Origin of the sequence: Muriicola jejuensis, from assembly GCF_010671595.1 — a bacterium.
GTDB lineage: Bacteria > Bacteroidota > Bacteroidia > Flavobacteriales > Flavobacteriaceae > Muriicola > Muriicola jejuensis.
The window spans coordinates 115,343-172,325 of record NZ_JAABOP010000001.1 but is presented as its reverse complement, the minus strand read 5'-3'; the positions used below and the strand labels follow the sequence as shown (position 1 = coordinate 172,325).

General features: G+C 49.3%; 54 protein-coding genes and 1 other RNA gene (2 of these 55 cut by a window edge). 24 read left to right on the top strand and 31 right to left on the bottom strand.

Features of this window, described 5'->3' with window-relative positions:
- On the top strand, positions 1-1,676 hold the 3' portion of the coding sequence (locus GWK09_RS00775; RefSeq protein ID WP_163691120.1) for a RecQ family ATP-dependent DNA helicase. The gene continues 529 nt to the left of window position 1, outside the view; only the last 1,676 of its 2,205 coding nucleotides appear in the window; its start codon lies off the left edge, out of view; its stop codon occupies positions 1,674-1,676.
- Positions 1,677-1,731: 55 nt separating this feature from the next.
- Here the strand turns inward: GWK09_RS00775 and GWK09_RS00770 are convergent, their stop codons facing one another.
- The 3 genes from GWK09_RS00770 to GWK09_RS00760 are packed head-to-tail and all read right to left on the bottom strand — an operon-like array spanning position 1,732 to position 2,702.
- Positions 1,732-2,040, bottom strand: a complete 309-nt coding sequence (locus GWK09_RS00770; protein ID WP_163691119.1) for a CCC motif membrane protein — start codon at positions 2,038-2,040, stop codon at positions 1,732-1,734.
- Between the two features lie 17 nt (positions 2,041-2,057).
- Positions 2,058-2,390 (bottom strand): CCC motif membrane protein, encoded by a 333-nt coding sequence (locus GWK09_RS00765; protein WP_163691118.1) that lies wholly within the window; start codon positions 2,388-2,390, stop codon positions 2,058-2,060.
- Between the two features lie 12 nt (positions 2,391-2,402).
- On the bottom strand, positions 2,403-2,702 hold the full coding sequence (locus tag GWK09_RS00760) for a DUF2752 domain-containing protein (RefSeq protein WP_283401230.1): 300 nt from the start codon (positions 2,700-2,702) through the stop codon (positions 2,403-2,405).
- An 84-nt stretch (positions 2,703-2,786) separates the two neighbouring features.
- Here GWK09_RS00760 and GWK09_RS00755 point away from each other — a divergent pair, with 84 nt between their 5' ends.
- Complete coding sequence (locus GWK09_RS00755) at positions 2,787-3,344, top strand: Smr/MutS family protein (RefSeq protein ID WP_163691117.1); 558 nt, start codon at positions 2,787-2,789, stop codon at positions 3,342-3,344.
- Here GWK09_RS00755 and GWK09_RS00750 read toward each other — a convergent pair whose 3' ends face one another.
- Complete coding sequence (locus GWK09_RS00750; RefSeq protein WP_163691116.1) at positions 3,345-3,851, bottom strand: hypothetical protein; 507 nt, start codon at positions 3,849-3,851, stop codon at positions 3,345-3,347.
- Between the two features lie 113 nt (positions 3,852-3,964).
- On the opposite strand from GWK09_RS00750, the gene GWK09_RS00745 reads away from it, so the two are divergent.
- The gene (locus tag GWK09_RS00745; RefSeq protein ID WP_163691115.1) at positions 3,965-5,134 is read left to right on the top strand and encodes a cysteine desulfurase family protein; all 1,170 of its coding nucleotides are present in this window, start codon (positions 3,965-3,967) and stop codon (positions 5,132-5,134) included.
- Here the strand turns inward: GWK09_RS00745 and GWK09_RS00740 are convergent.
- The 3 genes from GWK09_RS00740 to GWK09_RS00730 are packed head-to-tail and all read right to left on the bottom strand — an operon-like array spanning position 5,131 to position 9,940.
- A complete protein-coding gene (locus GWK09_RS00740; RefSeq protein ID WP_204260339.1) occupies positions 5,131-5,772 on the bottom strand; it encodes a hypothetical protein in 642 nt (213 codons plus the stop codon). The two genes, GWK09_RS00745 and GWK09_RS00740, sit on opposite strands and share 4 nt — an antisense overlap.
- A 4-nt stretch (positions 5,773-5,776) precedes the next feature.
- The gene (locus GWK09_RS00735; protein ID WP_163691114.1) at positions 5,777-8,245 is read right to left on the bottom strand and encodes a TonB-dependent receptor; all 2,469 of its coding nucleotides are present in this window, start codon (positions 8,243-8,245) and stop codon (positions 5,777-5,779) included.
- Positions 8,246-8,248: 3 nt separating this feature from the next.
- Positions 8,249-9,940 carry a M23 family metallopeptidase gene (locus tag GWK09_RS00730; protein ID WP_163691113.1) on the bottom strand — a complete coding sequence of 564 codons (1,692 nt, stop codon included), beginning with the start codon at positions 9,938-9,940 and terminating at the stop codon, positions 8,249-8,251.
- A gap of 177 nt (positions 9,941-10,117) precedes the next feature.
- Between GWK09_RS00730 and GWK09_RS00725 the strand changes: the two genes are divergently transcribed.
- The 4 genes from GWK09_RS00725 (at position 10,118) to rny (ending at position 12,604) form a co-directional block, all read left to right on the top strand.
- Positions 10,118-10,408 carry a hypothetical protein gene (locus GWK09_RS00725; protein ID WP_163691112.1) on the top strand — a complete coding sequence of 97 codons (291 nt, stop codon included), beginning with the start codon at positions 10,118-10,120 and terminating at the stop codon, positions 10,406-10,408.
- 14 nt (positions 10,409-10,422) lie between these two features.
- Positions 10,423-10,719 carry a cell division protein ZapA gene (locus GWK09_RS00720; protein ID WP_163691111.1) on the top strand — a complete coding sequence of 99 codons (297 nt, stop codon included), beginning with the start codon at positions 10,423-10,425 and terminating at the stop codon, positions 10,717-10,719.
- Between the two features lie 52 nt (positions 10,720-10,771).
- A non-coding RNA gene (gene ssrS / locus GWK09_RS00715) (6S RNA) lies at positions 10,772-10,878 on the top strand.
- A 157-nt stretch (positions 10,879-11,035) separates the two neighbouring features.
- Entirely contained in the window at positions 11,036-12,604 is a 1,569-nt protein-coding gene (gene rny / locus GWK09_RS00710; RefSeq protein WP_163691110.1) for a ribonuclease Y, read from the top strand.
- A gap of 37 nt (positions 12,605-12,641) precedes the next feature.
- Here the strand turns inward: rny and GWK09_RS00705 are convergent, their stop codons facing one another.
- Entirely contained in the window at positions 12,642-13,832 is a 1,191-nt protein-coding gene (locus GWK09_RS00705; protein ID WP_163691109.1) for an MFS transporter, read from the bottom strand.
- Positions 13,833-13,846: 14 nt separating this feature from the next.
- Positions 13,847-14,302, bottom strand: coding sequence for an SRPBCC family protein (locus tag GWK09_RS00700; RefSeq protein WP_204260338.1), 456 nt, complete (start codon positions 14,300-14,302; stop codon positions 13,847-13,849).
- 97 nt (positions 14,303-14,399) lie between these two features.
- Between GWK09_RS00700 and GWK09_RS00695 the strand changes: the two genes are divergently transcribed.
- On the top strand, positions 14,400-14,978 hold the full coding sequence (locus GWK09_RS00695) for a fasciclin domain-containing protein (RefSeq protein WP_163691108.1): 579 nt from the start codon (positions 14,400-14,402) through the stop codon (positions 14,976-14,978).
- Between the two features lie 154 nt (positions 14,979-15,132).
- Here the strand turns inward: GWK09_RS00695 and GWK09_RS00690 are convergent, their stop codons facing one another.
- The 7 genes from GWK09_RS00690 to GWK09_RS00660 all read right to left on the bottom strand — a co-directional run bounded on the left by GWK09_RS00690 (position 15,133) and on the right by GWK09_RS00660 (position 20,364).
- Positions 15,133-15,543: a VOC family protein gene (locus GWK09_RS00690; RefSeq protein ID WP_163691107.1), complete on the bottom strand. Its 411-nt coding sequence runs from the start codon at positions 15,541-15,543 to the stop codon at positions 15,133-15,135.
- Positions 15,544-15,589: 46 nt separating this feature from the next.
- Positions 15,590-16,654 carry a magnesium/cobalt transporter CorA gene (corA, locus tag GWK09_RS00685; RefSeq protein WP_163691106.1) on the bottom strand — a complete coding sequence of 355 codons (1,065 nt, stop codon included), beginning with the start codon at positions 16,652-16,654 and terminating at the stop codon, positions 15,590-15,592.
- Between the two features lie 104 nt (positions 16,655-16,758).
- Positions 16,759-17,460: a VIT1/CCC1 transporter family protein gene (locus tag GWK09_RS00680; protein ID WP_163691105.1), complete on the bottom strand. Its 702-nt coding sequence runs from the start codon at positions 17,458-17,460 to the stop codon at positions 16,759-16,761.
- Between the two features lie 38 nt (positions 17,461-17,498).
- Positions 17,499-18,689, bottom strand: coding sequence for a cation:proton antiporter (locus GWK09_RS00675; RefSeq protein ID WP_204260337.1), 1,191 nt, complete (start codon positions 18,687-18,689; stop codon positions 17,499-17,501).
- Positions 18,690-18,814: 125 nt separating this feature from the next.
- Positions 18,815-19,117: a chaperone modulator CbpM gene (locus tag GWK09_RS00670; RefSeq protein WP_163691104.1), complete on the bottom strand. Its 303-nt coding sequence runs from the start codon at positions 19,115-19,117 to the stop codon at positions 18,815-18,817.
- Positions 19,114-20,007: a DnaJ C-terminal domain-containing protein gene (locus tag GWK09_RS00665; protein ID WP_163691103.1), complete on the bottom strand. Its 894-nt coding sequence runs from the start codon at positions 20,005-20,007 to the stop codon at positions 19,114-19,116. Before GWK09_RS00665 ends, GWK09_RS00670 begins: the two co-directional genes overlap by 4 nt.
- 72 nt (positions 20,008-20,079) lie before the next feature.
- Positions 20,080-20,364, bottom strand: a complete 285-nt coding sequence (locus tag GWK09_RS00660; RefSeq protein ID WP_163691102.1) for a hypothetical protein — start codon at positions 20,362-20,364, stop codon at positions 20,080-20,082.
- Between the two features lie 243 nt (positions 20,365-20,607).
- Here GWK09_RS00660 and GWK09_RS00655 point away from each other — a divergent pair, with 243 nt between their 5' ends.
- Positions 20,608-21,873: a cation:proton antiporter gene (locus tag GWK09_RS00655; protein WP_163691101.1), complete on the top strand. Its 1,266-nt coding sequence runs from the start codon at positions 20,608-20,610 to the stop codon at positions 21,871-21,873.
- Between the two features lie 17 nt (positions 21,874-21,890).
- Here GWK09_RS00655 and GWK09_RS00650 read toward each other — a convergent pair whose 3' ends face one another.
- The gene (locus GWK09_RS00650; protein ID WP_239530525.1) at positions 21,891-22,574 is read right to left on the bottom strand and encodes a DNA alkylation repair protein; all 684 of its coding nucleotides are present in this window, start codon (positions 22,572-22,574) and stop codon (positions 21,891-21,893) included.
- A gap of 161 nt (positions 22,575-22,735) precedes the next feature.
- Between GWK09_RS00650 and GWK09_RS00645 the strand changes: the two genes are divergently transcribed.
- Complete coding sequence (locus tag GWK09_RS00645; RefSeq protein WP_163691099.1) at positions 22,736-23,812, top strand: DUF3667 domain-containing protein; 1,077 nt, start codon at positions 22,736-22,738, stop codon at positions 23,810-23,812.
- A gap of 3 nt (positions 23,813-23,815) precedes the next feature.
- Here GWK09_RS00645 and GWK09_RS00640 read toward each other — a convergent pair whose 3' ends face one another.
- A complete protein-coding gene (locus tag GWK09_RS00640; protein WP_163691098.1) occupies positions 23,816-24,010 on the bottom strand; it encodes a DUF4177 domain-containing protein in 195 nt (64 codons plus the stop codon).
- Positions 24,011-24,023: 13 nt separating this feature from the next.
- On the bottom strand, positions 24,024-26,480 hold the full coding sequence (locus tag GWK09_RS00635) for a M14 family metallopeptidase (protein WP_163691097.1): 2,457 nt from the start codon (positions 26,478-26,480) through the stop codon (positions 24,024-24,026).
- Between the two features lie 180 nt (positions 26,481-26,660).
- On the opposite strand from GWK09_RS00635, the gene bshC reads away from it, so the two are divergent.
- Both bshC and GWK09_RS00625 read left to right on the top strand, forming a co-directional pair.
- A complete protein-coding gene (gene bshC / locus GWK09_RS00630) occupies positions 26,661-28,265 on the top strand; it encodes a bacillithiol biosynthesis cysteine-adding enzyme BshC (protein WP_163691096.1) in 1,605 nt (534 codons plus the stop codon).
- A 52-nt stretch (positions 28,266-28,317) separates the two neighbouring features.
- Complete coding sequence (locus tag GWK09_RS00625; RefSeq protein ID WP_163691095.1) at positions 28,318-29,691, top strand: pyridoxal phosphate-dependent decarboxylase family protein; 1,374 nt, start codon at positions 28,318-28,320, stop codon at positions 29,689-29,691.
- A gap of 5 nt (positions 29,692-29,696) precedes the next feature.
- Here the strand turns inward: GWK09_RS00625 and GWK09_RS00620 are convergent, their stop codons facing one another.
- Together GWK09_RS00620 and GWK09_RS00615 are read right to left on the bottom strand one after the other, a co-directional pair.
- Positions 29,697-30,242, bottom strand: coding sequence for a pyridoxamine 5'-phosphate oxidase family protein (locus GWK09_RS00620; RefSeq protein ID WP_163691094.1), 546 nt, complete (start codon positions 30,240-30,242; stop codon positions 29,697-29,699).
- Between the two features lie 192 nt (positions 30,243-30,434).
- Complete coding sequence (locus GWK09_RS00615) at positions 30,435-31,160, bottom strand: SIMPL domain-containing protein (RefSeq protein ID WP_163691093.1); 726 nt, start codon at positions 31,158-31,160, stop codon at positions 30,435-30,437.
- Positions 31,161-31,237: 77 nt separating this feature from the next.
- On the opposite strand from GWK09_RS00615, the gene guaA reads away from it, so the two are divergent.
- Genes guaA through GWK09_RS00595 form a run of 4 tightly spaced genes read left to right on the top strand, consistent with a single transcriptional unit; the run spans position 31,238 to position 35,871 of the window.
- Complete coding sequence (gene guaA, locus GWK09_RS00610; RefSeq protein WP_163692456.1) at positions 31,238-32,770, top strand: glutamine-hydrolyzing GMP synthase; 1,533 nt, start codon at positions 31,238-31,240, stop codon at positions 32,768-32,770.
- Positions 32,771-32,781: 11 nt separating this feature from the next.
- Positions 32,782-34,959, top strand: coding sequence for a LysM peptidoglycan-binding domain-containing protein (locus tag GWK09_RS00605; RefSeq protein ID WP_163691092.1), 2,178 nt, complete (start codon positions 32,782-32,784; stop codon positions 34,957-34,959).
- The gene (locus tag GWK09_RS00600; protein ID WP_163691091.1) at positions 34,949-35,353 is read left to right on the top strand and encodes an OsmC family protein; all 405 of its coding nucleotides are present in this window, start codon (positions 34,949-34,951) and stop codon (positions 35,351-35,353) included. The genes GWK09_RS00605 and GWK09_RS00600 overlap by 11 nt, the downstream gene beginning before the upstream one ends.
- On the top strand, positions 35,341-35,871 hold the full coding sequence (locus GWK09_RS00595; RefSeq protein ID WP_163691090.1) for a DUF922 domain-containing protein: 531 nt from the start codon (positions 35,341-35,343) through the stop codon (positions 35,869-35,871). The genes GWK09_RS00600 and GWK09_RS00595 overlap by 13 nt, the downstream gene beginning before the upstream one ends.
- Before the next feature lie 7 nt (positions 35,872-35,878).
- On the opposite strand, the gene GWK09_RS00590 is transcribed toward GWK09_RS00595, so the two are convergent.
- Positions 35,879-36,748 carry a hydroxypyruvate isomerase family protein gene (locus tag GWK09_RS00590; RefSeq protein WP_163691089.1) on the bottom strand — a complete coding sequence of 290 codons (870 nt, stop codon included), beginning with the start codon at positions 36,746-36,748 and terminating at the stop codon, positions 35,879-35,881.
- A gap of 178 nt (positions 36,749-36,926) precedes the next feature.
- On the opposite strand from GWK09_RS00590, the gene GWK09_RS00585 reads away from it, so the two are divergent.
- From GWK09_RS00585 to GWK09_RS00575, 3 genes are all read left to right on the top strand, one after another.
- Positions 36,927-38,564: a CTP synthase gene (locus GWK09_RS00585; RefSeq protein ID WP_163691088.1), complete on the top strand. Its 1,638-nt coding sequence runs from the start codon at positions 36,927-36,929 to the stop codon at positions 38,562-38,564.
- 97 nt (positions 38,565-38,661) lie between these two features.
- Entirely contained in the window at positions 38,662-40,512 is a 1,851-nt protein-coding gene (yidC, locus tag GWK09_RS00580; protein ID WP_163691087.1) for a membrane protein insertase YidC, read from the top strand.
- 139 nt (positions 40,513-40,651) lie between these two features.
- The gene (locus GWK09_RS00575; RefSeq protein WP_163691086.1) at positions 40,652-41,206 is read left to right on the top strand and encodes a DUF6515 family protein; all 555 of its coding nucleotides are present in this window, start codon (positions 40,652-40,654) and stop codon (positions 41,204-41,206) included.
- Positions 41,207-41,463: 257 nt separating this feature from the next.
- Here the strand turns inward: GWK09_RS00575 and GWK09_RS00570 are convergent, their stop codons facing one another.
- Positions 41,464-42,894 carry a fasciclin domain-containing protein gene (locus GWK09_RS00570; RefSeq protein WP_163691085.1) on the bottom strand — a complete coding sequence of 477 codons (1,431 nt, stop codon included), beginning with the start codon at positions 42,892-42,894 and terminating at the stop codon, positions 41,464-41,466.
- Between the two features lie 328 nt (positions 42,895-43,222).
- Here GWK09_RS00570 and mnmA point away from each other — a divergent pair, with 328 nt between their 5' ends.
- The gene (gene mnmA / locus GWK09_RS00565) at positions 43,223-44,413 is read left to right on the top strand and encodes a tRNA 2-thiouridine(34) synthase MnmA (RefSeq protein ID WP_163691084.1); all 1,191 of its coding nucleotides are present in this window, start codon (positions 43,223-43,225) and stop codon (positions 44,411-44,413) included.
- Between the two features lie 41 nt (positions 44,414-44,454).
- A complete protein-coding gene (locus GWK09_RS00560) occupies positions 44,455-45,402 on the top strand; it encodes an NAD(P)H-dependent flavin oxidoreductase (protein ID WP_163691083.1) in 948 nt (315 codons plus the stop codon).
- Between the two features lie 14 nt (positions 45,403-45,416).
- Here the strand turns inward: GWK09_RS00560 and GWK09_RS00555 are convergent, their stop codons facing one another.
- The 4 genes from GWK09_RS00555 to GWK09_RS00540 all read right to left on the bottom strand — a co-directional run bounded on the left by GWK09_RS00555 (position 45,417) and on the right by GWK09_RS00540 (position 51,409).
- Positions 45,417-47,147, bottom strand: coding sequence for a tetratricopeptide repeat protein (locus GWK09_RS00555; RefSeq protein WP_163691082.1), 1,731 nt, complete (start codon positions 47,145-47,147; stop codon positions 45,417-45,419).
- 139 nt (positions 47,148-47,286) lie between these two features.
- Positions 47,287-49,482 (bottom strand): M28 family metallopeptidase, encoded by a 2,196-nt coding sequence (locus GWK09_RS00550; protein WP_163691081.1) that lies wholly within the window; start codon positions 49,480-49,482, stop codon positions 47,287-47,289.
- 84 nt (positions 49,483-49,566) lie between these two features.
- Complete coding sequence (locus GWK09_RS00545) at positions 49,567-50,859, bottom strand: Zn-dependent hydrolase (protein WP_163691080.1); 1,293 nt, start codon at positions 50,857-50,859, stop codon at positions 49,567-49,569.
- A gap of 52 nt (positions 50,860-50,911) precedes the next feature.
- Positions 50,912-51,409 (bottom strand): CIA30 family protein, encoded by a 498-nt coding sequence (locus GWK09_RS00540; protein ID WP_163691079.1) that lies wholly within the window; start codon positions 51,407-51,409, stop codon positions 50,912-50,914.
- Between the two features lie 134 nt (positions 51,410-51,543).
- Here GWK09_RS00540 and GWK09_RS00535 point away from each other — a divergent pair, with 134 nt between their 5' ends.
- Positions 51,544-52,158 carry a trimeric intracellular cation channel family protein gene (locus tag GWK09_RS00535; protein WP_163691078.1) on the top strand — a complete coding sequence of 205 codons (615 nt, stop codon included), beginning with the start codon at positions 51,544-51,546 and terminating at the stop codon, positions 52,156-52,158.
- Between the two features lie 36 nt (positions 52,159-52,194).
- Here GWK09_RS00535 and GWK09_RS00530 read toward each other — a convergent pair whose 3' ends face one another.
- Positions 52,195-52,929, bottom strand: a complete 735-nt coding sequence (locus tag GWK09_RS00530) for a peptidylprolyl isomerase (protein WP_163691077.1) — start codon at positions 52,927-52,929, stop codon at positions 52,195-52,197.
- An 88-nt stretch (positions 52,930-53,017) separates the two neighbouring features.
- On the opposite strand from GWK09_RS00530, the gene GWK09_RS00525 reads away from it, so the two are divergent.
- Positions 53,018-53,569, top strand: coding sequence for an NUDIX hydrolase (locus GWK09_RS00525; protein WP_317174483.1), 552 nt, complete (start codon positions 53,018-53,020; stop codon positions 53,567-53,569).
- A 25-nt stretch (positions 53,570-53,594) separates the two neighbouring features.
- Complete coding sequence (locus GWK09_RS00520) at positions 53,595-54,407, top strand: lysophospholipid acyltransferase family protein (protein ID WP_163691075.1); 813 nt, start codon at positions 53,595-53,597, stop codon at positions 54,405-54,407.
- On the opposite strand, the gene GWK09_RS00515 is transcribed toward GWK09_RS00520, so the two are convergent.
- The 3 genes from GWK09_RS00515 to GWK09_RS00505 all read right to left on the bottom strand — a co-directional run.
- Entirely contained in the window at positions 54,404-55,057 is a 654-nt protein-coding gene (locus GWK09_RS00515; protein WP_163691074.1) for a hypothetical protein, read from the bottom strand. The genes GWK09_RS00520 and GWK09_RS00515 overlap by 4 nt on opposite strands.
- 4 nt (positions 55,058-55,061) lie before the next feature.
- Positions 55,062-55,556 carry an RNA polymerase sigma factor gene (locus tag GWK09_RS00510; RefSeq protein WP_163691073.1) on the bottom strand — a complete coding sequence of 165 codons (495 nt, stop codon included), beginning with the start codon at positions 55,554-55,556 and terminating at the stop codon, positions 55,062-55,064.
- Positions 55,557-55,646: 90 nt separating this feature from the next.
- Positions 55,647-56,983, bottom strand: partial view of an amidohydrolase gene (locus GWK09_RS00505; protein WP_163691072.1) — the 3' portion only. Its footprint extends 88 nt past the window's final position; only the last 1,337 of its 1,425 coding nucleotides appear in the window; the start codon falls outside the window, past its right edge; the stop codon is at positions 55,647-55,649.

Genomic DNA, 56,983 nt, shown 5'->3' with positions numbered 1-56,983 from the left:
TCATCGGGTTAACGGCTACGGCCACGCCCAAAGTGCAGGAAGATATCGTCAAAAACCTGGGCATACAGGACGCCAAACTTTTTAAGGCCTCCTTCAACCGGCCTAATCTGTTCTACGAGGTCCGTCCAAAGACAAAAAATGTAGACTCGGATATCATCCGCTTTGTAAAGAAAAACCCGGGCAAGTCGGGCATCATCTACTGCCTTAGCCGAAAGAAGGTGGAAGAGCTGGCTCAGATGCTGCAGGTTAACGGCGTGAGTGCAGTTCCCTATCACGCCGGTTTTGACAGCAAGACGCGGTCTAAATACCAGGACATGTTCCTCATGGAGGATGTAGACGTGGTGGTCGCTACCATTGCCTTCGGTATGGGTATCGACAAACCGGACGTCCGCTATGTCATCCATCACGATATCCCCAAAAGCATTGAGAGTTATTATCAGGAAACAGGCCGGGCAGGGCGAGATGGGGGAGAAGGGCACTGTCTTGCCTTCTATTCCTATAGAGACGTTGAAAAGCTGGAGAAGTTCATGTCTGGGAAGCCCGTGGCCGAGCAGGAGATCGGGAACGCCCTGTTGCAGGAGATCGTGGCCTATGCAGAGACCTCCATATCCCGGAGGAAATTCATCCTCCATTATTTCGGTGAGGAGTTCGACGAGGTGAACGGGGAGGGAGCAGACATGGATGATAATGCCCGCAATCCCAAAGAGAAAGAAGAAGCCGGTCACAGCCTGGTGAAGTTACTTAAGGTGATAGAAGGGACCAAGGAGAAATTCAGGTCCAAGGAGATCGTCAAGACCCTGATAGGATCCACCAACGCACTGATCGCTTCCCACAAAATAGATGGGAAGGCTTTTTTTGGCTCCGGCAACGAGCACCCCAAGGAATACTGGATGGCCCTCATCAGGCAGGCGCTGGTAGCAGGGTTCCTGAGAAAGGAGATCGAACAATACGGCATCCTGCATATCACTGAGGAGGGGAAGAAATTCAAGGAAAACCCATCCACCTTCATGATGACCAAGGACCACGTCTACAATGAAGAGACGGACAATGCCATTGTGAGTGCCGCCAAGAAATCTGCGGGAGTAGCCGATGAGCAACTCCTGAAATTGCTGAAAGACCTCAGGCGGAAAGAAGCCAAAAAACTGGACGTGCCTCCGTTTGTGGTGTTCCAGGACCCTTCACTGGAAGACATGGCCCTGAAATATCCTATCAGCATGGAGGAAATGATCACCATCCACGGGGTAGGGGAAGGGAAGGCGAGGAAGTTCGGACAACCCTTTATGCAGCTGATCTCGGATTACGTGGAAGAACACGATATTGTCCGTCCGGATGACCTTGTGGTCAAAAGCACGGGTGCGAATTCAGGTCTGAAACTCTACATCATCCAAAACATAGACAGAAAGCTACCCCTGGATGACATTGCGGCCGCCAAAGGCTTAGAGCTCTCGGAACTGGTCAAGGAAATGGAGCAGATCGTCTTCAGCGGGACCAAGCTCAATATAGATTACTGGATTGATGAGATCCTGGATGAGGATCAGCAGGAAGAGATCCACGATTATTTTCTGGAAGCGGAGACTGATAACATAGAGGCTGCCATGAAGGAATTCAACGGGGATTACGAGGATGAGGAACTTCGCCTTTACCGCCTGAAGTTCATGAGTGAAGTGGCCAACTGAAAAGTACTGGATTTCCCATAAAAAAAACCCCCGGGCAACCGGGGGTCTTTTCATTTTAGAAATTATCAAATTCTCCTGCCGTTATCAGGGCGATGATCGCGCCAAAGTACAGAATGATAAAGAGGAGGTACAGAAGGGCAAGGGCCAGGCCCACGTAGGACAACACCCGTCCTGTTTTCACATTTTCATATCCCGAATACATGCCGGGATTTTCTTTGTAGATCCGCTCTGCTTTACTCGCACTGTTCAGGCCGAGGATCGTAAAAATGATCCCGAATGGACCACAACAGAGGAGTGTGAGTACAACAGATAGTATTCCCATCGTCAGTGCATTGCTGGCTCCGGGTAGTGATTGCTGGTTCATAGTCTGGTTTTTCTAATTTATTCTTCGATGCCGAATTGTTCCATCATTTCCTGTGTCTTCCGCATATATTCATCCCATCCGCCTATTGCCCAGATTCCGTAGATCGCATAGCAGAAGTACAAAATACCGAGTACAAGACCAATGATCACCAGAATCTTTGCAGTTCTTAACTGACCGTAATTAGAGTAGAGCTCAGGATTTTCTGCATAAACTCTTTCGTCTTTCTTCAACAGGAATAGCCCTATCCCAGACATGATGATGGCCGGGAACCCCCAAACACAGCAGCAGAGGTATGACAAGATAGCCAGGACTATGGCAATGGTTACGTTGGGTAGTTTTTGTTGTTCCATAAAAAGTTTTGGTTAGAGGATTTTGTAAACATAGTTGGCCAGGATCATTAGAACGCTTGTGATCATCAGTCCGATGCTGATCGCATTGGCGTATCGGATCCTGAAGAACCGGTCGAGCAGGAGGAAGGCGAACAATCCCATAATGGGATATATAGCAGGATACATCTTAAAAGCTGCCACGAATTCCCCTTGTAATAAAAGCCAAACCGATCTCTGTATCCCGCAACCGGGACATTCCATCCCCAGCAACTGCTTGCTCAGACAGGGCAGCATCAGGTCCTTTGCGGCTATAAGGAAGAAAACCAGGTTCACAGCGGGCTAATTACGTTCTGCATCCGAAAAATACTATTATTTTTAAGGAATGAAAATAATTACCTTCTTTATTTTCCGGGTGATATGGCAAAAGTTAAGGTAGGCGACAGGGTACAGGTACTCGATGATTCCATAGAGGGGATCGTGGTGCGTTATGGTCCGCAATCGGTCAGGATCAGAACGGCCGATGGCTTTGAATTGGAATTTTCCCATGAGGAGATCCTGCTCTCAGAAGGGCAGGAAAGGATAAGGGTAAGCCCTGGTGAGGTTAGCGCCTCTCGCCTGGAGAAGGAAGTCGGAAGGAAACCAGGGGTCAGCGTGTCCAGGAAAAAGGAGAAAGAGGTTCCGGCCATGGAAGTCGACCTGCACATACACCAACTAGTACCCGACACCAGGGGGATGAGCAATTACGATATGCTCAACATACAGATGGAAACAGCCCAAAGGCAGCTGGAGTTCGCCCTGAAAAAGAACATACGCAAAGTGGTGTTCATTCATGGCGTCGGAGCAGGTGTTCTGAAGGAGGAACTCGGGTTTCTCCTGCGCCGGTATCCCCAGATCAACTACTACGATGCCGATTATCAGAAGTACGGTCTAGGGGCAACGGAAGCCTATATCATGCAGAACCCGAAAGTGGGGTGATCACTCTTTGGTAGTGACTGAGCCGAACTCGTCGATGCTGGTATCTGTGATCCTTTCCCCCTGTTCGCTGATCAGGGTCACATCCCTCAGGCGTATGGTGTGTTCGTAAAGGGTCGTATCCGTAGCATTCCTTATAGTGGTTACCAGGACCTCCCCGCTCACTGCTTCGATTTCCTCCCGAACGGTCGGTTCGGCAGGGGGGAACGGGTCGCAAAAATAGGTCTTGGATACTGTGGCATTGAAAATTCTATAGACCAGGGAACTCTGGCCGGGAATACTGCTGACCAGCGTATCCTGTGATTCCTGATTCAGCAAGAGCCCATTTTGCAGTTTGAGGATCAGGCTTTCATCCCCGCTGATCTTGAAGAATACAGTAGTCTCTGTGGTCACGGTGGTTTCACAGGTCTGAAGGGCAACGTCGTCAAAGTCGATCATTTCTATCTGCAGGTCCCCGTCATTACAACCCCAAAGGAACATCAGAAACAGAAGGAGTAAAGAATGCTTCATGGTCCAAATGTAAGACAAATTGAGAGGAAAAACCTATGGTTAACTCCTCCCATTCCTGAGATTTTAAGTTATTTTCCTGTATTTTTGAACCGGTTTCCTAATGAGGATCGATTATGAAGCAAATTTATCTGGACAATGCAGCCACTACCCGGGTCAGGGACGAGGTAATTGAGAAGATGCAGTCGGCCCTGGCTAATTGCTACGGAAATCCCTCTTCTACACATGGTTTCGGGAGGACGGCCAAGACCGCCATCGAAACAGCGAGGAAAACGATCGCTAAATACTTGAATGCCCAGCCTTCTGAGATCATTTTTACATCGGGAGGGACAGAGGCAGACAATATGATCCTCAGATGTGCGGTGCGCGACCTGGGGGTAGATACCATCATTACTTCCCGACTGGAGCATCACGCCGTTCTCCATACGGTAGAGGAACTCGAAGCCCAGGCCGGTGTGAAAGTGTGTTATCTCGACCTGGAGGCTGATGGGAATCCGGATATGGACCATCTGAGAACCTTGCTCGAGAGTGAAAAGGGGAAGAAACTGGTGAGCCTGATGCATATAAACAATGAGATCGGCAACAAAATAGATATGGAGGCCGTGTCCGCACTTTGCAAGGAGCAAGGGGCGTACCTCCATTCAGACACGGTACAGTCCATAGGGCATTACACCTGGGATGTACAGGCGATACCCATCGACTTTATGACGGCTGCAGCCCATAAATTCCACGGCCCCAAAGGAGTGGGTTTTGCGTATATACGAAAGAATTCAGGCATGAAACCTATGATTGTGGGAGGTGCACAGGAAAGGGGCTACCGGGCAGGTACGGAACCCTTCCACAATATCGTTGGTCTGGAGGAAGCCTTTGTCCTGGCCTACGACCACCTGGAAGAGGAAAGGCAGTACGTCTCGTCCCTGAAGAAATATTTTATAGACTCTATCCTCAAGGCTTTTCCCGAGGCAAAGTTCAACGGGCTTTCCGGGGACATGGAGAAGAGCACCTATACGCTGGTCAATGTCAGATTGCCCATCTCACAGGAGAAGGCACTGATGTTGTTATTCCACCTGGATATCAAGGGGATCGCCTGCTCCAAGGGAAGCGCCTGTCAGTCCGGTAGTGATTCCGGCTCCCATGTCTTGTCGCAGATCCTTACCGAGAAAGAGTTGAAGAACCCATCCCTGCGGTTTTCCTTTTCCATCTACAACACTAAAGATGAGATAGACTATACGGTTAAGGTGCTCAAGGAGTTTAGTAAGGACGAAAAGGCGCCGATGATCTCCTAGCGCTCCTTGTCATACGGGAATTTCCTGGTGGCCTTCTTCATCATGGATTCGATGAGGTCCGTGGTGTTCCTGCCGGATTTTTTGTTGATCTCCTTTTCGTATTTCCAAAGCAGTTTTCCGGTCTTTCCATCGCTTACCTTAATGCCGATCCGCCCGTAATTCGCATCGCCCAGGATGTAGTCGATAAAACTGAATTCAGACGGGACACCTTCTGAAAGCAGGATATTCAGGTCCATGTTGCCACTGACAATTCCATCCACTCCCAGGATCTCACTGAGTTGTTTGATCGTATAGGTATCGATGTTGGAGTAGTTGATATCGTTCTGGGCGAGGATGGCATTTGTATTTTTGGTATTCTGAAAATCCACCGAAAATTTCTTTCTTTTCTTACCCCTTCCAAAATAGGTCTCCAGGGCATCCTGCACTGCATATCCCTCCCGTTCCTCCAGTTTTTTGAGATCTGCGCCATCCACTCCTTCCTTGAGTTCGAGGTTCGTTAAGAATGGGATGATGGCCAGTACTTGGTGATCGGCACTCAGTTCCTCGAAACGGTCACTCTCGTAAATGTTCTTTTGCCCTTGCAGTAAAAGTACTTGCAAGAGGATCAGGACGGATAAGAGCCTTTTTATTCCCTTCATTCGGTTAAAATCTCATTCTAAGTTTTACATTCAGGATCCTTGAGGTCATGAAATTGGGTACGGCGTATTCATTTTTACTATCCACATCCCGGACCCAGGTGTTCGTGATGGAATTCTGGTTGTTAAAAAGGTTGAAAATCTCGAGTCCCACCTGCAGTTCCTTGCAATTTCGCAACCAATGTCCCTCCTTTGGAGACGTGCTTTGATCTACAAAAGTATGAGAAATTCCCAAATCAGCCCTTTTGTAATCCCTTAACCTGTTCCGGAAGATATACGGGTCTGCATAACTGGGTGAGCCTCCGGGTACCCCGGTACTGTAGACCAGGTTAAGATACATCTTTAATTGGGGCAGATCCGGGACGTAATCCTGCCAAAGGATGGCGGCCTTGAATCGCTGATCCGTGGGTCTGGAGATATATCCCCTGTTCTCCCAGTTTTCCATGGTCTTTAGATACCCCAGGCTGATCCAGGACTCGGTCCCGGGTATAAAGGCCCCGTAGAGCCGAAGGTCCGCTCCATAGGCATAGGCCCTGGCATCGTTATTGGCCACGTACCTGATGCGGACATCTTCGAGCGTATAAGTGTTCACGTCCCAAAGATTTTTGTAATACACTTCGGTTTGCAGGTTGAAGGGTCTGTTCCAGATCCTCAAACTCTGTTCGGCCCCAAGGACCAGATGATAGGATTTTTGTGCTTCCACTTCGGGAACAATGGTCCCGCTGGCATTCCTCAACTCCCTGTAAAAAGGGGGTTGCTGATAGATCCCGGTAGACAACCTGAAAACGATGTCCCGCTCCCATTCCGGTTTAAAGGAGAGCTGTGCACGCGGACTCAGGGCGAATTGCGCCTTTCTATTGACTCCTTCTCCCTGGAGTACCCAATGATGAGAACGAAGGCCCAAAGTATAGGTAAGCTGATGTTTCCTCAGGACCCACCGGTCTGTGAATTGGATAAAGCCCTGAAGCCTGCTGGTCTGAGTGAAGTTGCGGGCACTAACGGCATTGTAAGCCAGAAGGGGGGCGGTAAAGGGTTCCTCTGGCTGATTGTTGATGAACTCCTCCCTCGGAGGCCTGATAAAAAAGCCGGCAGAGTCTATGAATTCCGATTCGCGTATCTGATCCCTGATATCCTCGTATGAATATTTCAAACCCCAGGAAAGATGGGTGTTTCCCTTCCGGTAATCACCCTCGTGAGACCAGGTGAGAATGAGGGCATCGAGGTCGTTTCGCGCGCGGTTGTACTGGGAACCGATCCCACGGGAGGAGGTCACTTCCCCCAGACTGCCACTCCCCAGGCTGGTCTCTATCTCACCCAGTTCGTACTGGGCTACTATATCGGAGTATTCTTCCTCCTGACTGTGATTGACAGAGGTGTAAAAGTTCAGGGCCGTGGATTCGGTAGGAAAGAATTCGGCCTTGATCGCACCCATTCCGGTGGCAAAGGAATTCTCTTCTCTTCCCAGGTAAAAGACCCGGAGGGCCTGTGGATTGGCCAGGGTCCCGAAATTAGTCTGTCTGGAGACGGGCTGATTGCGATATCGGTTAAGACCCAGATACCCCAGAAAATGGAGGTGAAATCTGGAGGTGAACCGATAGGTAAGCACACTTTGAAGGTCTGTGAAGAGCGGATTGAATCTCGATAAGGTCTGCTGGCTGTTTACGAGCAGGCTGTTGTCCCGGTATCTGAATCCCGTCAGAGTAGTGAATTTCTTGTCCTTGGACCGTGTTTCCAGGGTGGTACCCAGTCCGAGAAGGCTCGCCTCTGCCTGGATGGCAAAACGTGTAGGTGACTTATAGGTGATATCGAGTACCGAAGACAGTTTATCTCCATATCGGGCCTGAAAGCCCCCCGGTGAGAAGTGCAGTCTTTCAACCATACTGCTGTTGACATAGCTGAAACCCTCTTGTTGACCCGATCTCAGCAGTTGCGGCCTGTATACTTCAATCCCGTTTACATAGACCAGGTTTTCGTCATAGTTACCACCCCGGACACCGTACTGGGTGCTGAGTTCATTGTTTGAAAAGACGCCGGGCAACAGTTTGAGTAGGTTTTCTACTCCGGGATTCGCCCCGGGAATACTTTGTACGAGTTCAGGTGAAAGATTTGAGATACCGGAGACGGTCTTTGATCCCATGGCCGTGACCTCCACACTGTCTATTTGTATGGCGTCGGTTTTCATGACCGGATTGAACGCAAAGACCTGATTGGTGGTAAGGATCAGGTCCCGGAGTTCAATTTTCTGATGCCCGATATGCGAAAAAGTGATCGTCATGGGTACCTCAGATTCCACCTCCAAGAGGTAAAAACCATCGGTATTCGAGATCGTCCCCCGGGTACCTACACGAATACTCACATCACTGAGGGCTCGGTTATCCGAGCCGAGGACCACGCCCGTGATGGTTGCCGTTTGCCCGGAAACGGCACAGGCAACACAGAAAAATGCCGAGAACAGTAAAATCCTGAGGGGGTTCAAGAGCTAACTTCTGAAAAAACTACTCGTAAAGGTAGTGGAATTCCCGACATTGTCCGTCACCACCACTTTCAGGTCACATTGCTTCTTGTCCAGGATCTTGTCGTCAAAATTATACGTGATTGTATTGTTCTTGGGTTCGTACTCCATAAGGATCCACTCCCCGTTCAGGGTGGCCTCATAGGAGGCTATGCCGCTGAGGTCGTCGGAGATTAACAGGCTCAGATACCTGTAATTGGTCAGCCACTGTTTTGATTTGAAGTTCTTGGGCCTGATCACAGGGGGTACGGTATCCCGAGCCAGGGTATAGGTGCCCAGCGATCTGGTTCGGGTAGAAAAGGTATTTCCCCTCTTGTATGTCTTCATGAAGTCTGGGCGCATTCGCTCGTCGAGACGTGCGATAAAAGCACTCTTTAAGAAGGCTTCTTCGTAGCCCTCGGTGTCAAAGGTTATGGTGAAATTCTTGTGCACGGGAACGCTGTTGTTGTGGACGGTAACGGTATCCTTGTCAGACCTCAGATCTATGTAGAAGTCTTCGTAAAACGTATCGGGAGGGAAAAACAATTTCACCTTTCCCAGGTCAAAATTGTTGGGTTTGCCTGAGGATATGTAATGCGCTGTCTTTACTATTTGTTTCTTTTGCTCAGGCTCTTCCCTATTTCCTTGCACGGGGATGATCACCCTGGTGGAGTTGCCGGCCAGATCCTTTAGAGTGATCTCCACCGTGTAATTCATCCCGGGGAGAACCGTCAGTTTCCCGTCGTTTTCCAGTTCCTTGTAGATGCTGAGATCATTGCCATTTACCTTAAAACAGCGCTGGATACGCCGGCGGTATTTAGACAGGTATTCGTAGTCGATCAGGGTGTTGATCAATCGGGTTTCACCAAAAGAAAAGGAGTCAAAATCAAAAGCTGAGATGACCCGTCCATTTACTTTTTGCTCCAGTTCGTACAGCCCGTTTTGATTGGCCGCCAGGTCCTGACGGTCATATGCGGATATCCCGAATCCAATGGTGCCCGTGGCTTTGACCTCTGAAGAGAGGTAAGAACCATCTGCTTGCCTGTTCAAGGAGAGTTGTACCCTTTCTTCACTCCGGTTTACCACCGCATCCGCGGACAGGGGGTAGGCGTAAAGAGCTTCCAGGGTGGGATTCGTGGCATCCCTGACGTCCAGGCCGTATAGCAATGGGTTGGTAGGTCTTTCTGACAGACTGCTCCTGATCTCGAAATGCAGATGGGGCCCGGATGACCCGCCAGTGTTCCCGGTATATGCTACCAGGGAATCCGTGATGACCTTGAGTTGACCGTATTCCGGGAATACCTCGATCTCATAGGAACGATTCCGATATTGGGCCTCTTTTACAAAGGCCTCGATCTCAGGACTGAATTTCTGAAGATGGGCATAGACAGAGGTATACCCGTTGGGATGTGCAATGTAGAGGGCTTTTCCATACCCCCAGTGAGATACTTTGATCCGGGTAACGGTGCCATCAGCAATGGCGTAGACCGGCAGACCTTCACGCTGCTGAGTCTTGATATCGATACCAGAATGGAAATGGTTTGATCTTAATTCTCCGAAGGTACCCGCGAGGATGAGTGGGATATCCAGGGGTGATCGAAAGGCATCCCTGGGATAGTTCTCCTGCCCTATGGCCTGTTGAAACAATACGATGCAAAGCAGGAATACACTCTTCTTCATAGACAAGGGTTGGCACGAAATTAAATAATAGGACCTTAACTTTAAAATAAAAACGGGTATCCATATCAATTCTTGCTATTTGAGATTCTGCCTTCAGGGGCATAGAGGAATAATTGGAAAAACTATTGCTTAGTCGTCCTAGGTGTGTTAACTTTGTTTGAAAGCATTGAGTTGCCCATGAGCGAATTGGTTGAAATAGTTGATTCCCTTGAAAATAAGATCAGCAAATTATTACACAAGGTGGAATTGCTCAATCAAGCTAAAGGAAGACTGGAGGAAGAACTGATCCAGATCAAACAGGATCATGAGGCCACAAAGAAATCCGTGCAAGAGTGGGAGGAAAAATACGAAACCCTCAAGCTGGCAAACTCAATGTTGGGCAGTGAAACAAATAAAACAGAAGCCAAGCTCAAAATAAATACATTGATCAGGGAGTTGGACCATTGTATCTCTCAGCTCGCTGAATAATGGACTCAAAAATTATGGCGGAGAAACTCAAGATCAAGCTGTCTATCGCAGACCGGGTATACCCACTGACCATAGACCCAAGTCAGGAAGAAGGCCTGAGGAAGGCGGCGAAGAACATCGAGCAACTCGCCAAGAAGTTTGAGCAGAATTACGCCGTCAGGGATAAACAGGATGTACTGGCCATGTGTGCCTTGCAGTTTGCCTCCAAGATCGAGCAACGAGGAATCGAAAAGATGGAGGATACCCGGGAAGTCGTGGAAAGACTGACCGCCCTGGACCAGCTGGTGAATGAAAAGCTTAGCTTTAAATAAGTTCTTTAACATACATAATTTACTGCCCACATTGGTAAATAAATTTTGACAAACTCAACATTAATTAGTTTGAAAAGGGTGAGTTTAGATTGTAAAAGCAGGCCTTCCTGAAAGGATCCTTGAGCAGTCTGTTAGCCCTAAACCTGTTTATAGGAGTTTGTACAAAACTTCCATCAATGTGGGCTTTTTTATTTCCGACCGGTGAATCGGTCCGGAATGATTCAAGCAGGAGATCGCACTGAGCCGATAAGATTCAGCCGGATTTTCCCGCACATATTTTCTGGGGGCAGGTTACCTCAAAAAACAAAACTAACACATGGACACTACAACAATACTCATCGCAGGAGCCATAGGCTTGCTTATAGGCTTCGTCATTGCCAAATTCCTGGAGAAGGGAAAAGCATCCAAAACCATGGCAAATGCAAAAAAGGAGGCAGCCGTACTCCTGAAAAACGCTGAAACAGAAGGAGAGAATATCAAAAAAGACAAGATTTTCCAGGCTAAGGAAAAGTTCCTGGAGTTGAAGGCGGAACACGAAAAGGTCATCATCAATAAGGAAAAGAAGATCTCGGAATCAGAAAAACGGACGCGGGACAAAGAATCCCAGGTAAGCAGCGAACTGGCGAGGAACAAAAAGCTCAATGAGCAACTGGAGGGCAAGATACGGGACCTGGACCACAAGGTGGAGTTGTACGAAAAGAAACAGACGGAACTGGAGAAATTACACAAGAGCCAGGTACAGCAGCTCGAAGTGATCTCGGGGCTTTCTGCCGAGGAAGCCACCAACCAGTTGCTGGAGTCCCTCAAGGAGACCGCTAAGTCGGATGCGATGGCCTTTATGCAATCCACCCTGGAGGAGGCCAAGCTAACGGCCCAGCAGGAAGCCAAAAAGATCGTGATCAATACCATTCAACGGATCGGTACCGAAGAGGCCGTAGAGAATTGTGTCTCGGTCTTCAACCTGGAATCCGATGACGTCAAAGGACGGATCATCGGCAGGGAAGGGCGCAACATCCGTGCCCTGGAATCCGTGACCGGGGTGGAGATCATTGTGGATGATACTCCTGAGGCCATCATCCTTTCCTGTTTTGATTCTGTGCGCAGGGAGGTCGCAAGGCTGTCCTTGCACAAACTCGTGACGGACGGGCGTATTCACCCGGCCCGTATAGAGGAAGTGGTACGGAAAACTGAGAAACAGATAGAACAGGAGATCGTGGAAATAGGGAAGCGAACCGTGATCGACCTGGGGATTCACGGACTCCACCCAGAACTTATCAAGGCGGTCGGAAGGATGAAATACAGGTCGTCCTACGGCCAAAACCTATTGCAGCACTCTCGTGAGGTCGCCAAGCTTTGCGGGGTGATGGCAGCCGAATTAGGGCTTAATCCCAAGATCGCTAAACGAGCCGGGTTGCTCCATGATATCGGAAAGGTCCCGAATACAGAGACCGAGCTCGAAACCCCACACGCCATCCTCGGCATGCAATGGGCCGAAAAATACGGGGAGAAACCCGAAGTGTGCAATGCGATCGGGGCGCACCACGACGAGATCGAAATGACCACACTCATCTCTCCTATCATACAGGTTTGTGATGCCATTAGTGGAGCGAGGCCAGGCGCCAGAAGGCAGGTTCTGGATTCCTATATCCAGCGATTGAAGGATCTGGAAGACATCGCCTTCGGATTCGGAGGAGTGCAGAAGGCCTATGCCATACAGGCGGGGAGGGAACTTCGCGTAATCGTTGAGAGTGAAAAGGTAAGTGATGAAAAAGCCGCACAGCTCTCCTTTGAGATCTCACAAAAGATCCAGACAGACATGACCTATCCGGGGCAGGTGAAGGTAACCGTGATCCGGGAGACCAGGGCGGTGAATGTAGCCAAATAGCACCTTCGGGCCTAATCTGAGATCATTATTTACACCTTTATAGATCAACCCGGGACCTGGGCAGGTCCCCCCTTTTTTTGTTGAGGATAGCGAGGCCGAGCAAGGGGCCTAATGCCAGGAACGTGAAGATCCATGCCGGGGAGATGAGGGCCTGAAGGACGTTTAGCAACTGAATACTCAGGATGGTTATCCCGAAACCTATGCAGTTCACCAGAGTAAGGGCCGATCCCTTCAAGGGTCCGTCCGCATTCCTGGCGACCAGGGTGGAGAACAGGGGTGAGTCTGCGATCACGGCCATTCCCCATAAAAGAAAGAACCCCAAAAAAAAGACGGCAGAGGGTTGCAGGAACAGGAGGGGGGAAAGCAAACAGCAGATGCAGGAGATCAGCAGGGCTCCCGAGGCCGTCTTCCTGACGCCATAGCGCTCCGAAACAAAGCCACCAGCCACACATCCCAGGGCCCCCGAACCGATAATAAGAAAGGACCAGGCAGGGATATCCATGGGCGTCTCATGGATTTCCCCATAGGCGGAAAGTCCCACGGGAACAAAGGCCCAGAAGGCATAAAGCTCCCACATATGCCCGAAATACCCAATGGCTGCCTGCCTTAGATCGCGATTTTTAAAAATGGTAAATACGCCATTCCACCTGAAGCCTGTGGCGGCTTTCCTGAACGGACCGTCCGGGATCCCGTAGCGCACGAGTGAACCGCCTGCCAGGGCCAGGAAGGTGGTCGTGATGACCACATACCTCCACTCGGCTGTGGTAAAACTCCCCTTTAACAGGTGTGGCAGTGCGGTTCCCAGTACCAGGGCCCCTACCAGGAAAGACAGAGACCTGCCCAGGCCTTTATCAAAGTAATCGGCTGCGATCTTCATACCTACGGGATAGATGCCTGCGAGGAAAAATCCGGTTAGCAGTCTAGAAGCTGTCAGGCTCAGGAGGGTATTTCCTTCCCAGGTCAAGCCAAGATTGCAGAACCCTGCGGCCAGGGCAGAGTAGAAAAACACCTTTGATGGGGAGTAGCGGTCTGCTATGGTCAAAACAGCGTAGCAGAGGGTCCCGGTAATGAATCCCAGCTGTACGGCAGAAGTGAGGTGGCCAAGAGCCTGTTTTGAGAGGCCGAATTCCAGGATCAGGTTGTTGAGTACTCCGTTGCTTGCGAACCAAATGGAAGTGCAGAAGAACTGGGACAACACGATGAGGAACAGGACATTCTTTTTAGGCATATGAGTTAGAGAGGTTAGACAGAGAGGTAGTTCTTCAGGTTACCGTGGATAAAATAATCCCATCCACCCTTACAGCTTTCTCTCGTAAATTCTGTGAGCTCATCGGGGAAATCCTCCTGCACCCTTACCGTTAGTTTTAGGTGTGCCCGGTGTTCATCCCCCGAAACCTCAAAGGTAGAGGTGGATGCTCCGGGATATTCCTCAAAGGTCCAGCGATAGGTGATACTCACACCGGGAACAACTTCCAGTACTTCCCATTGGTGCGTGAAGAGCCGTTCTTCAGACCTCACCTTGAAAGAGGTCTGGAAGCCCGGCCTGGGTTCGAAACCGGGCAGCATATCAAAGTACCATTTCTTCATTTCCGGCAAGCTGGTAAGGGCCTTCCACAATGTGGTTGCACTCCTTTCAAAAGAAGCTTCAACGAGGATAGGGGGGTCTGATTTCTTCATCGGTCGTCCTTTATTTTTCATGTAAAAATGTTAAATATTTCAAAAAGGCCTCAAAAAACCAAACCTCTGCTGTGGGTCTTCCGTAGGTAAGGTGAATCTTAAAAATAAATAAATTATCATGAAGATCTTTAAATTGTTTAGAATCACGGCCATAGCGCTGGTTTTACTTTCTGCTTCGTTCCTGATGGGCCAAAAATCAATGATGAATGAAAATACCAAAATGGTGGGAAGGGCCGCCATGTATCCCTCCAAGGATATTATTTCCAATGCGGTAAATTCTGCGGACCACATCACTCTTGTTGCAGCCGTTAAAGCGGCCGGTCTTGTAGAAACCCTTCAGGGAGAAGGTCCTTTCAAGGTTTTTGCCCCCACAAACACTGCTTTTGAGAAATTACCTGAAGGTACCGTGGCTTCCCTTCTGGAGCCCGGGAACAAATCGACCCTCCAGGCCGTCCTGACCTATCACGTACTTGCCGGTAAGTACAATGCGGCCGATATAGTGGAGGCCATCAGGAAAGGAAATGGGAAAGCCACCTTTACCACCGTAGATGGAACTGAGCTAACCGCCATGCTCAAAGGAAAGAAAGAACAGTTGAAAGATGTTGCCGGCAATATTTCCACGGTATCCATCAGCGACGTGAACCAGTCGAATGGTGTGATCCACGTGATCGATACGGTAGAGTTACCGGTGATGTAATTTCATTTCCAGTAGAGTTCGTTGTTTGGTTGGTTTTTTGTTTTCAGTCAACCAGATGGAATTAAAGGGAATTAGAAAGATTCATGGCTTGAGTATTAGAGTCTTTATGTTCTCTCTCAAAGTATAGCTAAGAATATTAAAAAGTATGATTTCACTAATATTCCGATTGTTCCAGCCGTTTCGAAATCCACCAATAATTACCTTCCATATCCTGAATACCGGATTGCCTGTCCCTGTATGGCATATCGGCCGGGGAGAAAACCTCGCGAGCCCCTGCCTTAATAGCGAGTTCGTGCATTATATCTACATCGTCTACATACAGATAAAAGGAGGATTTCATTCCTGTAAAGGGAGGTCTTGCTCGACTGACCATCAGGCAACTGTGCCCGAGCCTTAAAATGCAATTAGTGATATCCCCGGTCTTTGGGTCTTTTGTACGCTGTAATTCTTCTGCTTTCAGACCAAGGGTAAGGAATTGTATCAGTTTGACCGGATCTTCGGCAAATATATAAGGTGTTACGGTGCCGAAACCCTCGGGGCGATATGTATTGTAAATCTCTTCCATGGCTTTTTCTTTTTCGATTTTTAGAAATTGAAATTGTTTCCGATGGTTACAACCATTTATTCCTTTTAAAATAGATGAGCATTCCCAGGGCGATCACCACCATTATACCGAGCATGATAAAATAACTGTATTTGTAATGCAGTTCCGGTAAAAAATCAAAATTGGTTCCGTAGATCCCGGCGATGAACGTCAGGGGGATGAAAATAACGGAAAAGACCGTGAGGACCTTCATCACATCATTGAGCTTGCTGCTGATGGTGGTATGGTAGATATTGAGCTGATCTGACAGGATATCCCTGTAACTGTCCGATACTTCGCTGGCCTGACTGATATTGTCCTCCAGTTCTTTGAAATGGACGTAGGTGGCCTCATCTATGAATTCCGATTCCATTTTTGCCAGGGAAAAGATCATTTCCTTGGCAGGTTTGATATTCTTGCGCAGGAAATTGAGCTCTCTTTTGTATTTGTTGATCTCGTTGATAACCACTTCATTGGGGTTCAGAAGCAGGGTATCTTCCAGGGTCTCAATTTTCTCGCCCAATACACTGAGCACGTACAGGTAATTGTCGATGACGATATCGAGCAGGGCGAAGGTCAGGTAGTCTGTCCCCCCGTGCCTTATTCGCTTTTTCTGTTTGCGGATGCGATCGCGGACAGGTTCAAAGACATCACCCTTCCTTTCCTGGAAGGAGATCAGCATATCCTCCGTCAGGATAATGCTCAGATTTTCTACCATGATCTGGTCTGTGTTCTCCTTCTGCTGCATCATCTTGATCGTGATCAGGATGCAATTGTCGTATTCGATGACCCTTGGCCTGGCATGGGTTTGTATCACCTCCGCAAGGACGAGCGTGTCCAGGTCGAGTGTCTCGGCGATCTCTTTCATGATGGCCGCGTTGTGGAGCCCATCGACATTCAGCCAGGTAACCGTGTCTTTTTCCTTGTATTTAAGTACATCCCGGACAACCTGTACGGCATCTTCCTCCAGGGTATCCTCATTGAAGTCGATGATGCGGAGCAAGACCTCATTGGCCTTTTTTTTGCCCCGGAATGTCAGGTCGTCCGGGGCCAGTCCGATGTCCTGTTTTGACTTTTTAACGAATCTAGCCATTTTGATTTTTTTTACCATTGTCTGTTCTCATAGGTACTCAGGCAAGCATTTTCACAATAATCTACAAATTTTTACCCATTAAGCCTCGTCAAGGAAGCACTTCCTCATGCCACGGAGACCCCAAAAAGATGCCCGATGTAGGCCGTAACCCCCATGGCAATGGTCCCCCAGAAGGTGATCCTCAGTATGGCCTTTCTCACACTGGACCCGCCTGCCTTCGCGGCGAAGGCCCCCAGTACGATCAGGAAAAGGATGGCCAGGACGTACTGCCAGAGGATCATACCTTTTACAGGGATGAGCAGGGCGGCAATAACCGGTAGAATACCCCCTAAAACAAAGGATGCGCCTGAGGCCATGGCAGCCTCCATGGGCTTTGCTCTCGTCATGCTGTGTATCCCCAGTTCGTCCCTCGCATGTGCCCCAAGTGCGTCGTATTCGGTAAGCTGTTGCGCCACTTTCAGGGCCAGGTCGGCACTCAAACCCCTTGCCCTGTATATACTGGCAAGTTCACTTAATTCTTCTTCCGGCATGTCCCGGAGTTCCCTTCTTTCCCTGGCCAGGTCCGAAGTTTCTATATCTGTCTGGGAACTGACGGAAACGTACTCCCCTGCGGCCATCGACAGGGCACCGGCCACGAGTCCGGCCACCCCAGCGATCACTATGGGTTCCCTGGAAGGGGAAGCGGCAGCCACCCCCACAATAATACTCGCGGTGGAAAGAATACCGTCATTGGCGCCCAGAATGGAGGCTCTTAACCAGTTGCTTCGGCCGAGGTAATGATCCTCCTTTTTAATTGGTTTTTCCATGGTTTCCTCATTCACTGTTTCCCCCTTAAAGTAAATTGTTAAGGAGCTATTATTTGTTTCTTGCCGCTCAACTTTTCCGTCAAAAAGATCCAGAATGGGCTGATCCCGATCGTGAGGGAGATCAGGGAAATGGTAAAGTCGTACGCGTATTGGGTCAGGATATTCAGGTTAAAGGCGGTTATGCAGATCAGGAAGCTGAGTTCCCCGATCTGGGCCAGCATGGCACCGCCAAAGATCGCCTCTCTCCAGGTGTTGTTATAGGCCCTCAGGATGATGGTGTTGATGGCGTGGTTCAAAACAAAAACGGTGACCAGGGACAGACCCAGGGGCAGTAGGTTTTCAACAAGGAAGGAAAGGTTGATCTGAGCTCCGATGCTGATAAAGAATACAGCGACGAACAGGATCCTGAAGGAATGTATGGCATCGTGTATCCAGCGAACGGCTTTCCCGGCGTGCATAACCAATCCGCCCACAAAGGCTCCCAAAGCCTCGGAGATCCCGAAAAGTCCTGCGATGCCTGCACCGGCAAAGCAGAAGAACAGGGCAAGGAAGACCTGCAATTCGTGGTCCCTCATGATGGCTTTGCGAAAAGGGAGCCAGGTGATCTCCTTTCTTACATAGATGTATAAAATAGTGGCAAAGATCAAAACACCGCCTATAATCTTTAGCAAGATTGAGTTGAATGAGGTGTCTTCTCCCCCGAAGATGGAAATCAGGATGAGGATGGGAGCAATGGCGATGTCCTGTGCCAGCAGGATACTCGATACATTCTGGCCGATCTTTTTGCCGAGCAGATTTTTGTCTTCCAGTAATTTAAAGATCACGGCCGAGCTCGACAAGGCGATGACAAATCCCATTACCAGAATACGGGAATTGTTCCAGCCAAAGAGCAGGCCTATGGCACCCATGGCTCCTATACTGAGAAGGATCTGACCCAGGGTCCCGAAAACGGCCAGACGCCAGTTGCCGATAAAGGAGTAGAGATCGATCTCCATCCCAATAAAGAAGAAAAGGAGAATGATCCCCAATTCTCCTATATGCATCATGGTCTCCTGGTCGCCGATGAGGTCAAAACCGAAGGGTCCTATCAGCACTCCGATCAGGATATAGGCGATCAGGGTGGGTTGTTTGATCTTGTTCAGGAGGAAACCCGATATGACCACCCCCAGGCCCACGATGCAGATCAGGGTAATGGAAGAGTGAAACGATGTGAGAAATATCAGATCCATATGAGCCTGGGAGTTGAAGGGTTACATTTTGTTCCTGACTCGTTCTTAACGGGCATGGGTAAGGTAACCGGATCGTCTATTTTCATCTTTTATGTAAAATTATATTATGAAGCTCACAAAGAACTTCACTGGAATGGATCTTCGTAACGGCGCAACTTATTGCTCAACCTCAGTAACCGGGCCTCCAGTTCCTCCTGTCTTCTGAGCATATTTAGGACCACGTCTATTCCTTCCAGGTTCACGTGGAGGTCTCTGTGAATGCGGATGATCCTTTCAACCTCCTGCAGAGCATCCTGATGAATGCACTGCTGGCCCTGATACACTTTGAGATCGATAAGTCCGAAATCCCCCAATTCCTCAAAAAATGTTACCTCGAGGTCATAGAGCTCACATAACCGAACTAGCGGAAAAAATTCCTTGTTTCTCATACCTGTCTCAATTTAGCAAGTTCCTCGAACAATTGTTTCTCCTTCGCGGAAAGGTTTTTTGGGATCTCGATCTCATAAGTGATATAGAGGTCGCCAAAATGTCCCTCTTTTTTGTACACCGGAAATCCCTTCCCCTTTAATTTGACCTGAGACCCGTTGGGCGTACCCGGTTTCACATTCAGTTTCACCTGTCCGTCAAAAGTGTTGACAATGATCTCCCCACCCAATACAGCCTTGTAAAGATCTATTTTCACCGTGGTATAGAGGTTATCCTCATCCCTTCGGAAAGGGGTGTTATTCACAATGGAAAACCGGATGTGAAGATCCCCTCTGGGCCCGCCATTGATGCCTTCCCCTCCGTGGTTTCTGATCTTGATCACCTGCCCGTTTCGGACCCCTGCAGGGATAGTGAGTCTGATATTTCTGCCATTAACGGTCAGGGTGCGTTTGTGGGTACGGTACACCTCCTCCAGGGGCAGTTCCAATTCTGCCTGTATGTCCTGCCCCCTGAATTGCATGGTCCGCTGCTGTCTGCCGCCCCTTCCCCCAAACATTGCGCTGAAAAAATCGGAAAATTCATCATCCGAGAAGGCCGACCTCTCTGATTGCTGGCGAGATTGCCGGTATTGGGCCTGTTCCTTTTTCGCCTTCTCAAAAGCCTCTGCGTGTTGCCAATCCTTGCCGTATTCATCGTATTTTGCCCGGTTCTCGGGATTTCCCAGGACCTCATTTGCCTCATTGATCTCCTTGAATTTCTTCTCGGCAGTGGCGTCCCCGGGATTTATGTCAGGATGGAATTTCCTCGCCAGTTTGCGATAGGCTTTTTTGATGTCCTGCTGACTTGCATTTTTCGGGACTCCGAGGATCTGGTAATAATCTATGTATTTCATGCTTCCGTGACACCTTCAGTTAAATTACAGACTTGAACTTTGTATAAAAAGCAGGATGGTCACTGGGTGAACTCACTTTTTCTCCTTATAGATCACCTTGCAGTTTTCACAGACCTTTCCTTCTTCTTGCTGTTTCAGGCTGATCGGGAACAGGTGCTTTTTTACGTAGTCCCTGATCCACCCGGCGTCTATATCCTTCGTTTTTACATCGGCATCCCAGTTCCTGACAGCTTCGTAGAACTTCCCTTCGTATTCCTGTGTGCCCCAGCAGTTGGGGCACAGGCCTTCAGGGCTCTCCCCATGGGATCCGTGTTTGTGTTTTACAAGAAAATTTTTCAGGCTTTCTTCTAATTTCATAGGGCTAGGTTTAGATCTTTCGTCTCTGCGCTCTTACACCCTTAAAAAAAGGAATAGATGTGTAAAGATTTCCGAGTCTGAAGTTCGTAATTAATCGTCAGAAATCAAATGTGATCGGCTGGATTTAAGTCGACTTCCCTCCCTATTGGGAAAACGACCTATCCGGATAATTGATAGGGTTACTCCATTCAAAATTACAGATCGGGTTTTTGACATCTCCCAAAGGAGGAGTACATTTGGCACATGCAGTTAGACCCGTTCACCATTATTACCATCCTGGTATTCCTCTCAGCGATCTTCGGATATATCAACGTCCGTTTCCTCAGGATGCCCAATACCATTGGGTTGATGTTCATCACTATTCTGCTTACCCTGGTGGTATTTGCCTGGAGCTATGTGGATCCGACCCTTTTGAATGTGGAACGGTATATTTTATCTCAGATCGACTTCAAAACGGTCTTGCTGGATGTGATGTTGAGTTTCCTTCTTTTTGCAGGGGCCCTTCACACTGATTTTGAACAACTCAAAAAACACCGGTGGCCTATATTGAGCTTTTCAACCCTGGGGGTGTTGACCTCCACCTTTCTGGTGGGTACGGCAACCTATTACCTTCTGATGGCATTGAGCATGGAAGTACCTTTCATTCATTGCCTGCTTTTCGGAGCTCTGATCTCTCCAACAGATCCCATCGCTGTGCTAGGCATCCTGAAACAGGCCGGTGTACCGAAGAAACTGGAGACGAAGATCGTGGGAGAGTCCCTGTTCAATGACGGAGTAGGGGTAGTTGTTTTTCTGACGCTCTTTGAGATCGCATCCCCGACAAATGAGGCCATAACGGCCTTGAGTGTGGCAAAACTCTTCGGGGTTGAGGTTTTCGGAGGCCTTGGTCTTGGCCTGTTGCTGGGCTGGGCAACCTACAGGCTGCTCAGGAGCATAGACGACTACGATATCGAAGTGATCATCACCCTGGCAACCGTGATGACCGGGACGGTAATCGCCCAGAAATTGCACGTATCCGCCCCTCTGGCCATGGTGGTGGCAGGCCTGCTCATCGGGAATGACAAGGTGAGGACCAGTGCCATGTCCGAAAATACCATGATCTATGTCGACAAATTCTGGGAACTGATAGATATACTGCTGAACACCCTGCTCTTTGTACTTTTGGGGATGGAGATCCTCGTACTTACCTTTGATTCCAACTACCTGCTTGCAGGGATCATAGCCATTCCAATCGTGTTGCTCTGCCGGTATCTATCCCTGCTACTTCCTATTTCTTTCTTCCAAAGAAAATTGGAATTTGTACCCCGAACCGGTGTGATCATGACCTGGGGAGGACTGAGAGGGGCGATATCCATTGCACTGGCCCTTGGACTTACTGCGGAAATGAACAGGGATCTCTTCCTCCTGATCACCTATGTGGTCGTCGTTTTCTCTATCATCGTCCAGGGACTTACCGTGGGCAAACTCGTCAAAAAAGCGACGGGTGCTGAAGTTACGGTGCCCCAGTAAAAGATCTTTTTACCGCCTTACCGATCCTTTAGTAACCGGAGGGCTTCTCTGGCACTTAAGGGATCCAGGGGTGTGGCAGCCGCAAAACGCCTCACCCAGGAGGGATCGGTCTTGCTGTATTCCCTCAGGACCCAGCCTATGGCCTTGTTGATAAAGAATTCACGGGAACCTAAAAGTTGGGTGATCGTTTTCCCCAGAAATTCGGTATCCAGATCGCCCTTGTATTTCAACTGGAACAGGAGAGTGGTCCTCTGTAACCAGATATTCCCTGAGGACATCCATTTTTCCGTGATCGCCTCCCTCTTTTCCGGAAATGACCTGAAATAAGAACCTACCAGGTTAACCGCGATAAAGTCGACCGTATCCCACCACGACTTATGGGTGATCATATATTCGAATAAAAGTACGTCATTCTCTTCCTGTAACCTGACGTATTTCCTGGCCAGTTCCTGGCCTATGTACTGGTTTTCCCGCTCCTTCTTTTCCCAGAGGACCCTGACCAGGGCCGGAAGGTCGTTCTTGGAAGGGAGCAGGCTTTTTTGGAACAAATCCCTTTGGATCTCACGTCTCTCAGGCGTTTTGATGCCATAGAACCGAAATTGGTGGCGCATGTAGGCGGCTTGCCCTTCGGCTATTTTCTCATCCGAAGCCACGGTGCAAAGCCTTTCCAGGGTTTCCAGGAATGCGGTTACGTTCTGCATTTTCATTCGTCTATAAGAATGGAGGATGTAGTCTTGTCCAAGATACAAAGTGAAAAGGAGATATGAATAAGTTTGATGGGAAGGATGGGTTCCCCTATAAAGTAGCTATCCCGACCGGCTTATAAAGTCGATTTTTTCTACATTTATATAAAAATCAACCGATGGCCGAAACCAACCGATGTAAAAACTGCGATCATCCCCTGGACCCTTCCTATGAATACTGTCCCAAATGCGGGCAGGAGGTAACGGATAACCTCACCTTTGGGGTATTGTTCAGCAAGACCATCAGTGATTATTTTTCGGTGGATGCCCGATTCTTCCGGAGCTTCTTCCCCCTGATCTTCAAGCCTGGGGTGCTGGCCAGGAGATTTGTGGACGGTAAACGGCTATACTACCTTCACCCTGCACAATTCTACCTTTTTATTTCAGTGGTCTTTTTTTTCCTCATTTCCTTCAGTATCCAGAAGGCAGACAATGAGATGTCTGAAGCGCTAAAGAAGAACTTTGAACAAGGTAAGATAGAGGTCGCGCCAGACTCCTTAAAACTCCATCCTGCAGATTCCCTCCAATTGGTAAAGACCCGGGAAATGGTTAGGAAGAACAAAGAAAAATGGGGCATTTCCGATGAGGAAATGGAAGATATTGACTCGGTCATAACCGAGACGGCCGAAAACCCTTCCAGCCTGAACCGGGGCATCACCTTCGATTTCGACAAGGATGTACTCGACTCCCTCATAGCCATCAACGCCCCCATGGAGGAAAAACTCAGGGCCATGGGGATGAAAGAGGATGCATCCTTGCTAAATCGCCGGATTTACGAGCAAGTCTATAAACTGTATGTGCAAAGAGGCGGGGGGATACTCCAGACCTTCTTCAATACCATCCCAATTGCCATGTTTCTGCTGATGCCGATCTTTGCCCTCTTACTCAAAATATTTTACTGGAGGCGGGGGAATTTTGCACACCATATGGTATTCAGCTTCTATTTCTTCACCTTTCTGTTCACGGCTTTCTGTATTTTATTCCTGGCAAACAAATTGTTTGATGTACCTACCTGGCTGGAAGTTATCATCACGCTATCCTACCTTGTATATCTCATGGTGGCCTTGAGGAATTTTTACCGAAGCAGCTGGATAGGGGCCTTCTTCAAAGCCAATGTCATCTCCTTTATGTACATGCTGTTAATTCTGCCCGTGGCAACAGCAGGCATTATCTTTATGGCCTTTATGCTCTATTAAACCCTATTTTTCGAAGTAGAGGTAGATATACATAGCGGCACCGAACTGGGTGGCATCCGTAGAGACCAGCTTCCAGCGATCGGCTGCGTATTGGTCCAGTTTTTCCTGTATACCCTTCCTGGAGGCCTCCATTAGGTGATTGCGGTTGGCAAAGGGTTTGGTGTAATAGATCAGGGTTTCAACCTTGTAGTGCGTCATAGTTTCCGGCTAATTAATCCAACATAAACAGGGCATTGACAAAGAAGAGCTTTCCGTTTTCCCAGAATCCCCGGAAAAGAGGGTTGTCTACCATGTAAACTACCTGGCCTCTGCCGGAATTCTCCACTCCAAAGAGAAGGGAATTCGCGATCTTTTTCTGGGCTTCGCTTCCCGCAAAGCCCGCTACCGGTCTGGCAGTACCCTCCAGGTAGGCCACTGTACCACCATCCAGGTATTCATAGCTGTCATTTCCCAGTTTCAGGCTGAAGTAGGTATCCCCATATCCGAAGGCCAGCGGGTGGGTCGGATCCACTTTTGCCTTAAAGATAGCCCCCGTAATTTCGTCTTTCATACGCTCCCTTTGTGCTTCCTCGTATATATCGGGTTCCGGGGACTCATCCCCTTTCCCGTTCTCATCCTTTTGTTCTTTTATCCCGAAACCGTCCTTGCCTTTCAGGGCTCCAATAGCGCTGCCCATTGCGATCAGTCGGCCTCCTCCTTTTACCCAATCGCTGACCTTCCCGAGGTTGGCCTCGCTGAGGAAGGAGCGGTAACCCCATCCATCCGGGAAGACCAGTACATCGTACTCTTCAAGTTCCACCCTCCCGAAGTTCTCGGCATCCAATACGGTAAGAGGATAGTGCAATTGCTGTTCAAAAAAGTGCCAGATCTCCCCGAAGCGCAACGTAGAAGTAGGCTCGCCCGAGAGCACACCTACCTTAACGGGAACGATCATCTTTACATCATTGGATCCGAAGTCCCTGCCTCTATCGACAAACCCTGTGGAGACCGCCGTGATCTCTTTTTCGGGATACTTTCCAAAGATTTCGAAAAGGCGGATCATCTTTCCGGTATCGGCATTATCTGCTTTGGTGATGATCAGGCTGCCTCTTTCTAAGGACTTCCCGTTCAGGGAAAAGGGAGTATGGGAAGTCCTTACCCTTATTCCTGCCTTTAATAGATCGGCCAGAAAGCGGGCATCTTCCATGCTGTTCCAATCGGCCACGTAAGCGTATGAGTCTTTCGCCGGAACCGGTACCGTACCGGTCTTTGCCCCGAAAGATGAACTCACCGGGCTTGTGGATGCCAGGGCGTCCAGTCCATAGGCATAGGGAAGGGACCAGGCCGTGATATCGTAAGTAAGCGAATCACTGAGCTTGGCATCGGGCTCGAAGAGGACCTTGACCAGGGTTCCTTTGGTCTGATCTGTGGAAATGACCAGGCTCTCTGAATTCGTCGGCACAGATCCGTTTCTGCCCGTACCGTACACGAATCCCTTGGCCTGTCCGTTCGTCCCCCACCCGTATTGAATCCCGTGCTGATCCAGGAGTCGGGTCAGCGCTTTTTTGTGGTCCGAATTCCCGTTGAGCACATAACTCTTGTATTGGTAATCCCTGTTTTGATAAAATTTCCTGAACTCCTCATTAAGGCTGGAATGGTTTTGAGAAGCCACCTCCACCGTAGAGAGCCCCGTAGTAAAATGGTGGGCTATTCTATCCTTGAGGGTGAGGGTGTCACCAATTCCTGTGATCACCCCTAACCCAGCCCGACCGCTGCCGCCTTGTTCATAGGTCATGCCAATCGCACCGTTGTAGGTAGGATAGGTATCCCCGTAACTCGGGTAGAAAAGATCGAAACGCTCTTTGGTGAAGTAGAACCACCCATTCGCATCAAAATATTTGGCGTGGTTCCTGCCCAGGGTCGCCTGGAAGGATCTCTGGAAAGGAGTGATCACCTCGTGGAAGGGTTCGGCAGAAGGGGCGAAAAAGTAAGGGCTGTCTACACCCTGTTCGTGAAAATCAACATGTATGTGGGGCAGCCACTGGTTGTACTTTACCAACCGCTGACGGCTTTCCACCTGCGTGAGCCATGCCCAGTCCCGGTTGAGGTCGAACATATAGTGATTGGCCCTTCCGCTCAGCCAGCCTTCGTGGTGTTCCTTACTGTCAGGATTAACCTGGTGTGGTGTATTCTTGAAGGAATTGTACCAGTTCACATACCGGTCGCGCCCGTCCGGATTGATACATGGGTCGATAATAACCACGGTATTCTCCAGGTACTCTTTTTTTTCGGTAAGGAGGGCGTAGATGGTCTGCATGGAGGCTTCTGTGCTCACGCTTTCGTTTCCATGGACATTGTAGCTCAGCCAGACGATAGCCTTGGATGCACTCCTTCCTCCCGCGGTGCTTTCAAGGTGGGTTTTCCTGATGGATTCTAGGTTGGAGATGTTTGCCGCCGAGCTCACGAAGGCCAATAGTAAGGGCCTTCTTTCGTTTGTCTTCCCGTATTCTTCGAGTTTCACCCGGTCTGGAACCACAGATGCAAGGTATTCGTAATAGTCCACAACCTGATGGTGCCGGGTAAATTCCGTGCCCAGTTCATAACCCAGAAATTCGGAAGGGGATTGTACGGTTTGCGAGAACCCTGCGAGGGACAGGAAGCACAGCAGATAAAAGACGTTTATTTTCATTTTTGCAAGTCTGAAGTAAAGGTTCCAAATCTAAGGATAAAATCCATAATTCCTATCACGCCTTAGGTGGCCCGTTAAAAGATTCACCGGGGGTTCCTCATGTCAAAATTCCTCAACTTAACGTATTTTTAGGAATCCGCTAATGCCAGAACCTTATCTTTGGTGCGATATCGATCCTATATGCAGCCAGAAGGAATCCCGTTCAGAGAAACAGGCTATTTTTCAGAGATCATTTGTGATTATCTGGATCAGTCATCTGCCCTGAAGGATTTTTACCACAGGTATCCTTCCACCGTGTCCTTTGGTGCCCAGATCAGGGAGAAAGAGGCTTCATATCCCCCGGAAATACGAAAGATCCTGGTAGACTCCCTGAGGCTCCAGTACGATCACCTGGAACTGCCCGCAGAAGTGAGTTCCAATATCGACATGCTGGGAAAGGGCCATACCTTCACCGTGGTCACAGGGCATCAACTGAACATTTTTACAGGCCCCCTTTATTTCCTTTACAAGATCATCAGCACTGTAAAACTTGCCAAAGAGCTAGGCGAGAACTACCCGGAGAATCATTTCGTGCCTGTATACTGGATGGCCACGGAAGATCACGATTTCGAGGAGATCAATTATTTTAATTTCAGGGGCAAGAAACTGCAATGGAACCGGGACTCAGCCGGTCCTGTGGGTCGTTTATCCACAGAGGGACTGGAGGCGGTACTCGAACTGTTTTCCATGGAGATGGGACAGGGAAAATACGCTGCGGAACTCAGGGAGCTCTTTTCATCGGCCTATCTGGGCCACGGGGACCTCACCCGTGCCACGCGATATCTGGTGAACCAGCTCTTCGGCCATTACGGGTTGGTGATCGTGGACGGGGATGACAAGGCTTTGAAGCGATGCCTCATTCCTTTTGTGAAGGACGATCTGTACCATCAAACGTCATATAAAAAGGTGACTGCAACCACAGAGGCCATGGAAAAGGCCTCGCCCGGCTATACCATTCAGGTGAATCCCCGGGAGATCAACTACTTCTATATTAAGGAGGGTCTCAGGGAACGACTGATCGAAAAGGGAGGAAATTACTACGTGAACAATACCGAACTGGTCTTTACCAGGGAGGAGATAGACAAGGAAATTGAGACTCACCCCGAGCGTTTTTCCCCCAATGTGATCACCAGGCCCCTCTATCAGGAAGTGATCCTGCCCAACCTCTGTTATATTGGGGGTGGGGGAGAACTGGCCTACTGGCTCGAACTGAAATCATCCTTCGAAGCGGCCAAAAACCCCTTCCCCGCTTTGATGCTCAGGAATTCCGCCCTGCTCATCACTCAGAAGCAGGACCAAAAGATCCGGAAAATGAACCTCAGCATCCGGGACCTCTTCCTGGAGCAGAACCGGTTGATCAACAAAAAGATCCGTGAAATTTCCAATATCGATATCGACTTTACCCCTCAGCGGGAACATCTAAAAGAGCAATTCAAGGCCCTGTACGACCTGGCGGAGCAAACCGATAAATCCTTCCTGGGGGCGGTGAAGGCACAGGAGGTAAAGCAATTGAAAGGGCTCGACAGGTTGGAAAAGCGATTGCTGAAGGCCCAGAAACGCAAGCTGGTAGACCACGTAGAGCGCATGACGGCTCTTCAGAATGAACTCTTCCCCAACGGTTCCCTCCAGGAAAGATCCCTCAATTTTTCGGAAATTTATCTCGAGATGGGGAAGGATCTCATCCCTTTCCTAATGAATTCCATGGATCCTTTTTCTTCGGAATTTTATGTACTTCAAATGCCCTGAGAGGCCTTAGATGTCGATCAGAACCCGTATATTTTCGTTCTAAAATTACCCTATGCACAATATCGACATCGATCTGGTGGAAATGACCCTGGATGTCATGAAATACGCCATCAACCGGATCACCAATGTTTCCCCTTCTCTGGGGGAGATCAAAAAGGAGGAGGAATTATTTGAGATGGTGGGGGAAACCATCACTCCTGAGGGGATAGGAGGGGAAAAAGCCTTTCAGCTCTTCCGGGATGTTCTGGTCAAATCGACCGTTCCCATAGACCACCCAAGGCACCTGGCTTTTGTTCCGGCATCTCCGACCAGAGCCGCTGTGATGTTCGACCTGGTTACTTCTGCCTCCAGTATCCACGGCGCCTACTGGATGGAAGGGGCCGGTGGTATCTTTTGTGAGAACCAGGCCATGAAATGGCTCATTTCCCTCACGGGTATGCCTAAAGGAGCCTTTGGGGTATTTACCAGCGGGGGTACGGCAGCCAACCTTTCGGCCATGGTGACGGCCAGGGAGCACTGGAGGAAACAGCCTGCCAATACGGGCAGGAAAGGACTGATCATTACCTCTGTCGGGGCACATTCCTCTATCAAGGCCATGGCCAAGGTTATCGATGCCGATGTACACCTGGTAGAGACTGAGGACAGGCTTACCGGAGACCTTCTGCTGAACGAGATACGATCCCTTGAATTGGAAAAAAGACAACGTCTGTTTGCGGTAGTGGCTACGGGGGGGACTACGAATGCCGGGATCATAGATGACCTCTCCGGGATTGCAGATGTCTGCCGGGAAGAGGGGTTGTGGTATCACGTGGATGCGGCCTACGGTGGGGGCGCCTTAGTGGCGGATTCGGTCAGGCACCTGTTCAACGGGATCGAAAGAGCAGATAGCATCACCATAGACCCTCATAAATGGCTTTTCTCCCCCTATGACTGTGGGGCCGTACTTTATAAAGATCCATCCCTTGCCCTGGAAGCTCACAAACAGGAGGGTTCCTATCTGGATATATTCAAGGATGAAGGGGCCAGCGGTTTTAACCCGGCGGATTATCAGATCCAACTCACCCGCAGACTGAGGGGTATGCCCCTTTGGTTCTCCCTGGCAACACACGGGACAGACAAGTACAAATGGGCGGTGGAAAGGGGGATTTCCCTGGCGAATATCGCCGGAGAACTTATTGAGAGTCGGCCGGAAGTATCTTTGGTCAGGCCTCCTAGCCTTTCATGCGTCCTATTCAGGAGGGAAGGGTGGGAGCCTGCGAGATACAGGGAATGGACCTATAAAAACCACAAGGAAGGCATCGCCCTGGTGACCCCGACCCTTTGGAAATCAGAGAAGGGATATGAAACCGTCCTGCGGTTTTGTTTTATCAACCCGGATACTACCGAAGAGGATATCCGGCTGATTCTGGATACACTAAGGGACTGATTTTATCAGGGGACGATGAACTCCCCTTCCCATCGACCGTCTTCCCAGGAATAGCGTACTCGTATATGATTGGGTCGTTTGAGTTTGAGGTACTCTATCTTAAAAGGCACGATCTCCAGGATACAAAAATGATCCTCATCGTCCAGGTAGTCCAGTTTCTCGGGGCTGGTTAAGGTCGTGCCCGGGGCGGATGCCGTAGTGAAATCCTTGCGGGCACTTTTATCTATCCCGCTCCAGTATTTCTTTTTGGTCTCCTCGTCCTGCACGACGAGAGCCACTCCTTCTATTCGGATCTGGGTGAGCGTGTCGGGGTTGTAGAACAGGAGTCCGACTTTTTTGTTCTCCTTAAGGTGGATCATTTTCTTGGACCGGCTGTCCGTATAAAATGTCATCCTGAGGTCTTCCGAAAGTTTCCTTAACACAACGGTGCGCAACCGAGGCACCTGATCCAGGCCTACTGTCGCCAGTGTAAAATATCGAAAGGGGTGGTCTTTTTGGGTAGCTCCTTTAGTCAGTTGAGCCCTGACTTCCTCTAAGTATGTATGGGTCATTCCCTGGAAATTTATATTTAAAGATAAAAATTTTAATTGTGAGGTAGGGTATTTTACAAATGAGTTGTTCTATAATAAATTGCTTTGAAAAAGAGAATTAGCAGAGTGTCATAAAAATTCATGTGTTTAGGTTGGTTTTTGATTTGAAAAGCCTTGACCGTAGGGGTCAGGGCTTTTTGCTTTTCACTGTTTTCACTCGACCCCGTAATCCAGTCTCATGGTAATGGATGCCGTCTTTTTTTTGGAGGAGGTATTGTAGGCTCCGCTCCAACTGTATTCCTCGTCCGAATTCTGTCCCGTGATCTGAAAAACCCCCATTTGAGCAGAAAGCAGGTCGCCCAGTCTTCCCCCTGCTCCCTCTGCGATCTTTTCGGCTCTCAACCTGGCATCTTCGGTAGCCTGTGAGATCATCTTGATTTTCAGGTCTGCCAGTTGAGTGTAATAATACCGGGGAGGGGAGGAGTTAAATTGAACCCCCTTGTTGAGAAGTTCCGTTATTTCCCTGGCCACCTGCTCGATCAATGCCACCTCCTTGGATTCAATATTCACGGATTGAAGGAGAGAATACCCCCTGAAAACGCTGCCGATATAATTCCCCTGATCGTATTTATTATCGCGTTGTTCCGTGGTCTGGACCGAATTAAAGATAATGTTCTCTGCCGGTATTCCCTTGGATACCAGGTAGGTCCTTACCACCTCCTTGTCCCGGTTGAGTTGTTCGAAAGCGCTTTTCAGATCCGTATTGAAAGCGGTAAAATACCCTTCCCATACGATGAGATCTGAAGTGAAATTTTCATTGCCGAGCCCGGTCACGGAAATGATCTTCGGCGGACTGGCCCTTTGTCGATATGAGTTACCCAATAAATAAGCAGCCAGGATGATGGAAATGCCGAATATGATGGCCGTGGCGTTTTTCATGTGAGAGGCGTTGATAAACCGATGATAAATATACCGAAAGATACTTTATGAAAAATCTCAAATTGCTATTTTTGGCCATGCAAAACAACGTTCTCATCCTCGATTTCGGATCACAATACACCCAGCTCATCGCACGCAGGGTTAGGGAATTAAATATTTTCTGCGAAATTAAACCTTACAACCACCTTCCGGAAGATCTGTCGGAATACAAGGCGGTGATCCTCTCGGGTTCACCCTTTTCCGTTAGGTCGGAGGATGCGCCCCATCCCGACCTCCGGGGGATCAAGGGAAAGGTCCCTGTTCTGGGAGTTTGTTACGGGGCCCAGTACATCGCCCATTTTCACGGGGGCAATGTAGCTCCATCCAGGACCAGGGAATACGGGCGTGCCAGGCTGACCCATATTGAGGAAGGCGAACCTTTCTTCCGGAATATCTCCACAGGATCCCAGGTCTGGATGAGCCATTCTGATACGATCCAAAACCTCCCTGATGGAGCCGAACTGCTGGCCAGTACGGAGGATGTTAAAAACGCGGCCTACAAGATCTCGGGAGAAAAGATCTACGCCATACAATTTCACCCGGAGGTCTATCACACCACGGACGGAAAGCAGCTGCTGGAGAATTTTCTGGTGGGAATAGCAGGTCTGGAACAAACCTGGACCCCTTATGCCTTTGTGGAAACCACTGTGGCTGAACTCAAGGAACAGATAGGGAATGACAAGGTTATCCTGGGGCTGTCCGGGGGAGTCGACTCCACGGTGGCTGCGGTACTTCTGCACAAAGCCATCGGGAAACACCTGCACTGTATCTTTGTCAACAATGGCCTCCTGAGAAAAAATGAATTTGAGGATGTACTGGAGCAGTACAAGCATATGGGCCTCAATGTAAAAGGTGTGGATGCTTCGGCACGCTTTTTGGATGCTCTGGCAGGGGAGGAGGACCCCGAGAAGAAGCGCAAGATCATAGGCGGGGTTTTTATAGATGTCTTTGATGACGAGGCGCATAAGGTAGAGGATGCCAAATGGCTGGCGCAGGGAACCATTTATCCGGACCGGATCGAATCGGTTTCAGCTTCGGGTGGTCCTTCGGCCGTCATTAAAAGTCATCACAACGTGGGTGGCCTCCCGGATTATATGAAATTAAAAATAGTTGAACCCCTGAAGATGCTGTTCAAGGATGAGGTGAGAAGGGTGGGCGCTACCCTGGGTATAGCCGATGAGCGACTGGGCAGGCACCCCTTTCCCGGTCCGGGACTCGCGATCAGGATACTGGGGGATATCACCCGAGAAAAGGTCGCTATCCTGCAGGAGGTGGATGCGATCTTTATCAACGGATTGAGGGAATGGGGTCTTTATGACGATGTCTGGCAGGCGGGTGCCATGCTGCTCCCGGTCCACAGCGTGGGGGTGATGGGGGACGAGCGTACCTATGAAAAATGCGTGGCCCTCAGGGCGGTGGAGAGTACTGATGGAATGACGGCAGATTGGGTTAATTTACCCTATGAGTTCCTTCAGAAAATGTCGAATGATATTATCAACAAGGTTCCCGGGGTCAACCGGGTGGTTTATGACATAAGTTCCAAGCCACCGGCAACCATAGAGTGGGAATAAACGTATATAAGATGATGAAAGCATTGAATTGCCTTTTTTTATTCGTGTTGTTCGCCTTTCAGGTACAGGCGCAGCAATTCAAGACCCATGCCGTGAAAGAGGGAGAGACCCTGTACAGCATTTCCAAGCTGTATCGCGTAACCCCTTACAACATTCTCAAGTACAATAAGGAACTCAAGCAGGGAGATGTGCTGAAGCCCAACACCATTTTGGTGATCCCTGTGCAGGAGGCGGCATCTGTATCGGATCCTTTCGCAGATACGGTTAAGTCGAACCCGGTGATCCCTGAAAAGGAAGCTCAGGAGGTAGAACGAAAACCCATACGCTTCAGAACGCACCGTGTACGTAAAAAGGAAACCCTTTACGGGATCTCAAGAAGGTATGAGATCACAGAAGACGACCTCAAGAGGTACAACAAAGAACTCTACAGCACTCCCCTTCAAAAAGGGATGCGTTTGCAGATACCGGAATTCCCGGAGGAAGAGGAAGTTGAAGATCTTTTCAATTCCGATGATTTCGAGACCTACACGGTATCACCTAAGGAAACCAGGTGGAGTATCGCACATAAATACGGCATTACCATAGACAGCATGATAGCCCTCAACCCGAGCCTGGAAAAATCCACCAGTCACCTTGCCGTAGGTCAGCAGCTGCTGCTGCCCAGGCGTCCTGGCACCACGGTAGACGGGCAGGAAGTACAACTTTATGAATCCTATACTGTACCCGCTAAAAAGACCATGTATAGCCTGAGCGGGGAGTACGGGATCACTTCCGAGGAGATCATCCAGCTCAACCCTGCGATCCTCGAACAGGGCGGCCTTAAGGAAGGCATGGTTCTCCGCCTGCCCAAGAAAAAGGTGCTTACCGAGGAGATCAATGCTGAAAACTACATTTTTTACGAGGTCAAACCCAAACAAACCGAATTTTCTCTTACCCGTAAACTGGGTATTGGATTCAGCGAATTGCGGGCTTTGAACCCTGAGCTTTCCCGAGGCTTAAAGGCCGGAATGATCCTCAAACTTCCCAGGGAGAAGGCCGGTACTCTTGAAGTACGCAACTCGCTGGTCCTTGACAAGATCAGCCTCCTGGACAGCATCAGTCGCGTAAACAGGCCTTCGGTCATGGTATTGCTCCCTTTCCGGATCAACCGGCTCAACCTGGACAGTATTGCATCTACGGAGAGGGCCATAAGCCGGAGTAATGCCCTGAAATACAGCCTTGGGCTCTACAGTGGGGCCCTGGTGGCCGTGGATTCCCTTGCAGATCTGGGGATCTCTGTAAAAGTCAGGACCTACGATACCGAATTGAGTGCCCAGCATGTCAAGGCCATCCTGGCCAGGGAGAACCTCTCGGATTACCAGGCCATCCTCGGCCCACTGCAGGCAGATGTGCTCAAGGAAGTGGCCAGTCAGGCCAGGCCTTATAACCTCCCCATTGTAGCACCTCTCAGTTCTCAAAGCGATCTGGATCTGCCCAATGTCTTTTTCTCGGTCCCTTCAGACAGTATCCTCAGGAACAAAATGCTGGACTATATGGAGAGTATCAGGAAGGACGAGAATATTGTCGTGATCAGCGATTCGAAGAAAGATACCACCCGTGCCATCGTACAGAAACGGTTCCCTATGGCGAGGTCGCTCAAGGTCATCGAGAATGAAAAGAATATCTCTGTAGACATAGAGAAGTTGAAGATCATGCTTAGTACGCAACAGGATAACTGGGTCCTGGTGGAAACCGATAATTTCAAGCTGGTATCCAGTGTCACCTCTATTTTGAACTCCTCTGTCTCGGATACCACCCGCGTCAGGATGTTCACTACCAACAAGAACAAGGCCTTCGAGAATGAAGTGATCTCGGTATCCCATCTCTCTAACCTCAATTTCACCTATCCCTCCATAGACAAGGAATTGGGCGATGACGCCTTTGTGAGGAGGTACAGGAACCGCTTTGGTGGAGAACCGGACAAATACGCGGTCAGGGGATTCGATCTGACTTACGATTTATTGCTTAAACTCGCCTTTAAACCCAATCTGTTCAGTGCTTCGGACCTAATTGGACTAACGGAATACACCGGCAATAAATTCGATTACGCCAGAGGGATTTCTTCCGGATATTTCAACCTGGCAACCTACATCATGAAGTACGAGAACATGCGAGTGGTACAACTAAACCCGGTTTCCAATGACCTCTAAAGTGACCTATACAGGCGATCTCCGGACCACCTGCGTACACCTGAGATCCGGCAACGAGTTTATCACAGACGCCCCTGTAGACAACAACGGCCTTGGGCAGGCCTTTTCTCCTACGGATACCGTAGCGACTGCCCTTGCCAGTTGCATGCTAACCGTTATGGGAATTAAAGCACGGTCGTGGGAGTCTGACCTCGATGGCGCCTACGCGGAGGTGACCAAACATATGGCTGCTGACCCAAGGCGTATCGTGAAGATAGAGGTGGCAATACACATGCCGGGACATTTTTCTGACAAGAACAGGACCATCCTTGAAAATACCGCCAGGACCTGTCCCGTGCTCTATAGCATCCATCCGGATATCGAAAAGAAAATCGACTTTCATTGGGGCGACTGAAAATCACATTCTTACTCTTTTTCACACTTACCTTACTCTCTTTCGGACAGGAAGACCAGGGAATTCTCTGGGATCCTGACTACCGTCTTTCCTGGTCGGATTTCAAGGCGATACCGCCTGCGGATTCACAGGTAGCAGCTACGACGGCCAGTGGGATAGCGTATCGTTTTTCGGCTTTGGAAGAAAAAGGGAAAATGAAGGTGGATTGCTCCGTGGAGACGTTTTTTTACCCGGAATCTTCCTGGTACAGGCCGGAAAGGGCGAATGCCAATATCCTGAGTCATGAGCAATTGCATTTCGACATCTCAGAACTCTTTGCCCGCAGGATGAGGCAAAAGGTGGCGGGATTCCGATTTACTTCCGAGGTAAAGGCCGAAATGAGGGCGATCTATACAGAAACCATAGAGGAGATGCGCGAATTCCAGAAGCGATACGATCAGGAGACCAACTATTCAAGGGCTGAGGAAAAGCAAAGGGAATGGAACCGCATGATCGCCCAAGCCCTGGAAAGAAAATAATCAACCCCTAAACGTCACAGATCCTGACCCCCTGGTTGAGGGCCGCGATCTTGTCTTCCCAGCTGGGGATGAATTCCTGGGCCACATACCCTTTAAAGCCCGTTTTAACGATGGATTTCATGATGGCGGGATAGAACAGTTCCTGGGTTTCATCGATCTCATGTCTTCCCGGATTTCCCCCGGTGTGGTAATGCCCAATGTATTCGTGATGTGTTTCAAGGGTCCGGATCACATCTCCCTCCATGATCTGCATGTGGTAGATGTCGTACAGGAGTTTAAAATGATCGGAGCCAAGCGCATCGCAGAGGGCTACACCCCAGGAGGTGTGATCACACATATAATCCTTGTGATCTATTTTTGAATTGAGCAGTTCCATCTGCAGGATCACCCCGTGCCGTTCAGCCAGGGAAAGCACCTGTTTCAGCCCTGTGGCAGCATGTTGCAGCCCTTCCTCATCATCCATCCCGCGCCGGCTGCCGCTAAAACAGATAAGGTTTGTATACCCTGCTTGGGCGACCTTGGGGATCATGGCTGAATAATTTTCGATGAGTTGTGAGTGGAACTGGGGATCGCACCATCCGTCCGTAAGGTTGATCTCAGCTCCCCAGCACATGCTGGCGTGGATGCCGTATTTCTTCAGCAAGGGCCAGTCTTCTGGCCCCACCAAATCTATGGCTTTAACCCCAAGAGAATTCAGGTCGGCCAAAAAACGTTCGAGGGGAATGGAGCCGTAGCACCAGTAACAGGCACTGTGGTTGATATTTCCCTTGAGTTCCTGATAAGGGGCTGAGTTGTCGGTTCCTGACCAGAGGGGAGGGGTTGCCATTATACCGGCTGAAGCCGTGGCCGCGGAGGTGATAAAGGTTCTCCTTTTCATGATTACCTGTGTTTGAACATTCTCAAAAATACTGGAATTATTCATAAGTCGGGAATGGATAACAGAAGGAGGGTTGCCAATCGCCCTGTTGGTAAAATCTGGAAAGATTTCCAAAGGGATTCCCGGAAATTTGCTACAGCAATTCGTATCTTTGTGTCCCGTAACCAAGAATCGCGAGATGGCAGCTACAAAATACGTATTCGTTACGGGAGGCGTTACTTCTTCATTGGGAAAAGGCATTATTGCGGCCTCACTGGCTAAACTTCTCCAGGCTCGCGGATACAAGACCACCATTCAGAAACTAGACCCTTACATCAACGTAGATCCCGGTACGCTCAACCCTTATGAACACGGGGAGTGCTATGTGACCGACGACGGGGCCGAGACCGACCTCGACCTGGGGCATTACGAAAGGTTCCTCAACGTAAAGACCTCCCAGGCGAACAACGTGACCACGGGCAGGATCTATCAAAGTGTGATAGAAAAAGAGCGCAGGGGGGAGTTTCTCGGGAAGACCGTACAGGTCATCCCCCACATTACCAATGAGATCAAGGAACGCATTCAACTCCTGGGAAACACAGGGGAATACGATATCGTCATCACGGAGATCGGAGGGACGGTGGGAGACATAGAATCCCTCCCTTACATAGAATCTGTCCGTCAGCTCTTATGGGAACTGGGAGATAACAACGCCATTGTAGTGCACCTCACCCTGGTACCCTTCCTCTCTGCAGCCGGCGAATTAAAGACTAAACCCACTCAACACTCGGTGAAAACCCTGATGGAAAGCGGGATACAGGCCGATATCCTCGTCTGTCGTACGGAACACGAATTATCTGATGAGATCAAGGAGAAACTGGCCCTCTTCTGCAACGTCAAAAGAGAGGCGGTCATTCAGTCCATAGACGCCTCCACCATATACGACGTCCCCGTGATGATGCACGAGGAAGGGCTGGATACTGTGGCTCTCAGAAAATTGGCCCTGCCTGATGACACTCCTCCCGACCTTACCCAGTGGAACGAATTCCTGGATCGGCACAAACACCCTAAGAGCGAGGTTACCGTCGGGCTTATCGGAAAATATGTGGAACTCCAGGATTCCTATAAATCCATCCTGGAATCCTTTACACATGCCGGTGCCATCAACGAAGTGAAGGTCAATGTACGCTCCATTCATTCGGAGTACATCACCCATGCCAATTTTGAGCAAAAGATGAAAGGGCTCGACGGGATTCTCGTAGCGCCAGGATTCGGGGAAAGAGGTATTGAAGGCAAGATCAAAGCGGTGCGATATGCCAGGGAAAACGGCATCCCCTTCCTGGGGATCTGCCTTGGGATGCAGATGGCAGTGATCGAATTCGGGAGGAATGTACTCGGACTACAAGGCGCCAATTCCACGGAAATGGATGAAAATACACCCCATCCGGTGATCAGCCTGATGGAAGAACAAAAGAACATCAAGGACAAAGGGGGAACGATGCGACTCGGCGCCTGGGCCTGTGACCTGAAGAAAGGCAGCCTGGTGCAGAAGGTCTACCACGGGGCTACCCATATATCCGAGAGGCACCGGCATCGTTATGAATTCAATAACGCCTACAAGGAGCAATATGAAAAGGCTGGCCTGGTCGCTTCAGGGATCAATTCGGATACCCAACTGGTAGAGATCATCGAACTGCCGGACCATCCCTGGTTTATTGGAGTGCAGTATCATCCGGAATACAGAAGTACTGTGGCCAATCCACATCCTCTTTTCGTAGGTTTTGTCAAGGCCGTACAGCTGCATAAAAAACAACAAACCAATGCCAGTTTGGCGTAAACTCTACAATTGGACCTATATTTGCAATCGCGTAAATCGCAAACATATAAGGGTGACGTAGAGCACCGCGCACCCAGGTAGATACGACTCAAGTTTCATGGAAGAGAAAAAACTAGACCTGAATTCGATCATCGGCTTTGTCCTGATCTTCGGGATCCTTTTGTTCTGGTTCTACCAGAACCAGCCCACTCCCGAGGAGATCGAGGCACAGAAGGCCAAAATAGAACAACAAAAAGAAGCGGAACAAACCGCTAAGCAGGAGGCGGTGGCCCCTGTCCTGGAGACACCCCAACTGGATCTTCAGGATTCTACGGCCCTGGCAAATTTCAGGAATACCGTAGGTGGATTTGGGTACACCCCGGCGATAGACGGGACCACGATACTGGAGAATGAGGTCCTTTACCTGGAGGTCAGCAACAGGGGTGGGCAGATCACAGAGGCCAGGCTGAAGGAATTCGTCACCTATGATTCCGTAACGGTGTACCTGATAAAGGATGGCAATGCGGTTTTCGGCCTTAATTTTACCACCACAGACAACCGGGTTCTGAATACGAAGGATTTGTTTTTTGAACCCTCTTTGAGTGAGGATGGAGAAAACAAGGTGCTATCCATGAAAGCCAGGGTTTCTCCCCAGCAGTTCCTGGAATACAGGTATGAGATCAAACCCGGGGAATATCTTTTCGGTTTCACGATCAGATCCCAGGGTCTCAATGATGTGATAAACGGGAGTCAACCTGTTACCCTGAACTGGAGGCTTAAAGGGATCCGGCACAACAAGAGTATACAATACGGGAACCGATATACCCGGCTTACCTATAATCACGAAGGGGGAAAGATCAGTAAATTATCTGAGAGCGGTGACGACGAGGAAACGGAAGAAGACATCAAATGGCTTTCCTACAGGCAACATTTCTTCAGTTCCATCCTTACTACCAACACGCCCTTCAAGACCGCTGAATTGAGTTCCACGAACCTCGTTGAAGAGGAGAGTAAGGAGGCCAAGTTCACCAAGGAATACACTACCGTGGCTCCGTTGGAACTGGAAGGAGGGGAATTGTCCTACGCGATGAACTGGTACTTCGGGCCTACAGACATTGATGTACTTGAGAAGTACAAGGATCTGGGATTGGTGGAGTCTATCCCTTATGGATGGGGAATCTTCGGCTGGATAAACCGGCATGTATTTACTCCCTTCTATGGATTCCTGAGTTCCTTTCTGCCCTTCGGAATCGCCATCGTGGTGATGACCATTATCGTGAGGTTGCTGATGTCGCCGGTCACCTATAAGTCCTATCTCTCTCAGGCAAAGATGAAAGTGCTCAGACCGGAGATCACCGAGATCAACGAGAAGTTCAAGGACAATGCCATGAAGAAACAGCAGGAGACCATGAAGCTCTACAACAAAGCGGGGGTAAGTCCGATGAGTGGTTGCGTTCCGGCATTGCTGCAGTTGCCGATCTTCTATGCCCTCTTTATGTTCTTCCCGACCTCCTTTGCCCTGAGACAGAAGTCGTTCTTGTGGGCCGACGATCTGTCATCTTACGATACCATTGCACAACTGCCTTTCAGCATTCCTTTTTACGGGGATCATGTGAGTTTGTTTCCTATCCTGGCCTCCATTGCGATCTTTATTTACATGATGATGACCACCGGGCAGAATATGCAGACCCAGCCCGGAATGCCGAATATGAAATTCATCATGTACCTGTCTCCCCTGATGATGTTGTTCTTCTTTAACAACTATGCCAGCGGACTCAGTTTGTACTATTTCGTTTCCAACCTGATCACCATCTTTATCATGCTGGCGATCAAAAGATTCATCCTGGATGAGGAGAAGATCCATGCGCAGATCCAGCTTAACAAGGCCAAGCCTAAAAAGGAGAATCGCTTCCAGCGAAAGATGAGGGAAATGATGGAGCAGGCAGAGCAGCAGAAGAAAAACAAATAGTCTTTATTTTACTTTTCCACATTGTTGCAGGCCAGGCGGTTCATACTAAACGGTTGTGCCTTTCGTTTTGGGTTATACGATTAAACCTTTTTCCGGACATGAAGTCTTATGGAAATAAGGAATAACTAAAATCAAACCCATGAAAAACTGGAAACTTATCGCAACAGGTTGTTTACTGTTATTTTTCTTCCACAGCCCTGAGGCAGAGGCACAGGTGGTCACCCGCCGAAATACTACAGTCGTAAAGGTCGACCGACCCGTAAAAAGAAAAATCAGAAGAAAGAAAAGGAGGGTCAGGAGAAGGACCCTCAGGAGGCTGCCGGCCAACACCAGGGCTCTGGTATGGCGCAATGTCTCGTACTATCCCGTAGGAGGGATGTATTACATCGCTAATAGAGGAGCCTATGTCCGGGCCTTTCCTCCCAGGGGATTCCGGATCAGGACAGTTCCGGCACTCACAAGACTTATGGTTAGAGGTGCGGCCTACTATTACGCTGCCGGAGTGTTCTACAAGAACATCAACGATGAATACGAGGTGGTAGCTGCCCCTGTTGGCGCCGTGGTCCCTGAACTCCCGGAAGATGCCGAGGAAATGGATTTTGACGGGATCACTACTTATGAACTCAATCAGACCCTTTACAAGGCCATTGATGATGGATATGAGGTGATCGAACTCCTGGAGGACGAAGATTAACTAATTAACAACCCTTGAAAATCAAAAAGCTCCCTCGAAAAAGGGAGCTTTTTTTTGTTGGCTATGTTTGGTAAGATTTGGGATTTCAAATATGCATTTTATAAATGCGAATTGAAAAGTAAAGTTGTCAAGCCATGGATTTTGTATGCTAAGGCATTTGAATCTGTTGTTAGCAATTCAACGTTTAAGGATTTCATCGTATTCAAAAAAAATGGCCGCAATTTTGCGGCCATTTTTAATGATCTGCAGGCGGTCTGTTAGAGATTCGGCAGAAGAACTTTATTCAAAACATGAATAACACCATTTCCTGCCTGAACATCCACGGCAATGATTCCAATATCAGTATTGCCCGCGCCATCAGTTACATCAGCAATATTGTCGCCTGTACCTGGTAACGATATAACTATACCATCTCCCTGTAGAGTTGTTGCAGGAGTGTCTCCATTTGGAGTTAGATCTCCTGAAGTAACATTCGCTTCGCTAACCACGTGATGTAATAGCACCTGCGTTAAAACTACTTCCCCAGGAATGGCATCCAGTGCAGCAAAGGCCTCATTGGTAGGGGCAAAAACGGTGAACTCAGGGTTAATACCATCTGCGTTGCTGCCTTCCGTTCTCGATAGAATATTGACAAAATCAGTACCTGGAGTTAGGGTGGTTAAAGCCTCGACTAAAGTAGAAAAATTAGGATCTGCAGCAGCAAAGGTAACCACCGTTGGGATATCAATTACGGTATTTACCGCATGTATGATCCCATTGGTTCCTACAATATCAGCAGTCGTTACAGTTGAAATTCCATTAAATACAACTCCATCAGTGGTATTGTAATACAAGCTTAAGGGGTTCATTCCGGGGCCTTCTGCACTGGTATTTGTATAACCTGCACCGCCGGCTACTAAATCAGCAGATGTAACAACTCCTCCAACAACATGGTTCAATAAAACCTGGGAAAGCACCGCTGTGTTTACGTTGCCCAGAGGCGTACCATCGAGGAATGTTTCAAAAGCGGCATTATCTGGAGCCAAAACGGTGAAAGGACCATCACCACTTAATACATCAATCAGATTACCATCAGCAGCACCCAATGCTGTTGCTAGGCTATCGAAAGAACGATTAGCAGCCGCATGCTGAAGAATGGAGGGTATTGGAATAACTGCGTCCACTATGTGAATAGTCCCGTTGGAAGCATCAATATCCGCTCCTCCATCTGTTACGGTCGCCACGTTGTTAAAGCGCACACCATTTGAAGCGTTAAAATAAATACTTATAAAATTTCCACCCGCTCCTGTTGCATTTGTACTAGCATAACCAGCGCCAAGGCTACTTAGATCAGAAGAAGTGATATCGGCAGAAATGACGTGATTCAACAATATTTCTGATAAGACATCCGTAGGGACGTCTTCCAGAGATGTAAAACCATTAGAGGCAAGAAAAGCAGTAAAAGCAGCATTCGTTGGTGCCAGAACGGTAAATGGACCGTCTCCGCTTAGGAGGTTTACTAAATTACCATCTGCTGCTTGCAGCGCAGAGACAAGAACAGATAATTCAGGAGTTCCTAAAGCGATTTCAACGATATTTTGTTGGGGGTCTACAATTACGGGTTCTCCGTCATCATCGGAACATGCACCTGTAAAGACCAATGCCAAAACCAGGGCAAAAGATTTAAGTAAAGTGGAAGTTGTTTTCATTTGTTTTTATTTAATTGTTATTAATGTTCAACGAAAGTACCATAAAGAATAAACAAAAAAATTTATTTATAAAATGTTTAACAAGTTGATTTTTTTTAAAATACTGATAATTAGTCTTTAAAATCCATTATTGCCTCGTATGAATCTATATTGCTTGCAAGATGTTTTTTTCATTGAAGGTTGCTTTTGTTTAATTATAAATAATAAAAGATTAACAAAAAACTACCTGAGGCCTAGGAGGATTTACGATAAACTTCCACCTCCTTACCGGCTGGTAATGGAGCGGCATCGACTATAATTTTGTATTTTTGCAGGGCGAAAAGTACCTATGAAAAAAGTAGTAGTCGGACTTTCAGGCGGAGTAGATAGCAGTGTGGCCGCGTACCTGCTTAAGCAGCAGGGATATGAGGTTATCGGCCTTTTTATGAAGAACTGGCATGACGATTCCGTGACCATCTCCAAGGAGTGCCCCTGGCTGGAGGACAGCAATGATGCCCTCATTGTGGCTGAAAAACTGGGCATACCCTTCCAGACCGTGGATCTGAGTGCGCAATACAAGGAACGGATCGTCGATTATATGTTCAGGGAATATGAGATGGGGCGCACACCCAACCCGGACGTACTCTGCAACAGGGAGATCAAGTTTGATGTCTTTATGAAGATCGCACTGGATCTGGGGGCTGATTATGTGGCGACCGGACATTATTGCCGAAAAGGAGAAACTTTGGATGATAACGGGAATGTGGCCTATCAACTTCTGTCTGGCATAGATCCCAACAAGGACCAGTCCTACTTCCTGTGCCAGCTTTCCCAGGAGCAGTTGGCCAGGACCTTATTTCCCATCGGTGAGCTTACGAAGCCCGAGGTGAGAAGAATCGCGGCTGAGAATCAGCTGGTGACTGCAGACAAAAAGGATTCTCAGGGCCTTTGTTTTATAGGAAAGGTGAGATTGCCGGATTTCCTTCAACAACAACTCAAACCTAAAAAGGGTGACATCGTAGAAGTTCCCGCTGATGCAAAATATTATCAAAAGGGTGATCCCGTTTTCGGCAATAAGAGGGAGGAACTCCATTTCCATTCAGAAAAACCGGATTATTCCCCTGATGACGGGAAAGTGGTAGGCATGCACCAGGGAGCGCACTATTTTACCATCGGGCAACGAAAAGGCCTGGATGTGGGCGGGACCCCTGAACCCCTTTTCGTAATAGGAACAGATGTGAACCGGAATGTGATCTATACGGGTCAGGGCAAAACCCATCCCGGATTGTTCCGCAGGACCCTTTTTGTAAAGGCTGAAGAACTGCATTGGGTGCGGCCCGATCTTGCCTTAAAATCCGATCAGACCCTGGAAGTAATGGCGCGTATTCGGTACAGGCAAGTCCTTCAAAAGGCAACCCTTTATCAGGTAGACCAGGGTATGTATGTCGACTTTGACGAAAAACAATCGGCCATCACAGAGGGTCAGTTCGTCGCCTGGTATTTGGGTGAGGAATTGATCGGATCCGGGGTGATTTCCTGAGGAAAATCGTATTTTTTCCCAATCTCTTGAATTTAAATGCCATGTCGAACAGAATCACTTCACTTTTCGGGATCAGGTATCCCATCATACAGGCCGGAATGATCTGGGCCAGCGGCTGGAGGCTGGCCTCGGCAGTTTCCAATTCGGGCGGACTAGGATTACTGGGTGCCGGCAGTATGTACCCGGACGTACTGAAGGAGCACATCGAAAAATGTAAAAAGGCGACCTCCCATCCCTTTGGGGTAAACGTTCCCATGCTCTACCCGGACATCGATAAGCTGATGGAGATCATTGTGGGAATGCAGGTTCCCATCGTCTTTACCTCTGCCGGCAACCCGGCTACCTGGACCTCCCATCTCAAAGAAAATGGGATAAAGGTCGCGCATGTGGTCAGCAGCGTGAAGTTTGCCCTCAAGGCGCAGCAGGCAGGGGTAGATGCCGTTGTGGCAGAAGGTTTTGAAGCCGGGGGCCACAATGGAAGGGACGAGACGACCACCCTTACCCTGATACCGGCCGTGAAGGAAAAGATCGAAATCCCGCTGATAGCTGCCGGGGGTATCGCTACGGGCAGGGCCATGCTGGCGGCCATGGTGCTCGGGGCAGATGGGGTGCAGGTCGGCAGTCGATTCGTAGCCTCCGATGAGGCTTCCTCTCACAGATCCTTTAAGGACCTGGTGGTAGCTGCAGGGGAAGGAGACACCCAGCTGACCTTGAAAGAACTCGCCCCGGTACGTATGCTCAAGAATGGCTTCTTCAACCAGGTACAGGAAGCCTACAGAAAATGCGCCTCCCCCGAAGAGCTCAGACAACTCCTCGGAAGGGCCAGGGCCAAGAGGGGAATGTTCGAGGGCGACCTGGAAGAAGGGGAGCTGGAGATCGGGCAGGTTTCAGCTTTGATCCACGACATACTTCCTGCCGCACAGATCGTTAAGGAAATGGTCAGGGAATTCGAGGAGGCCCGCAAATCGGTAGGAGGAATGCAGCTTTAAAAGTGATGATCTTCTTAAAATACCGATCGATTGATGGTGATATCTGCGTACTGCCACACCTTCTCAAATTCACTTTGGGTTTTTAGGGATTCTTCTTTTTTGCCCTGTGCCGACAAAGCATTTGATAGACCGTAAAGGGACCAGCCGTTTTGCCGAAGTCGACTTAAATCCTCCCTGTACACTTCCTCCGCTTCCCCATATTGTCCGAGATCCAGCAGTATAGCGCCGAGATTCTGCCTGGGGGGTACGTGCCAAGCAGATGGTTCGGTATAAGTGAGTGCGTCCTCTGCATCCACAGCTTGTCTTAGATGTTCAATGGCTTTTTGGGAATCTCCTTCCAGGTGAGCAAGTTCGCCGGCCACCACTTCATAAGCAACACGGGCAATGCGATCAGAAGAATTGTGGGCGGTTGCAATTATTGTAGCCGTTTGAGGGTCCTCCATGATCTCCTTTATAGCCATAAGTTCCTCCTTTGCTTCCTTTGGGTTTTTCTTGCGTACAAAAGCCAGCCCTCTGGCATAGTGCCTTATAAGTCTCAGGTGTACGATTCCTGAAGCCGGTGCGGGGTAGGTGAGTATATCATTCCATTTCCCAAATCGCACATAGGCCAGAAGAGGAGTGGCTGCAAAATCCTGGAGAAAGGTCAGATTCTTCATTTCCCCCTGGGGAACTTTCTCAGCCGTTTTTTTAGCAGCTGAAAGGGCTGTGTTGCTTTCCCCTATCAAACTGGAGGCAGACCAAAGAAAATGGATGTTGTGAGGATAATATCCCAGAGGGTAGAGTCCCTGGGAATAGCACTGAGAAATGTAATCCTCATCTGCAGCAATGGCCTTATGATTGGCCATGACAGCATCCTTGTAACGACCCACCCTGATAAAGATATGAGAGGGCATATGCACGAGATGACCTGCAGCCGGCATCAGTTCTCCAAGTACTTCGGCGCTGGGCACGCCTAAATCCGGCTTGGGAAGTTCCACTAAATGAATGTAGTAATGGTGCGCCCCGGGATGCAGCGGGTCAAGGAGAATAGCCTTCTCCAGGGCTTCTTTGGCATCAGAGGTGTAGGGCATGGGATTTCCTTGGGAATCCCAGTAATTCCAGGGCATCGTATTCATGGCCGCCTCGGCGAACATCGTATTGATATCGGCATTTTCAGGGAATGATGCCTTTACCTTTTCCATTTCCCTGAGATAATTTTCGTTCAGTAAAGACTGATCCGTATCCCAAATGTTGCTATAACGAGCATTCAATGACCGTATCAGAGCATCTTCAAGAGGTGTAGTCCCATCGATTTTTTGGTTCGCCTTCTCGAGGGACTTCCAGGCTGCTTCCTTTCTTTCCTGGTCAGGCAGGGGATCGTTGATATTAGGACCCAGGGCATACGCCTGGCCCCAGTATGCCATGGCATTATCCGGGTCCAGTCTGGCCGCTTCCATAAAGGAGCGGTGGGCTTCCGCATGGTTAAATGCGAACGCCAGCCTCATTCCCTGGTCGACGAATGCCTGAGATCTCAAGTTGCTGGTAGTTACAGGAAAAGTATAGGTCCCCAGGTTCTCGAATAACGGAGCGATCTGTTGTGTACTGTCAGTATTAGAAAGCAAGAACTTCGAGACGGTACATTTGATAGCTCCTATTGAAGCTTTTTCTCGTTTGGGTAAAATCTCTCGTCGTTCGGGAATTACCGCAAGGACAAATCCGAGGACCAGGAGAAACCCAGCCCATCTGAGTATGATTTTATTTTTCATGGTGGAAGGTTGTTGAGGAGCTGGAACCTCTGGGAGCAGGCAATGCAGGAATTATCCTTTCTCAAAAGGGTTCTAACTTACTGAAAGATAGTGATTTATTCCGTCATAAAAAATAAAATCTCAGATGCGTCCTTAGTGCCTACCTGCTCAGGGAGATCAAGGTCGACACCTGCTTCTCCATCTTGTCAAAAGTCTCCGATAATTTAACGATCTCTTCCTGTGCCTCCTCCCAGTTTTCCTGCTCAATGGCCTCCCGTACGCCCGGCAGGGTCTTTACTCCGTATCCCGTATAAAATCCGGGGGCGTACAGCTGATGCCTGAACCAGGGCCTCCTTGGGAGGCCAGACAGGTCTGTCAGGACCTGCTCTGTTCCCTGCAGGGCCGCATTCAATGCTTTTTGTTTCTCCACGGGCAAAGATTCCGGATTTAGAGATTCCAGTTCTTCAATTCGCTTGCCGAGTTTGGACAGGCTGTTCTGCAGAGGGGAGAAATCGAGAAAGGGGATCTCCTTCTTCTTTTTGGGTGGTGCCACGTTTTCAAGAGGGTCTGCGGCCAGGGCGAACGACTTCTTTTCCACCAGACCGTTATGGCGTTCTACGGCCTTTCTCATAGACTCCGTTTCCTTCATGACCTCATCCAGGTAACCCGCCACGGTCGAATGCCATTGTTTGAACTCGAACGGCAATACATCTGCATTGGCCATCCGGAGGACGATGCGCCCGGCCGTATTGGCCAGGGCCACCCCATAGGCGAATCCAGGATCCTTAAAGCGGGTATAGTGGGGATAGGTATCGTAGATCGTGTGGTATTCCCCACCGGCATTCTCTCCTCCAAATCCTATATTCAGGGAGGCAATCCCGGCGTGTTGGATAAATGGGGTGTAATCCGATCCCGAACCCAGGGCACTCAGTTCAAAACGATCATTGCCTCCGCCAGTCAGTTGTCTTGCGATTCTTCTTTCCTTGATGGAGACCCCGGTCTGGGGGTCTTTTACCGCCTCCGCTACTTCGGTAACCATAGCCTGAAGCGTATGGGAACCCCCCGCCCCGAAAAAGCCCCGGCCGTTGCTGTCGGTATTGATATAGGCTACGAGTTTGGCCTGCAATTCCTTTTCGTGGTCCTCGACCCATTCGGTAGACCCTATGAGCCCCGGTTCTTCTGCATCCCAGGCGGCATAGACAATCGTACGCTTAGGGCGCTTTCCCTGTTTCGCCAATTCCCCTATGACCCTGGCTTCCTCCATGACGGCCACCATCCCGCTCACAGGATCGTTGGCCCCGTGTACCCAGGCATCGTGGTGGTTTCCCCTCATGACCCATTGGTCCGGATAGGTGCTTCCTTTTAATTTTGCGATCACGTTATAGGCAGGGGTAATATTCCAGTCGAATTCGAGTTTGATGCGGACCCTTGCCGGACCGGGACCTACGTGGTAGGTGATAGGCAGCCCTCCTTTCCATGAATCGGGAGCAACCGGACCTTTTAAGGCAGACAACAGGGGCAGGGCGTCCTCATAGGAGATGGGAAGGACGGGGATCTTAGTGATGGTAGGGGCATCTTTCCGGTCGAGCCTCTTGGCATCCTTTTTTGCCGCATAGCCCGGGGTCAGGACATCCCCGGGATACAGGGGCATATCCATGACCGAACCTCGCTGCACGCCTGTCTTGTTCTTAAAAGCCCCTTCGGGATATACATCTCCACGAACATATCCGTCATCCTCTGGATCGGAGTAAATGATACAGCCTATGGCCCCCTTTTCAGCCGCTAGTTTTGGTTTGATGCCCCTCCAGGACCCGTAATATTTGGCAATTACGATCTTCCCTTTGACATCGATCCCCAGCTTTTCGAGTTCCTCGTAATCCTGGGGAATGCCATAATTGACGAAGACGAGTTCGGCTTCAACCTCCCCGTCCGTGGAAAAGGCATTATAGCTGGGCAGGAGTGCCTCTCCCTGAGCAGTGTAAGGATCCCCATCCACTGGAACGGCTGTAAGTTTGGCGCGATAGGCTTCAGGTGACAGCAATTCCAATTCCCTGACCTTTGGATAGGGGAAGAGAATGTGATATGTTTCGATTTGAGTATCGTACCCCCATGATCTGAACTGATCGGCCATCCATTCCGCATTCTTTTTTCCGTATTCGGTTCCCACCCAGTGGGGTTCTGCCGAGAGACGCTTCATCCAATTATCGAGGTTTTCAGCCTTCAGGCGGGATTCGAACTGGGCTTCCAATTCCAGTTGTGCCCCTGCATTCCCCGGTTTAAAGCCGATGATGGATTGGGCAAATATTCCCTGGCAAATAAAGAAAAGCAATGAGAGGGATAAGAATTTCTTGTTCATGGGATCTTGTGAATTAGATTGATTTACTTCGATTGATCACTATTGCAATTAAATAAATATGGTTAAACCAGACAAATGGGCCTTTCACCAGGATTCATCGATTTTGAGAATGGCGCGCAGCAACACATTGGCCCCATTGGCCATATCCTCAGGGCTCGTGTATTCCTTGGGGGAATGGCTGATGCCGTTCACACTGGGGACAAAGATCATTCCCACAGGGGTGATCCGGGACATATCCTGGGCATCGTGGCCTGCGCCACTCTGCATGTTTTTGGTGCTCAGCCCGAGTTCCCCGGCTGCTTCGGCTATGATCTTCCTGATCTCAGGATCCGTCAGGGCGGGAGACGGGTTGGCATCGATAGGGGAGAAGGAGAACGCGACGCCCATCTCCCTCTCTATCGCTTCTGCTCTCATTTTCATGGCTTTAAAAAGCCTGTCCATTTTTTCTGAAGACAGGTCTCGAATTTCCAGACTCATCTGTACCTCACCCGGTATAACATTAGGGGCACCCGGCAGGGCGCTGATACGGCCCACCGTACCTACCTGATTTCCCTTGACCTTCAAGGTCTCCTCATTGACGACAATAATGAACTTGGCCGCGGCCAGCAAGGCATCTTTCCTCAAATCCATAGGGGTGGTGCCCGCGTGGTTTGCGAACCCGCTGACCCTGACATCCCACCAGTTGATCCCGACGATCCCTTCCACAACCCCTATGTCTAAACCTTCTTTGTCGAGGATACCGCCCTGTTCAATGTGTAATTCTAGAAAAGCTGCCAGACTCCCTTCCGGTCTTTCTACCTCCGGGATCCGGTCTGCATTGCCTCCCAGCCTGTTGATGCCTTCCCGCATGGAATAACCGGTACTGTTGACCACGCCAAGGGCGTCTTCCTTTAGTTCCCCGACCAGGGCCCTGCTGCCCATTACACCGCCTTCCTCGTTGGAAAAGATGAAAACTTCCAGGGGATGTTCGGTCTTAATACCGGCCTCGTTTAGTGTGCGTATTACCTCTATAGCCGCAAGGGACCCCACACAACCGTCATAATTTCCACCATTGGGCACCATATCAATATGGGAACCGAAGCCGATGGGTTTCATCGATGAGTTTCTTCCTTTTCGTTTCCCGATGATATTCCCCGCAAAATCCACGCTTACTTCAAGGCCGCTTACCTGCATGAGAGAAATAATATAGGCACGCCCCTGCAGATCGGCATCGCTGAAAGCCACCCGATTGGTCTCCCCGTTCTCCATCATCCCGTGTTTGGCCAGCATGTAAATGGTGTCTTCCAATCGGTCCTGATCTACCTCAGGGATCTCCTGTGTATAGAGTTGGATGCTCACCAATAGTAAAAGACAAGGCACAAAGTTGTTCGATCTCATGACATGGGAATTTTAAACAAGATATAAAACTTATGTCAAGGGGATGGATAAATTATTTCAAAGAGATCTTGTCGATCTCGACCCTGAATTCCTCCGGTTTTTTGTTCCCGATCAGGATGGCCACCTCGCCCAGGGTCTTCCCGGGGTATGCAGGTTTGTCCAGCCGCCTTCCCCTGAATTGAGGGAGAAATTCGGAGAAAGGGATGCTGATCGTTTGCCAGTCGCCCGTAGTGTTGATCGTATGCGAATAGTTGTAAGACTGGGAGGAACTCGATTTTACGCGAATCTGATATTTTTTACCATCCCCTTTTAACCGGATCTCCAGGGAGGAATAATCGGTGACATCTTTAGGGCTGAAAGCATGTTGTGCCATGGTAAATCCACCGTTGTTCTCCAGGGATACAAAACCCGTAAATACACCATGTCCTGTTTCACTTAAAGTGATCCTGCCCTCAGACAGGCCGCCCATCACCCCGTCATTAATAATCCTCCATGTGTTCAGACTGGCCTGTTCAGAGAATTGAAAAAGGGTAAGTGTAACTTGTGACATAATGAGATATATTAGGAATTTCAGGACAGGCATACTGTCTGGGAGTTGATTGTGATCTATAAAAGTAAAAGTTCCCGGTTGAGTGTAGTGATGATCCGTACAATTTATACTTATTTTAACGCCAAAGACAAAATATGTTCTACCTGACCATCGACATCCTTGGAACCGTTGCCTTTGCCATTTCAGGCGTGCTGGTCGCCCTCGACAAGAAACTCGACCTCTTCGGTGTCTTTATCATCGCCTTCGTGACGGCTGTTGGAGGCGGAACACTCAGGGATATACTGATAGGTAATACACCTGTGGCCTGGATGCAGGCCCCGGTCTATACCTATACGATCCTGGGATCCGTGGTTTTTGCCATTGTCTTTCGGGAGCGATTGAGATACCTCAGGAAATCTTTGTTTCTGTTCGATACCATTGGGATCGGACTCTACACCCTGGTAGGAATAGAAAAGGGATTACAGGCAGAACTCATGCCCCTGATGTGTATAGCTCTTGGAACCATCACCGCGTGTTTTGGAGGGGTCATCAGGGATATCCTCTGCAATGAGATCCCTGTCATTTTCAGGAAGGAGATCTACGCCACGGCCTGTATCCTGGGCGGGGGGAGCTTTTTCCTGCTCAACCGACTTCCCATCATTGACGAATACGCCTACGCGGCCGCCATTGTAATTGTCATCGGGATCCGCCTGCTGGCCGTACGCTTCAGGATCGCCCTGCCGAGTATCTACCAGAGGGAAAGGGATTGAGAAGATAGTCCATACCCAAAGTAAAAGCCCGGTAATTTACTTAAGGATCTCCGCCTTTTTGATATAGATATTCTTAGACGGCCAGTCCCCGTCATCCACGGGTTGCTGGTTGATGAGGTCTACCACATCCATCCCTTCCACCACCCTGCCAAAGGGGGTGTAATTCCCGTCCAGGTGGTAAGAACCGGGGTCAGTGACCACGATGAAGAATTCATAAGGGCTGGCGAGCATATGGGGGTTATCGATCTCGCTGCTCGGCATGGAAATGGTACCCCTGTGATGCCTGTGTCCTTTCCGGGTATCCGGGGGCAGGAGGTAGCGTCCAATTTCCTTTCGTTTCCGCGCGGTCTCTAGATTGTCTGCATTCCCACCCTGTATGATAAAATCCTTGACCACCCTGTGGAACATGGTGTTGTTGAAATATCCCTTTTTGGTCAGGTATATGAAATTGGCCTTGTGGTAGGGAACATTGTCATAGAGTTCGACCGTAAAACTGCCCAGGCTGGTGGTGAGTTTCACACGGGTGGTGGGAAGGCCTTTCTGGTAATCGAAAAAGAAATCGATGGCATTCTCTTCCGTGAGCTCAAAAGGTTTCTCTGCCACTTCCATAGAGGTGGAATCCTTTTCTTGTGTTACTTTTGTAGCCTCCTTCAGGCTGTCACGGGTTACAGTTGCCTGTGGAGTTTCCGGACGCTCTTTAGGAGCCTCCCCGCACCCCAGGAAGAAAAGATAAAGGAGGAGAACAGGATATTTCAATTTTTGGATATACATGGATTTTAAGAATTTTGCCGAACAGATTCCAAAAATAAAAAATCTACCTCTTCCGGGCAGGCAAGCCCACTATAAATTGGCCCCGGAGATGAGGATACGCGAACTTGAGGCCGGTAAGATCGTTAAGAAGGACCCGAGGAGAGCAGGTGTCATGGCCCTTTTTTATCCGGACGAAGCCTCCCAGACTCGGTTGCTCCTGATCATGAGGAATTCTTATAATGGGATACACTCCAGACAGGTGGCATTTCCGGGAGGAAAACAGGAAAAAGAGGATGCATCCCTGCTGGCAACCGCCCTTCGGGAGACCTGGGAAGAAGTAGGAGCGATCCCTGAACAGGTAGAGGTGGTTCGGGAGGTGAGCGATGTGTACATCCCGCCGAGCAACTTCGAGGTAAGGCCTTTCGTGGGCTTGTATCACCGAACCAGACCCTTTGTCCTTCAGCCAGAAGAGGTGGACCACCTGATCGAGGTGCCCCTGATCCAGGTACTGGATGATGCCTTCCTTACATCCCAGATCCTTTCTACCTCCTATGCCAAAAACATAGAGGTCCCGGCATTCTATCTCCAGGGTTATACCGTCTGGGGGGCCACGGCCATGATGCTAAATGAAATCCGTGAATTGATTAAACAAGTGTTGTAATCCGAATTTTGTAGTTTTGTAGACTATGCCCTTATTCAAAAAGAACCCTTTCGGTCATATCCTCTTCATAAAGAAATGGCTCATCCGAGTCCTCGGCTTGATGACACATCAGCGCTATAAAGGATTTAACAAACTCGAGATCGACGGATCTGAGATCATCAGGGCATTGCCGGAGAGGAATGTACTTTTTGTGAGTAACCACCAGACCTATTTCGCAGACGTGGTCGCTATGTTTCACGTTTTCAATGCCTCCCTGAACGGAAGGTCAGACTCCATCAAGAACGTGGGCTATCTCTGGAATCCCAAGCTCAACATGTACTACGTGGCGGCGGCAGAAACCATGCGAAAGAGCCTGTTGACCAAGGTGCTGGCCTATGTGGGGTCCATCAGTATTGAGCGCACCTGGCGGGCCGACGGGCAGAACGTGAACAGGAAGGTTAAGTTTAGCGATATCTCCAATATAGGGAAGGCCCTTGCAGACGGCTGGGTCATCACCTTTCCCCAGGGAACGACGACTCCCTGGAAACCCTTGCGAAAGGGTACGGCACATATCATCAAAAAATACAAACCTGTGGTGGTTCCGGTTGTTATTGATGGTTTCAGACGTTCATTCGACAAAAAGGGGCTCTACGTTAAAAAGAAAGGTATTCTTCAATCCATGGTGATCAAGGAACCCCTTCAGATTGATTACGACAACGAATCTGTAGACGAGATCATCGAAAAACTGGAATACGCCATTGAACAACATCCTTCCTTCCTGAAAGTGATCCCCATGGAAGAACTCATGGCTTACGAAGAAGCCCATAAGGAGCGTATGTGGCGCAAGAAGAAAGCCTAGACTTCCAGCCTTTTCAATTCTGAATAATTTCTTCCGAGTTTCCTAAGGAGCAAGCCGTAGATGAGGAAGTAAATCAGCCCGAGAAGAGCGGTGCAGACCACCCCCATGGCTATCATGACTCCGGAGATCACGAATTTGAGTTGGCGTGTACTCATATCGACTGCCTTCTCCTCCAGTTTAAAAACGTGAAGAAAACTGTCCCCATCACTGAACAGAATTCCAACGGCTATAATTAAGAATGAGAGAAGGAAAAAAGACAATGCAAAAATAATGTAATTCTTGACCGTCTTCCGGGTACGGATGATCTTGTGCATTAGCTCTTTGGCATTGTCGAGTACAGAGATCTCCCGATACCTCCTGTAGAACTGGTATATGAAATAGAAAACGACGCTGTATTGTAAGACGGTGATAGCCAAGATCAGGTATTTCATTCCCAGACGTTCATACACCTCCATACCCTCTTTCGCAGAGGGGATAAGATAGAGTAGTTGGGGGAGGGCAAATTCCAATATACTGATGATAAAGATCCATTTGACGATGGAGGAGGAGCGCTTCCAGATCATGGCATGTAGCTCATCATAGGTCAGCTTAGGCAGCTTTTGTCCCTGTTTCTGCCAGTCTTTTTTCAGCAATTCCAATTCATCCATCATAGCGTCAGGGATTGAGAATGGTTCGTAACTTCGTTTTTACCCTATTCATTTTCACACGTGCATTCACTTCGGAGATCCCCAGCGTTTCCGAGATCTCGCTGTAATTCTTGTCCTCGAGGTACAGAAATACCAGCGCCTTGTCTATGTCACCCAGCTGCCTGATCGCATCGTACATCAATGTCAGCTGTTTTTCTTCCTCCGGGTCGTATTCATCAGCCTTGATCTTGAAGATCACCGAATCAAAATCCTGTGTAAGCACTCTTTTTTTGGACTTCCTGTACAGGGTTATAGCGGTATTCAGGGCCACGCGGTACATCCATGTGCTGAATTTGGATTCCCCCCGGAATTTTGGATAGGCTTTCCAGAGCTGAATGGTAATTTCCTGAAAGAGATCATTATGCGATTCACGGTCGTGCGTGTATAGACTACACACTTTGTGAACAATGTTCTGATTGTTCTCCAGTTCTGTAATGAATTGGTGTTCCAGTTCCTTGTTCACTCTGTAGCTGGTGTCACTAGGATTAGTATCGATTTCCCCGACTTAGTTACAGCAAGGGATAAAAAAGTTGAGCTGTTTGCTCACAGCCATTTAATCTCTATAGTTCAGTGCGGGTTCCCGGTCTCCCAACAAGGGGATATATTTGAAATCCGCACCCCGCCTTACCAGGAATTCCTGCCGGGCCTTTTCTACGAGAGCGGTGTTTTTAAAGAGTTCCATGGCCGTAAGTGTCAGGGTTTTGGCGGCAACCATCATACCCTTACTGCCGATGGATGTGCCTCCTGCGGCTACGGCCTGCCAGCTGTGGGCCGGGGTTCCCGGTACCCAGGTGGCCGCCCTAAGCCCCACGGTGGGAACGGCAAAGCTCACATCTCCCACATCTGTGGAACCTGAGGCCCTGGCCGTGGTCTCATAGGGTTGTACGGTAGAAGCGGTCTTCTCGTCCAGGGCATCATAACCTAAGGTCTTTGAGATCTTTTCGGCAAAGGCCCTTTCCTCAGGGGAGTAGGTGATCCCTCCCACCTGGGCCAGCTGGTCGTACATCACCTTTTGAAGGGTCAGGTTTGGCAGGAGTTCGTGGGTTCCCCCTATCATTTCGTAATCCATGGTCGTGCCCGTCCCGAGGGCAGCACCTTCAGCGGCCTTAACGATCCTGTCAAAGATCTCGATCACCACATCCCGGGAGTAATGCCGGGCATAATAATAGACCTCGGCAAAGTTTGGGACCACGTTCGGGGCCTTTCCACCGTCGGTGATCACGTAGTGGATCCGGGCTTCCTGCGGAATGTGTTCCCGCATCATATTGACCATCGCATTCATAGCCTCCACCCCGTCCAGGGCAGACCGACCTTTTTCGGGGGCTCCTGCCGCATGAGCAGATACGCCGTAAAAGCGGAATTTGGCCGACTTGTTCGCGAGGGCGGCACCGGCACTGGCGGCATTGGATGCCCCCGGATGCCAGTGAAGAGCGACGTCCACATCCTTGAACAACCCTTCCCTTACCATATAGACCTTTCCGCTTCCGCCTTCCTCTGCCGGACAACCGTAGAAGCGAATGGTGCCTTTGATCTTGTTCTCCTGCATCCAGTCCTTCACTGCGATCGCCGCGGCCGCGGAAGCCGTGCCGAAGAGGTGGTGTCCGCAAGCATGGCCTGCAGCTTTGCCTGCCGATTGCTGCATGGGTACCGCTGCCTGTGATAGCCCGGGGAGGGCGTCATATTCCCCAAGAACGGCTATGACAGGGGAACCACTTCCATATTCTGCAATAAAGGAAGTGGGAATTCCGGCAACCCCTTTTTCTATGCGGAAGCCTTCAGCCGCTAGGGTAGATTGTAGCAAGGCAGCGCTTTGCTCTTCCTGATATCCCATCTCGGCAAGATCCCATATCTCCCTGGCAATTTCTCCATATCGGGTGGCCTGTGCATCCA

Bases quoted from the DNA above. Each gene is read 5' to 3' on its own strand.
- GWK09_RS00770 (WP_163691119.1), bottom strand. From the start codon at position 2,040: ATGAACCAGCAATCACTACCCGGAGCCAGCAATGCACTGACGATGGGA.
- GWK09_RS00765 (WP_163691118.1), bottom strand. From the start codon at position 2,390: ATGGAACAACAAAAACTACCCAACGTAACCATTGCCATAGTCCTGGCT.
- GWK09_RS00755 (WP_163691117.1), top strand. From the start codon at position 2,787: ATGGCAAAAGTTAAGGTAGGCGACAGGGTACAGGTACTCGATGATTCC.
- GWK09_RS00750 (WP_163691116.1), bottom strand. From the start codon at position 3,851: ATGAAGCATTCTTTACTCCTTCTGTTTCTGATGTTCCTTTGGGGTTGT.
- GWK09_RS00745 (WP_163691115.1), top strand. From the start codon at position 3,965: ATGAAGCAAATTTATCTGGACAATGCAGCCACTACCCGGGTCAGGGAC.
- GWK09_RS00740 (WP_204260339.1), bottom strand. From the start codon at position 5,772: ATGAAGGGAATAAAAAGGCTCTTATCCGTCCTGATCCTCTTGCAAGTA.
- GWK09_RS00730 (WP_163691113.1), bottom strand. From the start codon at position 9,940: ATGAAGAAGAGTGTATTCCTGCTTTGCATCGTATTGTTTCAACAGGCC.
- GWK09_RS00725 (WP_163691112.1), top strand. From the start codon at position 10,118: ATGAGCGAATTGGTTGAAATAGTTGATTCCCTTGAAAATAAGATCAGC.
- GWK09_RS00720 (WP_163691111.1), top strand. From the start codon at position 10,423: ATGGCGGAGAAACTCAAGATCAAGCTGTCTATCGCAGACCGGGTATAC.
- rny (WP_163691110.1), top strand. From the start codon at position 11,036: ATGGACACTACAACAATACTCATCGCAGGAGCCATAGGCTTGCTTATA.
- GWK09_RS00705 (WP_163691109.1), bottom strand. From the start codon at position 13,832: ATGCCTAAAAAGAATGTCCTGTTCCTCATCGTGTTGTCCCAGTTCTTC.
- GWK09_RS00700 (WP_204260338.1), bottom strand. From the start codon at position 14,302: ATGAAAAATAAAGGACGACCGATGAAGAAATCAGACCCCCCTATCCTC.
- GWK09_RS00695 (WP_163691108.1), top strand. From the start codon at position 14,400: ATGAAGATCTTTAAATTGTTTAGAATCACGGCCATAGCGCTGGTTTTA.
- GWK09_RS00690 (WP_163691107.1), bottom strand. From the start codon at position 15,543: ATGGAAGAGATTTACAATACATATCGCCCCGAGGGTTTCGGCACCGTA.
- corA (WP_163691106.1), bottom strand. From the start codon at position 16,654: ATGGCTAGATTCGTTAAAAAGTCAAAACAGGACATCGGACTGGCCCCG.
- GWK09_RS00680 (WP_163691105.1), bottom strand. From the start codon at position 17,460: ATGGAAAAACCAATTAAAAAGGAGGATCATTACCTCGGCCGAAGCAAC.
- GWK09_RS00675 (WP_204260337.1), bottom strand. From the start codon at position 18,689: ATGGATCTGATATTTCTCACATCGTTTCACTCTTCCATTACCCTGATC.
- GWK09_RS00670 (WP_163691104.1), bottom strand. From the start codon at position 19,117: ATGAGAAACAAGGAATTTTTTCCGCTAGTTCGGTTATGTGAGCTCTAT.
- GWK09_RS00665 (WP_163691103.1), bottom strand. From the start codon at position 20,007: ATGAAATACATAGATTATTACCAGATCCTCGGAGTCCCGAAAAATGCA.
- GWK09_RS00660 (WP_163691102.1), bottom strand. From the start codon at position 20,364: ATGAAATTAGAAGAAAGCCTGAAAAATTTTCTTGTAAAACACAAACAC.
- GWK09_RS00655 (WP_163691101.1), top strand. From the start codon at position 20,608: ATGCAGTTAGACCCGTTCACCATTATTACCATCCTGGTATTCCTCTCA.
- GWK09_RS00650 (WP_239530525.1), bottom strand. From the start codon at position 22,574: ATGCAGAACGTAACCGCATTCCTGGAAACCCTGGAAAGGCTTTGCACC.
- GWK09_RS00645 (WP_163691099.1), top strand. From the start codon at position 22,736: ATGGCCGAAACCAACCGATGTAAAAACTGCGATCATCCCCTGGACCCT.
- GWK09_RS00640 (WP_163691098.1), bottom strand. From the start codon at position 24,010: ATGACGCACTACAAGGTTGAAACCCTGATCTATTACACCAAACCCTTT.
- GWK09_RS00635 (WP_163691097.1), bottom strand. From the start codon at position 26,480: ATGAAAATAAACGTCTTTTATCTGCTGTGCTTCCTGTCCCTCGCAGGG.
- bshC (WP_163691096.1), top strand. From the start codon at position 26,661: ATGCAGCCAGAAGGAATCCCGTTCAGAGAAACAGGCTATTTTTCAGAG.
- GWK09_RS00625 (WP_163691095.1), top strand. From the start codon at position 28,318: ATGCACAATATCGACATCGATCTGGTGGAAATGACCCTGGATGTCATG.
- GWK09_RS00620 (WP_163691094.1), bottom strand. From the start codon at position 30,242: ATGACCCATACATACTTAGAGGAAGTCAGGGCTCAACTGACTAAAGGA.
- GWK09_RS00615 (WP_163691093.1), bottom strand. From the start codon at position 31,160: ATGAAAAACGCCACGGCCATCATATTCGGCATTTCCATCATCCTGGCT.
- guaA (WP_163692456.1), top strand. From the start codon at position 31,238: ATGCAAAACAACGTTCTCATCCTCGATTTCGGATCACAATACACCCAG.
- GWK09_RS00605 (WP_163691092.1), top strand. From the start codon at position 32,782: ATGATGAAAGCATTGAATTGCCTTTTTTTATTCGTGTTGTTCGCCTTT.
- GWK09_RS00600 (WP_163691091.1), top strand. From the start codon at position 34,949: ATGACCTCTAAAGTGACCTATACAGGCGATCTCCGGACCACCTGCGTA.
- GWK09_RS00590 (WP_163691089.1), bottom strand. From the start codon at position 36,748: ATGAAAAGGAGAACCTTTATCACCTCCGCGGCCACGGCTTCAGCCGGT.
- GWK09_RS00585 (WP_163691088.1), top strand. From the start codon at position 36,927: ATGGCAGCTACAAAATACGTATTCGTTACGGGAGGCGTTACTTCTTCA.
- yidC (WP_163691087.1), top strand. From the start codon at position 38,662: ATGGAAGAGAAAAAACTAGACCTGAATTCGATCATCGGCTTTGTCCTG.
- GWK09_RS00575 (WP_163691086.1), top strand. From the start codon at position 40,652: ATGAAAAACTGGAAACTTATCGCAACAGGTTGTTTACTGTTATTTTTC.
- GWK09_RS00570 (WP_163691085.1), bottom strand. From the start codon at position 42,894: ATGAAAACAACTTCCACTTTACTTAAATCTTTTGCCCTGGTTTTGGCA.
- mnmA (WP_163691084.1), top strand. From the start codon at position 43,223: ATGAAAAAAGTAGTAGTCGGACTTTCAGGCGGAGTAGATAGCAGTGTG.
- GWK09_RS00560 (WP_163691083.1), top strand. From the start codon at position 44,455: ATGTCGAACAGAATCACTTCACTTTTCGGGATCAGGTATCCCATCATA.
- GWK09_RS00555 (WP_163691082.1), bottom strand. From the start codon at position 47,147: ATGAAAAATAAAATCATACTCAGATGGGCTGGGTTTCTCCTGGTCCTC.
- GWK09_RS00550 (WP_163691081.1), bottom strand. From the start codon at position 49,482: ATGAACAAGAAATTCTTATCCCTCTCATTGCTTTTCTTTATTTGCCAG.
- GWK09_RS00545 (WP_163691080.1), bottom strand. From the start codon at position 50,859: ATGAGATCGAACAACTTTGTGCCTTGTCTTTTACTATTGGTGAGCATC.
- GWK09_RS00540 (WP_163691079.1), bottom strand. From the start codon at position 51,409: ATGTCACAAGTTACACTTACCCTTTTTCAATTCTCTGAACAGGCCAGT.
- GWK09_RS00535 (WP_163691078.1), top strand. From the start codon at position 51,544: ATGTTCTACCTGACCATCGACATCCTTGGAACCGTTGCCTTTGCCATT.
- GWK09_RS00530 (WP_163691077.1), bottom strand. From the start codon at position 52,929: ATGTATATCCAAAAATTGAAATATCCTGTTCTCCTCCTTTATCTTTTC.
- GWK09_RS00525 (WP_317174483.1), top strand. From the start codon at position 53,018: ATGAGGATACGCGAACTTGAGGCCGGTAAGATCGTTAAGAAGGACCCG.
- GWK09_RS00520 (WP_163691075.1), top strand. From the start codon at position 53,595: ATGCCCTTATTCAAAAAGAACCCTTTCGGTCATATCCTCTTCATAAAG.
- GWK09_RS00515 (WP_163691074.1), bottom strand. From the start codon at position 55,057: ATGATGGATGAATTGGAATTGCTGAAAAAAGACTGGCAGAAACAGGGA.